42 protein-coding genes and 1 pseudogene are annotated in these 46614 nt (G+C 71.2%); 35 read left to right on the top strand and 8 right to left on the bottom strand.

The window, feature by feature from the left end; genetic code table 11:
• Positions 1-95: 95 nt before the first annotated feature.
• Positions 96-2264: pseudogene (gene relA, locus ABZ948_RS14510) on the top strand (GTP pyrophosphokinase); the annotation flags it as partial.
• Positions 2265-2334: 70 nt separating this feature from the next.
• Here relA and ABZ948_RS14505 read toward each other — a convergent pair.
• Both ABZ948_RS14505 and ABZ948_RS14500 read right to left on the bottom strand, forming a co-directional pair.
• Entirely contained in the window at positions 2335-3564 is a 1230-nt protein-coding gene (locus ABZ948_RS14505) for a DUF349 domain-containing protein (RefSeq protein ID WP_359759389.1), read from the bottom strand.
• 136 nt (positions 3565-3700) lie between these two features.
• Positions 3701-4546, bottom strand: a complete 846-nt coding sequence (locus ABZ948_RS14500; protein ID WP_359759387.1) for a peptidylprolyl isomerase — start codon at positions 4544-4546, stop codon at positions 3701-3703.
• A gap of 167 nt (positions 4547-4713) precedes the next feature.
• On the opposite strand from ABZ948_RS14500, the gene ABZ948_RS14495 reads away from it, so the two are divergent.
• Positions 4714-5421: an MBL fold metallo-hydrolase gene (locus ABZ948_RS14495; RefSeq protein WP_031116600.1), complete on the top strand. Its 708-nt coding sequence runs from the start codon at positions 4714-4716 to the stop codon at positions 5419-5421.
• Positions 5422-5432: 11 nt separating this feature from the next.
• The gene (hisS, locus tag ABZ948_RS14490) at positions 5433-6695 is read left to right on the top strand and encodes a histidine--tRNA ligase (protein ID WP_359759384.1); all 1263 of its coding nucleotides are present in this window, start codon (positions 5433-5435) and stop codon (positions 6693-6695) included.
• A 72-nt stretch (positions 6696-6767) separates the two neighbouring features.
• On the opposite strand, the gene ABZ948_RS14485 is transcribed toward hisS, so the two are convergent.
• The 4 genes from ABZ948_RS14485 to ABZ948_RS14470 are packed head-to-tail and all read right to left on the bottom strand — an operon-like array spanning position 6768 to position 10283.
• On the bottom strand, positions 6768-7394 hold the full coding sequence (locus tag ABZ948_RS14485) for a response regulator (RefSeq protein WP_359759382.1): 627 nt from the start codon (positions 7392-7394) through the stop codon (positions 6768-6770).
• The gene (locus tag ABZ948_RS14480; RefSeq protein ID WP_359759380.1) at positions 7391-8578 is read right to left on the bottom strand and encodes a sensor histidine kinase; all 1188 of its coding nucleotides are present in this window, start codon (positions 8576-8578) and stop codon (positions 7391-7393) included. The genes ABZ948_RS14485 and ABZ948_RS14480 overlap by 4 nt, the downstream gene beginning before the upstream one ends.
• Positions 8575-9420: an ABC transporter permease gene (locus tag ABZ948_RS14475; RefSeq protein ID WP_359759378.1), complete on the bottom strand. Its 846-nt coding sequence runs from the start codon at positions 9418-9420 to the stop codon at positions 8575-8577. Before ABZ948_RS14475 ends, ABZ948_RS14480 begins: the two co-directional genes overlap by 4 nt.
• Entirely contained in the window at positions 9417-10283 is an 867-nt protein-coding gene (locus ABZ948_RS14470; protein WP_359759377.1) for an ABC transporter ATP-binding protein, read from the bottom strand. Before ABZ948_RS14470 ends, ABZ948_RS14475 begins: the two co-directional genes overlap by 4 nt.
• Before the next feature lie 143 nt (positions 10284-10426).
• Here ABZ948_RS14470 and ABZ948_RS14465 point away from each other — a divergent pair, with 143 nt between their 5' ends.
• From ABZ948_RS14465 to nusB, 17 genes are all read left to right on the top strand, one after another.
• Positions 10427-11083, top strand: coding sequence for a vitamin K epoxide reductase family protein (locus ABZ948_RS14465; RefSeq protein ID WP_359759375.1), 657 nt, complete (start codon positions 10427-10429; stop codon positions 11081-11083).
• Positions 11084-11139: 56 nt separating this feature from the next.
• Complete coding sequence (locus ABZ948_RS14460; RefSeq protein ID WP_359759373.1) at positions 11140-12495, top strand: replication-associated recombination protein A; 1356 nt, start codon at positions 11140-11142, stop codon at positions 12493-12495.
• Between the two features lie 306 nt (positions 12496-12801).
• Positions 12802-13416, top strand: a complete 615-nt coding sequence (gene rpsD, locus ABZ948_RS14455) for a 30S ribosomal protein S4 (protein WP_010046470.1) — start codon at positions 12802-12804, stop codon at positions 13414-13416.
• Between the two features lie 151 nt (positions 13417-13567).
• On the top strand, positions 13568-14032 hold the full coding sequence (locus ABZ948_RS14450; RefSeq protein WP_078651120.1) for a DUF948 domain-containing protein: 465 nt from the start codon (positions 13568-13570) through the stop codon (positions 14030-14032).
• A 9-nt stretch (positions 14033-14041) separates the two neighbouring features.
• Positions 14042-14386 carry a hypothetical protein gene (locus ABZ948_RS14445; RefSeq protein WP_359759370.1) on the top strand — a complete coding sequence of 115 codons (345 nt, stop codon included), beginning with the start codon at positions 14042-14044 and terminating at the stop codon, positions 14384-14386.
• Positions 14386-17058, top strand: a complete 2673-nt coding sequence (alaS, locus tag ABZ948_RS14440) for an alanine--tRNA ligase (protein ID WP_359759368.1) — start codon at positions 14386-14388, stop codon at positions 17056-17058. The genes ABZ948_RS14445 and alaS overlap by 1 nt, the downstream gene beginning before the upstream one ends.
• A 15-nt stretch (positions 17059-17073) precedes the next feature.
• A complete protein-coding gene (ruvX, locus tag ABZ948_RS14435; protein WP_031116611.1) occupies positions 17074-17538 on the top strand; it encodes a Holliday junction resolvase RuvX in 465 nt (154 codons plus the stop codon).
• A gap of 122 nt (positions 17539-17660) precedes the next feature.
• Complete coding sequence (gene mltG / locus ABZ948_RS14430; RefSeq protein WP_359759366.1) at positions 17661-19361, top strand: endolytic transglycosylase MltG; 1701 nt, start codon at positions 17661-17663, stop codon at positions 19359-19361.
• An 11-nt stretch (positions 19362-19372) separates the two neighbouring features.
• A complete protein-coding gene (locus tag ABZ948_RS14425) occupies positions 19373-20203 on the top strand; it encodes a shikimate dehydrogenase (RefSeq protein ID WP_359759364.1) in 831 nt (276 codons plus the stop codon).
• Positions 20204-20254: 51 nt separating this feature from the next.
• The gene (locus tag ABZ948_RS14420) at positions 20255-20677 is read left to right on the top strand and encodes a hypothetical protein (protein WP_359759362.1); all 423 of its coding nucleotides are present in this window, start codon (positions 20255-20257) and stop codon (positions 20675-20677) included.
• A 136-nt stretch (positions 20678-20813) separates the two neighbouring features.
• Positions 20814-21998, top strand: a complete 1185-nt coding sequence (aroC, locus tag ABZ948_RS14415; protein ID WP_359759360.1) for a chorismate synthase — start codon at positions 20814-20816, stop codon at positions 21996-21998.
• Entirely contained in the window at positions 21995-22510 is a 516-nt protein-coding gene (locus ABZ948_RS14410) for a shikimate kinase (protein WP_359759358.1), read from the top strand. The genes aroC and ABZ948_RS14410 overlap by 4 nt, the downstream gene beginning before the upstream one ends.
• Entirely contained in the window at positions 22507-23598 is a 1092-nt protein-coding gene (gene aroB / locus ABZ948_RS14405; RefSeq protein WP_359759356.1) for a 3-dehydroquinate synthase, read from the top strand. The genes ABZ948_RS14410 and aroB overlap by 4 nt, the downstream gene beginning before the upstream one ends.
• A gap of 164 nt (positions 23599-23762) precedes the next feature.
• The gene (locus ABZ948_RS14400; protein WP_359759354.1) at positions 23763-24626 is read left to right on the top strand and encodes a Pro-rich N-terminal domain-containing protein; all 864 of its coding nucleotides are present in this window, start codon (positions 23763-23765) and stop codon (positions 24624-24626) included.
• Positions 24627-24819: 193 nt separating this feature from the next.
• A complete protein-coding gene (locus ABZ948_RS14395; RefSeq protein WP_359759352.1) occupies positions 24820-25929 on the top strand; it encodes an aminopeptidase P family protein in 1110 nt (369 codons plus the stop codon).
• A gap of 49 nt (positions 25930-25978) precedes the next feature.
• Positions 25979-26545, top strand: coding sequence for an elongation factor P (efp, locus tag ABZ948_RS14390; RefSeq protein WP_031116621.1), 567 nt, complete (start codon positions 25979-25981; stop codon positions 26543-26545).
• Between the two features lie 2 nt (positions 26546-26547).
• The gene (gene nusB, locus ABZ948_RS14385) at positions 26548-26982 is read left to right on the top strand and encodes a transcription antitermination factor NusB (RefSeq protein ID WP_359759350.1); all 435 of its coding nucleotides are present in this window, start codon (positions 26548-26550) and stop codon (positions 26980-26982) included.
• 161 nt (positions 26983-27143) lie between these two features.
• Here the strand turns inward: nusB and bldD are convergent, their stop codons facing one another.
• On the bottom strand, positions 27144-27647 hold the full coding sequence (gene bldD, locus ABZ948_RS14380; protein ID WP_086170636.1) for a transcriptional regulator BldD: 504 nt from the start codon (positions 27645-27647) through the stop codon (positions 27144-27146).
• Positions 27648-27913: 266 nt separating this feature from the next.
• Here bldD and pyrR point away from each other — a divergent pair, with 266 nt between their 5' ends.
• From pyrR to ABZ948_RS14310, 14 genes are all read left to right on the top strand, one after another.
• Positions 27914-28480 carry a bifunctional pyr operon transcriptional regulator/uracil phosphoribosyltransferase PyrR gene (gene pyrR / locus ABZ948_RS14375; protein WP_359759348.1) on the top strand — a complete coding sequence of 189 codons (567 nt, stop codon included), beginning with the start codon at positions 27914-27916 and terminating at the stop codon, positions 28478-28480.
• A 97-nt stretch (positions 28481-28577) separates the two neighbouring features.
• On the top strand, positions 28578-29555 hold the full coding sequence (locus tag ABZ948_RS14370) for an aspartate carbamoyltransferase catalytic subunit (RefSeq protein WP_359759346.1): 978 nt from the start codon (positions 28578-28580) through the stop codon (positions 29553-29555).
• A 5-nt stretch (positions 29556-29560) separates the two neighbouring features.
• The gene (locus tag ABZ948_RS14365; protein WP_359759344.1) at positions 29561-30847 is read left to right on the top strand and encodes a dihydroorotase; all 1287 of its coding nucleotides are present in this window, start codon (positions 29561-29563) and stop codon (positions 30845-30847) included.
• The gene (locus tag ABZ948_RS14360; RefSeq protein ID WP_359759342.1) at positions 30844-31413 is read left to right on the top strand and encodes a PH-like domain-containing protein; all 570 of its coding nucleotides are present in this window, start codon (positions 30844-30846) and stop codon (positions 31411-31413) included. Before ABZ948_RS14365 ends, ABZ948_RS14360 begins: the two co-directional genes overlap by 4 nt.
• Positions 31410-32552 carry a glutamine-hydrolyzing carbamoyl-phosphate synthase small subunit gene (carA, locus tag ABZ948_RS14355; protein WP_359759340.1) on the top strand — a complete coding sequence of 381 codons (1143 nt, stop codon included), beginning with the start codon at positions 31410-31412 and terminating at the stop codon, positions 32550-32552. The genes ABZ948_RS14360 and carA overlap by 4 nt, the downstream gene beginning before the upstream one ends.
• Entirely contained in the window at positions 32545-35853 is a 3309-nt protein-coding gene (carB, locus tag ABZ948_RS14350) for a carbamoyl-phosphate synthase large subunit (RefSeq protein ID WP_359759338.1), read from the top strand. Before carA ends, carB begins: the two co-directional genes overlap by 8 nt.
• Before the next feature lie 70 nt (positions 35854-35923).
• On the top strand, positions 35924-37030 hold the full coding sequence (locus ABZ948_RS14345; RefSeq protein WP_359759336.1) for a quinone-dependent dihydroorotate dehydrogenase: 1107 nt from the start codon (positions 35924-35926) through the stop codon (positions 37028-37030).
• Positions 37027-37872 carry an orotidine-5'-phosphate decarboxylase gene (gene pyrF / locus ABZ948_RS14340; protein WP_359759334.1) on the top strand — a complete coding sequence of 282 codons (846 nt, stop codon included), beginning with the start codon at positions 37027-37029 and terminating at the stop codon, positions 37870-37872. The genes ABZ948_RS14345 and pyrF overlap by 4 nt, the downstream gene beginning before the upstream one ends.
• Positions 37873-38138: 266 nt before the next feature.
• Complete coding sequence (locus ABZ948_RS14335; RefSeq protein WP_003977346.1) at positions 38139-38462, top strand: integration host factor; 324 nt, start codon at positions 38139-38141, stop codon at positions 38460-38462.
• A gap of 58 nt (positions 38463-38520) precedes the next feature.
• Positions 38521-39114 (top strand): guanylate kinase, encoded by a 594-nt coding sequence (gene gmk / locus ABZ948_RS14330; RefSeq protein WP_359759332.1) that lies wholly within the window; start codon positions 38521-38523, stop codon positions 39112-39114.
• 70 nt (positions 39115-39184) lie between these two features.
• Positions 39185-39457 carry a DNA-directed RNA polymerase subunit omega gene (gene rpoZ, locus ABZ948_RS14325; RefSeq protein ID WP_003988945.1) on the top strand — a complete coding sequence of 91 codons (273 nt, stop codon included), beginning with the start codon at positions 39185-39187 and terminating at the stop codon, positions 39455-39457.
• Between the two features lie 138 nt (positions 39458-39595).
• Positions 39596-40798, top strand: coding sequence for a bifunctional phosphopantothenoylcysteine decarboxylase/phosphopantothenate--cysteine ligase CoaBC (gene coaBC, locus ABZ948_RS14320; RefSeq protein WP_359759330.1), 1203 nt, complete (start codon positions 39596-39598; stop codon positions 40796-40798).
• 237 nt (positions 40799-41035) lie between these two features.
• Positions 41036-42244, top strand: coding sequence for a methionine adenosyltransferase (gene metK / locus ABZ948_RS14315; RefSeq protein ID WP_359759328.1), 1209 nt, complete (start codon positions 41036-41038; stop codon positions 42242-42244).
• A 111-nt stretch (positions 42245-42355) separates the two neighbouring features.
• The gene (locus ABZ948_RS14310) at positions 42356-44515 is read left to right on the top strand and encodes a primosomal protein N' (RefSeq protein WP_359759326.1); all 2160 of its coding nucleotides are present in this window, start codon (positions 42356-42358) and stop codon (positions 44513-44515) included.
• A 147-nt stretch (positions 44516-44662) separates the two neighbouring features.
• On the opposite strand, the gene ABZ948_RS14305 is transcribed toward ABZ948_RS14310, so the two are convergent.
• Positions 44663-45208, bottom strand: coding sequence for a hypothetical protein (locus ABZ948_RS14305; RefSeq protein ID WP_359759324.1), 546 nt, complete (start codon positions 45206-45208; stop codon positions 44663-44665).
• Between the two features lie 326 nt (positions 45209-45534).
• Between ABZ948_RS14305 and fmt the strand changes: the two genes are divergently transcribed.
• A complete protein-coding gene (gene fmt, locus ABZ948_RS14300; protein ID WP_359759399.1) occupies positions 45535-46467 on the top strand; it encodes a methionyl-tRNA formyltransferase in 933 nt (310 codons plus the stop codon).
• The last annotated feature ends 147 nt before the right edge of the window (positions 46468-46614 follow it).

Genomic DNA, 46614 nt, shown 5'->3' with positions numbered 1-46614 from the left:
CCGGGGACATGTAGTGCGGGGTGCCCATGGCGATGCCGGTGCCGGTCAGCCGGGACGTGAAGCCGATGTCGTGGCCGAGCCGGGCGATGCCGAAGCGCCAGATCGAGCGCGCCTACCAGGTCGCCGAGCGCTGGCACCGCGGCCAGAAGCGCAAGAGCGGCGACCCGTACATCACGCATCCGCTCGCCGTGACGACGATCCTCGCCGAGCTGGGCATGGATCCGGCCACGCTGATGGCGGGCCTGCTGCACGACACGGTCGAGGACACCGAATACGGCCTGGACGACCTGCGCCGCGACTTCGGCGACGTCGTCACCCTGCTCGTCGACGGCGTCACCAAGCTGGACAAGGTCAAGTTCGGTGAGGCCGCGCAGGCCGAGACCGTGCGCAAGATGGTCGTCGCCATGGCCAAGGACCCCCGCGTCCTGGTCATCAAGCTCGCCGACCGCCTGCACAACATGCGCACCATGCGCTACCTCAAGCGCGAGAAGCAGGAGAAGAAGGCGCGCGAGACCCTGGAGATCTACGCGCCGCTCGCCCACCGCCTGGGCATGAACACCATCAAGTGGGAGCTGGAGGACCTCGCCTTCGCGATCCTCTACCCCAAGATGTACGACGAGATCGTCCGGCTGGTGGCCGAGCGGGCACCGAAGCGTGACGAGTACCTGGCCATCGTCACCGACGAGGTCCAGCAGGACCTGCGCGCGGCCCGCATCAAGGCGACCGTCACCGGCCGGCCCAAGCACTACTACAGCGTCTACCAGAAGATGATCGTCCGCGGCCGGGACTTCGCGGAGATCTACGACCTGGTGGGCATCCGCGTCCTCGTGGACACCGTCCGCGACTGCTACGCGGCCCTCGGCACGGTGCACGCGCGATGGAACCCGGTCCCCGGCCGGTTCAAGGACTACATCGCGATGCCCAAGTTCAACATGTACCAGTCGCTGCACACGACGGTCATCGGTCCCGGCGGGAAGCCGGTCGAGCTGCAGATCCGCACGTTCGACATGCACCGCCGCGCCGAGTACGGCATCGCCGCGCACTGGAAGTACAAGCAGGAAGCCGTCGCCGGCGCCTCCAAGGTGCGCACGGACGCGCCCAAGTCCTCCGGCAAGGACAAGGACGCCATCAACGACATGGCGTGGCTGCGGCAGCTCCTGGACTGGCAGAAGGAGACCGAGGACCCGGGCGAGTTCCTGGAGTCGCTGCGCTTCGACCTCTCGCGCAACGAGGTCTTCGTCTTCACGCCCAAGGGCGACGTCATAGCGCTCCCGGCGGGCGCCACTCCCGTCGACTTCGCGTACGCCGTGCACACGGAGGTCGGCCACCGCACCATAGGCGCCCGCGTCAACGGCCGCCTGGTCCCGCTGGAGTCCACGCTCGACAACGGCGACCTGGTCGAGGTCTTCACCTCCAAGGCACCCGGCGCCGGTCCGTCCCGCGACTGGCTCGGCTTCGTCAAGTCGCCGCGCGCCCGCAACAAGATCCGGGCCTGGTTCTCCAAGGAACGCCGCGACGAGGCGATCGAGCAGGGCAAGGACGCCATCGTCCGCGCGATGCGCAAGCAGAACCTGCCGATCCAGCGCATCCTGACTGGCGACTCCCTGGTGACCCTGGCGCACGAGATGCGCTACGCCGACATCTCCGCGCTGTACGCGGCGATCGGCGAGGGCCACGTCTCCGCACAGAACATCGTGCAGAAGCTCGTGCAGGCACTCGGCGGCGAGGAGGCGGCCACCGAGGAGATCGACGAGTCGGTCCCGCCGGCCCGCGGGCGCAGCCGCAAGCGGCGCTCCAGCGCCGATCCGGGCGTCGTCGTCAAGGGCGTCGAGGACGTGTGGGTCAAGCTGGCCCGCTGCTGCACACCCGTCCCGGGCGATCCCATCATCGGGTTCGTCACCCGCGGCAGTGGCGTATCGGTTCACCGCAGCGACTGCGTGAACGTCGACTCGCTCTCCCGGGAGCCCGAGCGCATCCTCGACGTAGAGTGGGCGCCCACGCAGTCCTCGGTCTTCCTGGTCGCCATCCAGGTCGAGGCCCTGGACCGCTCCCGGCTCCTCTCGGACGTCACCCGCGTGCTGTCCGACCAGCACGTCAACATCCTCTCCGCGGCCGTCCAGACCTCCCGCGACCGCGTCGCCACGTCCCGCTTCACCTTCGAGATGGGCGACCCGAAGCACCTCGGCCACGTGCTGAAGGCGGTCCGGGGCGTGGAGGGCGTCTACGACGTGTACCGGGTGACCTCGGCGCGCAGCAGGGCGTAACCCCGCGTAGCGACCACACGAAAGGGGCTCCCGTACGACGTGTACGGGAGCCCCTTTCGGATCCGGCCGGTCAGCCGCCGAACTCCTGCAGGCCCTTCAGCGCCTGGTCCAGCAGCGCCTGGCGGCCCTCCAGCTCACGCTCGAGCTTGTCGGCCTTGGCGTTGTTGCCCTGCGCCCGGGCCTGCTCGATCTGGCCCCGCAGCTTGTCCACCGCGGCCTGGAGCTGGCCGGTCAGACCCTCGGCACGCGCGCGGGCCTCCGGGTTCGTCCGGCGCCACTCGGCCTCCTCGGCCTCCTGGATGGCCCGCTCCACGGCGTGCATCCGCCCCTCGACCTTCGGCCGGGCGTCGCGCGGCACGTGGCCGATGGCCTCCCAGCGCTCGTTCACGTTCCGGAACGCGGCGCGGGCCGCCTTCAGGTCCGTGATCGGCAGGAGCTTCTCGGCCTCCTCGGCCAGCTCCTCCTTGAGCTTGAGGTTCTCCGCCTGCTCGGCGTCCCGCTCGGCGAAGACCGAGCTGCGCGCGGCGAAGAAGACGTCCTGGGCGCCGCGGAAGCGGTTCCACAGATCGTCCTCGTGCTCGCGCTGGGCGCGGCCCGCGGCCTTCCACTCGGCCATCAGCTCGCGGTAACGCGCCGCCGTCGCACCCCAGTCCGTCGAGTTCGACAGGGCCTCGGCCTCGGCGACCAGCCGCTCCTTGGTCTTGCGGGCCTCCTCGCGCTGCGCGTCGAGCTGCGCGAAGTGCTGCTTGCGCCGCTTGGAGAACGCCGACCGCGCGTGCGAGAACCGGTGCCACAGCTCGTCGTCGGACTTGCGGTCCAGCCGCGGCAGGCCCTTCCAGGTGTCCACCAGGGCCCGCAGCCGCTCACCGGCCGCCCGCCACTGGTCGGACTGCGCCAGCTGCTCGGCCTCGGCGACCAGGTCCTCCTTGGCCTTGCGCGCCTCGTCGGACTGCTTCGCCCGCTGCGCCTTGCGCTGCTCCCGGCGCGCCTCCACCAGCTCCACGAGCTTGTCCAGCCGGACCCGCAGGGCGTCCAGATCGCCCACCGCGTGGTGCGCGTCGACCTGCTCCCGGATGTGGTCGATGGCGGCCTGGGCGTCCTTCGCCGACAGGTCGGTGGTCTTCACTCGCTTCTCGAGGAGGCCGATCTCGACAACCAGGCCCTCGTACTTGCGCTCGAAATAGGCCAGCGCCTCCTCGGGGGAGCCCGCCTGCCAGGAACCGACGACCTGCTCGCCGTCGGCCGTACGCACGTACACGGTCCCCGTCTCGTCGACGCGGCCCCACGGGTCGCTGCTCACAGCGCCTCCTCCACATGATGCCTGCGAGGGGCCTGAAGCTCCCCCGGGCATCGTCCACAGTTTCGTCACGGCCAACATAGGCGACCGGCGGGGGGCCTGTCCGCATCCCGCGCGACCGAAATTTCGCAGTTGAGGGTCAGGATTTCGTGACCGTGGCCTTGTTGATCACGACCGTCGCGTTGGGCGCGGTGTTGCCCGTCTGAGGGTCGGGAGCCTGGGCCCCGGCATCGGCGATCTTCTTCAGGACCTTCATGCCCGCCTCGGACACCGTACCGAACGGTGTGTAGTCGGGCGGCAGCTGACTGTCCTGGTAGACGAGGAAGAACTGGCTGCCACCGGTGTCGCGGCCCTGCTTCGTCTGGGCGTTGTACTGGTTGGCCATCGCGACCGTGCCCGCCGGGTAGATCCCGCCCTTGAGGCTCTTGTCCTTGAGGTTCTCGTCCGGGATGGTGTAGCCCGGTCCGCCCATGCCGGTGCCCTGCGGGTCGCCGCACTGCAGGACGTAGATGCCCTGGTTGGTGAGCCGGTGGCACTTGGTGTGGTCCAGGTAGCCCTTGCCGAGCAGGAAGTTGAACGAGTTGACGGTGTGCGGCGCCGCCGACGCCTTCAGCGCGATGTCTATCCCGCCGCAGGTCGTGTCCAGCTTCATCGTGTACTTCGCCGACTCGTCGATGGTCATGGCCGGTTCCTTCTTCCAGGTCTCCGACTTGACCTTGCCCGGGGCGGGCTTCTCGCAGGGGTCCGGGGCCTTGCTGGGCGAGGCGCTCGGGGTGACCTCCGCGTTCGCGTTCTCCGACGTGCCGTCGTCTTCGAACGGCTTGGTCAGCACGGCCGCCACGACGAGCACCACCGTCACGCCGAGAACAGAGGCGATCACGGAGTTGCGGATCCGGGCCTTGCGTCGCGCGTCGGTGCGTCGCTGCTGCTGCCGCAAGTACTTCTCACGGGCGAGCTGTCGCCGCCGCTGTTCCTGGCTGACCACCGGGTTCTCTCCTCATGCGTCTGATACGTCGACCGGTACGCGTGGGGCCTGTGCGCCGACCGCCTGCGTGTGCCCCGTACCGTATATGGGTTCGCTGAGGAATCGGCAGCGCCGGTAGGCTCTGACGACAGCCGCAGCCGCCCGTACCGACACAACGAAGGACGATCGTGCTCATTGCCGGGTTCCCCGCCGGGGCCTGGGGGACGAACTGCTACCTCGTCGCCCCCGCCGCCGGTGAGGAGTGCGTGATCATCGACCCCGGCCATCAGGCCGCCGACGGCGTCGAGGAAGCGATCAGGAAGCATCGGCTCAAGCCCGTCGCCGTCGTCCTCACCCACGGCCACCTCGACCACGTGGCCTCGGTCGTCCCGGTGTGCGGCGCGCACGACGTGCCCGCCTGGATCCACCCCGACGACCGGTACATGATGAGCGACCCCGAGAAGGCGCTCGGCCGTTCCATCGGGATGCCGCTGCTGGGCGAGCTGACCATCGGGGAGCCGGATGACGTCAAGGAGCTGGCCGACGGGGCGAAGCTGGAGCTGGCGGGCCTGGAGCTGTCCGTCGCGCACGCGCCGGGCCATACCAAGGGGTCGGTGACCTTCGGCATGCCCGAGGCGGCGGACATCCCGCCGATCCTGTTCTCGGGCGACCTGCTGTTCGCCGGCTCCATCGGACGCACCGACCTGCCCGGCGGTGACATGGCCGAGATGCTCGACTCGCTGGCCCGCGTGTGCCTGCCGCTCGACGACTCGACCGTGGTGCTGTCCGGCCACGGCCCCCAGACGACCATCGGCCAGGAGCGCGCCACCAACCCGTATCTGCGGCAGGTGGCGGCCGGCCAGGGAGCACAGCCCGCTCCCCGACGAGGAATGTGACGAGACCTTCCGTGAGCACCTTCAAGGCCCCCAAGGGCACGTACGACCTGATCCCGCCGGACAGCGCCACCTACCTGGCCGTCCGTGAGGCGATCGCCGCGCCGCTGCGCAACTCCGGCTACGGCTACATCGAGACGCCCGGCTTCGAGAACGTGGAGCTCTTCGCGCGCGGCGTCGGCGAGTCCACCGACATCGTCACGAAGGAGATGTACGCCTTCGAGACCAAGGGCGGCGACCGGCTCGCCCTGCGCCCCGAGGGCACGGCCTCGGTGCTGCGCGCCGCGCTGGAGGCCAATCTGCACAAGGCCGGCAACCTCCCGGTCAAGCTCTGGTACTCGGGCTCGTACTACCGCTACGAGCGCCCCCAGAAGGGCCGCTACCGCCACTTCTCGCAGGTCGGCGCCGAGGCGATCGGCGCGGAGGACCCGGCGCTCGACGCCGAGCTGATCATCCTGGCCGACCAGGCGTACCGCTCGCTGGGCCTGCAGAACTTCCGGATCCTGCTCAACAGCCTCGGCGACAAGGAGTGCCGCCCGGTGTACCGGACGGCGCTGCAGGAGTTCCTGCGCGGCCTGGACCTGGACGAGGACACCCTGCGCCGCGCGGACATCAACCCGCTGCGCGTCCTCGACGACAAGCGCCCGGAGGTCCAGAAGCAGCTGACCGACGCCCCGCTCCTGCGCGACTACCTGTGCGACGCCTGCAAGGCGTACCACGAGGAGGTCCGCGAGCTGATCACGGCGGCGGGCGTGGCCTTCGAGGACGACCCGAAGCTGGTCCGCGGCCTGGACTACTACACGCGCACCACCTTCGAGTTCGTCCACGACGGCCTCGGTTCCCAGTCCGCCGTCGGCGGTGGCGGCCGCTACGACGGTCTGTCCGAGATGATCGGCGGCCCCGCGCTGCCGTCCGTCGGCTGGGCCCTCGGCGTCGACCGCACGGTCCTCGCCCTGGAGGCGGAGGGCGTCGAGCTCGAACTGCCCGCCACCACCAGCGTGTTCGCCGTCCCGCTCGGCGAGGAGGCCCGCCGGGTGCTGTTCGCCAAGGTCACCGAGCTGCGCAAGAACGGCATCGCGGCCGACTTCTCCTACGGCGGCAAGGGCCTCAAGGGCGCGATGAAGAACGCCAACCGCAGCGGCGCCCGCTACACGATCGTCGCCGGCGAGCGCGACCTCGCCGAGGGCGTCGTCCAGCTCAAGGACATGGAGTCCGGCGAGCAGACGGCGGTGGGCGTGAACGAGATCGTGGCGGAACTGGAAGCCCGCCTGGGCTGAGGCACCGTCGAAGGCGCCGGGTCCGCGGCGGCCGGCCAGATGGTCGCCCGCCGCGCTCTCCCGGCGCCTTCGTCACTGCTCCAGCAACCCGTGCCGCAGCGCGCTGGTGACGGCCGCCGTCCGGTCGGCCACGCCGAGCTTGCCGAAGATCCGCAGCAGGTACGTCTTCACCGTCGACTCGCCTATGAACAGCCGGCGGCCGATCTCCGCGTTGGTGCAGCCCTCGGCGACCAGGCGCAGCACGGCCGTCTCCCGCGCCGACAGCCGCGGGCGCTCCGGCCTCGTCCGCAGCTGGTCCACCAGCCGTGCCGCCACGGAGGGAGCCAGCACGGTCTCGCCGCGTGCCGCCGCCCGGACGGCCTCCGCCAGCTCCGCACGCGGCAGGTCCTTCAGCAGATAGCCCGCCGCCCCGGCCTCCACGGCCCGCAGGATGTCCCGGTCGGTCTCGTACGTCGTCAGCACGACCACCCGGCACGGCAGCCCGGCCGCCGTCATCCGCACGATCGAGTCCACGCCCCCGCCGCCCGGCATACGCAGGTCCATCAGCACGATGTCGGGCCGCAACCGGGCCGCCAGCGCCTCCGCCTGCGGACCGTCGGACGCGTCGGCGACGACCTCCAGGTCGGGCTCCGCACTGAGCATCGCCCGCAGCCCCTCCCGTACGACGGGATGGTCGTCGGCCAGCACGATGCGGATCACGGCGTCTCCCTCCTCAGGACCGGCAGCCGCACGGTCACGGCCGTGCCGTCGCCCGGGGCGCTGCGCACCTCGGCCGTGCCGCCCACTTCGACGGCCCGGGCCCGCAGGCCCGCCAGACCGTACCCGCTCCGCACGGCGGCCGGGTCGAAGCCGCAGCCGTCGTCCCGCACGGACACCGTCAGCAGGTCGTCCGCGTACGTCACCGACACCCCCACCGTCACGGAACTCCCCGCGTGCCTACGGGCGTTGGCCAGCGCCTCCTGGCAGGCCCGCAGCGCCACCACCTCGGGCCCGGCGGGCAGCGCGCGCACCGGGCCGGACACCTCAAGCGCCGCGTCATGGCGCGTGGCGAGCCGCCGCAGCGCGTCCGGCAGGGACGCGCCGTCCAGGTCGGCGGGCGCGCCCCCGGCGACCAGGGCCCGGGCCTCGGCGAGGTTCTGCCGGGCCGTCTCGTCCATCAGCCGCAGATGGCGCCGCGCCGCAGGCAGGTCGTGCTCCAGCTCCGCCTCGACCGCCTGGATCAGCATCACCAGACTCGTGAACCCCTGCGCGAGCGTGTCGTGGATCTCCCGGGCCAGCCGCTCCCGCTCGGCCAGCGCCCCGTGCGCCTCGGACAGCCGCCCGACCTCATGGCGGCTCGCGTCCAGTTCCGCGATCAACTCGGCCCGGTCCTGGCTCTGTTCGATGATCCGGATGACCCAGATGCCGACGGCGATCGAGAACACGAAACTGACGAGGGAGAACAACGCGTTGAACGCCACGTCCCGGGCACCGGGCCGCCACAGCAGCGCCCAGCCCGCCACGGGCACGAGGTTCACCACGGCCACGGCCACCAGCGCCGACCGCAACCGCAGCGTCATGAAGCACTGCGGGATCAGCGCGAAGGCGAGCAGCCGCGTCTCGCCCACCAGGACCGCCGACGGCAGGACCAGGGCCAGCGCCGCCGCCAGGTAGCCGATCGCCTGCCGCTGGTCCGGCGGGTCGCCCCGGATCAGACGCCGCCCGCTCACCACGTACAGCGGGACCAGCGGGACGAGCAGCGCCGCCGCGACCGCGCGCAGCGGCCAGCCCGGCTGTCCCGTGGTGAGCACAGAGGCCACCGTGGCCACCCAGATCAGCGCGAAGTACGTGTCCCAGAGCCGGAACGAGCGCTCCCAGTGGTAGGCGCTCGCGGCATCGCTCATCCGGTGCGCCGGTCCTTCCAGCGGAACGTCAGCAGACACAGCGCCAATCCTCCGGCGCACCACGCCGCGAGCACCAGGGCCACGCGCCCCAGCTCCCAACTCCCCGCCTGCTCCAGCACTTGAGCCGACTCCGGCAGGAACACCCCGCGCAGCCCCTGGCACATCCACTTCAGCGGGAACAGCGCCCCGACGGTCAGCATCCAGTCCGGGATGGTGCCGATGGCGATGTACACGCCGGAGATGAACTGCAGCACCAGGAAGGGCAGGACGACCACGGACGACGCGCTGTTCGCCGACCTCGGCACCGAACTGATCGCGATGCCCAGCAGGGCGCACGCCGTGATCCCCAGCGCGAAGATCCACGCCAGGTCGAACCAGCGGCCCGCGTCCGAGGGCAGGTCCACGTCGTACAGGGTCGTGCCGACGAGGAGCAGCACCGCCGTCTCCAGCAGACCGGTGAACAGAACCAGCCAGATCTTCCCGAGGAAGTACGCCGCCGGCGGCATCGGCGTACCCCGAAGCCGGCGCAGCACCTTCTCCTCCCGCTCGATCGCGATCGAGACCCCGAGCGCCTGGAAACTCGTCGACATGATCCCGGCCGCCATCATCGCCGGGACGTACAGCTGCGAGGCGGTGACGCCCGCGCCCTCCACGTCGTCCCGGAAGATCGACGCGAACAGGAACAGGAAGATCACCGGGAAGGCGAACGTGAACACCACCTGGTCGCGCTGCCGGAAGAACTGCCTGATCTCCAGGCGGCCCCGCCGCAGGCCCAGCCCCCACGCCCCGGGCAGCCGGCCCGCGCCGACCGCCGTCCGGTCCTCCTCGACGGTCGTGGTCATGCCGGGGCCTCCTGTCCGGTCAGCCGGAGGTAGACGTCCTCCAGAGTGGGGCGGCTCACCGTCAGCCCCGGGATCTCGCCGTCGAAGCGCCGCGTGAGCCCGGCGATCGTCCTGGTCGGCGTCCCGGTGCGCTCCGCGCGCGGGGTGCCGTCCGGCTCGGTCCAGGTGACGACGGCCTCACTGCCGAACCGGTCCCGCAGCGCCCCGGGCTCGCCCTCGGCGACGATCCGGCCCCGCGCGACGATCGCCAGCCGGTGGGCCAGGGCCTCCGCCTCCTCCAGGTAGTGCGTGGTCAGCAGGATGGTCGTGCCGTCGTCGGCCAGGGCGCGGATCAGGGACCAGAACTGCCGCCGGGCCGCCGGGTCGAACCCGGTCGTCGGCTCGTCCAGGAGCAGCAGATCCGGACCGCCGATCACGCCGAGCGCCACGTCCAGGCGCCGGCGCTGACCGCCCGAGAGCGCCTTGATCCGGCTGTCCGCCTTGGCCTCCAGACCGACCAGGCCGATGACCTCCTCCGGGTTCCGCGGCCGCGGATAGTAGCGGGCGAAGTGCCGCACGGTCTCGCGGACCGTCAACTCCGCGGGCGCCGATTCGTCCTGCCAGACGATTCCGACACGTGAGCGCCACGCGCGCGTGCCGGTCGCCGGGTCCGCCCCGAGCACCGACACCTCACCCGCGTCCCGGTCCCGGTTGCCCTGGAGGATCTCCACCGTGGTGCTCTTGCCCGCGCCGTTGGGTCCGAGCAGGCCGAACACCTCGCCGCGCCGGATGCCGAGGTCGATGCCGTCGACGGCGGTCACGCCTCCGTAGCGCTTGCGCAGACCCCGCACCTCGACGGCGAGGTCGTACCCCTGTGCTGTCATGCGACGAGCGTCCGGCCGGAACGCACCCCTCGGGGACGACCGGGCGGACATCCTTATGTCCACTGAACGGTGGACACACAGGCCGGTGCGGCACAATGACCCTGCCCGAAGATGTTCAGGTCTCAAGTGACGGAATCGGCGTGATGAGCAAGACGACAGTCAGGGACGTCTCCACGGAGCCCGAGCCGGAGCGCGCCGAGATCGCGCCCCGCACGGAGGGCGGCAGCCGGGCCTTCGCCCTGCTGCTGGTGATCACCGGCGCGGCCGGTCTGCTCGCCGCGTGGGTCATCACGCTCGACAAGTTCAAGCTCCTCGAGGCAAAGGTCGAGGGCAAGACCTTCACCCCGGGCTGCAGCCTCAACCCGGTCGTCTCCTGCGGCAGCGTCATGGAGAGCAAGCAGGCCGCCGTCTTCGGCTTCCCGAACCCGATGCTCGGCCTCGTCGCCTACGGCATCGTCATCGGTGTCGGCATGGCCCTGCTCGCCCGCGCCCGCTTCCCGCGCTGGTACTGGCTCACCTTCAACGCCGGCTGCCTGTTCGGCGTCGCCTTCTGCGCCTGGCTGATGTTCCAGTCCCTGTACCGGATCAACGCCCTGTGCCTGTGGTGCAGCCTCGCCTGGGTCGCCACGATCCTCATGTTCTGGTACGTCACGTCGTTCAACATCCGCAAGGGCTTCCTGCCCGCCCCGGGCTGGCTCAAGGGCTTCTTCGGCGAGTTCACCTGGGTCCTGCCCGTGCTGCACATCGGCATCATCGGCATGCTGATCCTGACCCGCTGGTGGGACTTCTGGACCAGCTGACCCGGGCGCTCAGGGGCCCGGACGGATTGTCAGTGCCGTGATTTAGGGTTTTGGACGTGGAGCCCGACCTGTTCACCGCCGCAGCCGAAGACCGCCAGGAGAAGGAGCCGTCCAGCAGCCCCCTGGCCGTGCGGATGCGCCCGCGCACGCTCGACGAGGTCGTGGGCCAGCAACACCTGCTGAAGCCGGGCTCACCCCTGCGCAGACTGGTCGGCGAGGGCGCCTCCGGCCCGGCCGGCGCCTCCTCGGTGATCCTGTGGGGCCCGCCCGGCACCGGCAAGACGACCCTGGCGTACGTCGTCTCCAAGGCGACCGACGCCCGCTTCGTGGAGCTGTCCGCGATCACCGCCGGCGTCAAGGAGGTCCGCGCGGTCATCGACGGCGCCCGCCGCGCCTCCGGCGGCTACGGCAAGGAGACCGTCCTCTTCCTCGACGAGATCCACCGCTTCAGCAAGGCCCAGCAGGACTCCCTGCTCCCGGCCGTCGAGAACCGCTGGGTGACGCTCATCGCGGCGACGACGGAGAACCCGTACTTCTCGGTGATCTCACCCCTGCTCTCCCGCTCCCTGCTGCTCACGCTCGAACCGCTCACGGACGACGACATCAGGGGCCTGGTCCGCCGCGCCCTTGCCGACGAGCGCGGCCTCAAGAGCGCCGTCGCCCTCCCCGAGGAGACCGAGAGCCACCTCCTGCGCATCGCCGGCGGCGACGCCCGCCGCGCCCTGACCGCCCTGGAGGCGGCCGCCGGAGCCGCCCTCGACAAGGGCGAGACGGAGATCGGCCTCACGACCCTGGAGGAGACGGTCGACCGGGCCGCCGTGAAGTACGACCGCGACGGCGACCAGCACTACGACGTGGCCAGCGCCCTGATCAAGTCCATCCGCGGCTCCGACGTCGACGCCGCCCTGCACTACCTGGCCCGCATGATCGAGGCCGGCGAGGACCCCCGCTTCATCGCCCGGCGCCTGATGATCTCCGCCAGCGAGGACATCGGCCTGGCGGACCCGACCGCCCTGCAGACGGCGGTCGCCGCCGCCCAGGCCGTCGCCATGATCGGCTTCCCCGAGGCCGCCCTCACCCTCAGCCACGCCACGATCGCGCTCGCCCTGGCGCCGAAGTCCAACGCCGCGACCACCGCCATCGGCGCCGCCCTGGAGGACGTGCGCAAGGGCCTGGCCGGACCGGTCCCCGCCCACCTGCGCGACAGCCACTACAAGGGCGCGACCAAGCTCGGCCACGGCCAGGGGTACGTGTACCCGCACGACCTGCCCGAGGGCATCGCCGCCCAGCAGTACGCCCCGGACGCCCTCAAGGACCGCGAGTACTACGAGCCGACCCGGCACGGCGCGGAGGCCCGCTACGCGGACGCGGTCGAGTGGACCCGCAAGAACCTCGGTCGAAAGCGGTCGTGAGGACCCTGTAAACTCGGTCGGAGTGCCGCGTCCCGTGCAGTCAGAACGGGACAGTCGGCCGGAGCCCCGATCCTCCGGGATCGGCTCCAGGAGCGTCGCGCACCGTCGAACGGTGTCGCGGGCAGCCCACCACCCCTCGTCGTACGGACGGGACCGGTCGGTGGGCCACTCGCGTGCTGCACGTATGTGCCCAGACCAGGGGAGCGGCTGCCCACCGAGGTCCACCAGGACCGAGGAGGGTTTCCCCGGCTGCGGATGCGACCTCCCTCAACCCTGACAAGCCGGAAACCAGGAAATGAGAAAGCAGTGGCGAACCAGTCCCGCCCCAAGGTCAAGAAGTCGCGTGCCCTCGGCATCGCGCTGACCCCGAAGGCCGTCAAGTACTTCGAGGCCCGCCCCTACCCGCCGGGTGAGCACGGCCGTGGCCGCAAGCAGAACTCGGACTACAAGGTCCGTCTGCTCGAGAAGCAGCGTCTGCGCGCGCAGTACGACGTGTCCGAGCGCCAGCTCGTCCGCGCCTACGAGCGTGCCTCCAAGGTCCAGGGCAAGACCGGTGAGGCCCTGATCATCGAGCTGGAGCGCCGTCTCGACGCCCTGGTCCTGCGTTCGGGCATCGCCCGCACGATCTACCAGGCCCGCCAGATGGTCGTCCACGGCCACATCGCGGTCAACGGCAAGAAGGTCGACAAGCCCTCCTTCCGTGTCCGCCCGGACGACGTGGTGCAGGTCCGCGAGCGCTCCAAGGAGAAGACGCTCTTCACGATCGCCCGTGAGGGTGGCTTCGCCCCCGACGGCGAGACCCCGCGCTACCTCCAGGTGAACCTCAAGGCCCTGGCGTTCCGCCTGGACCGCGAGCCGAACCGCAAGGAGATCCCGGTGATCTGCGACGAGCAGCTCGTCGTCGAGTACTACGCCCGCTGATCCTCGGCAGGCACGCGGTACCCCGGCCCGCCGTCTCCCCGCCCCTGTGGGCGGGCGAGGCGGCGGGCTTTCGCGATGGAACTGCGCCCGGCGGGTAATCCGGTACGGAGCGCCACCCCCGGCGCGATAGGCTCGTCGCACGACTTTTTCGATGTTCAGGCACGTTTCAGGGAGCGGGTGCACAGTGTCCGGTGGAGAGGTGGCCGGAATCCTGGTGGCCGTCTTCTGGGCGATCCTGGTCTCCTTCCTCGCCGTCGCGCTGGCGAGGCTGGCCCAGACGCTCAGGGCGACCACCAAGCTCGTGGCGGACGTGACCGACCAGGCCGTCCCGCTGCTGGCCGACGCATCCTCGGCGGTCCGCTCCGCGCAGACGCAGATCGACCGGGTCGACGCGATCGCCTCCGACGTCCAGGAGGTCACGTCGAACGCCTCCGCGCTGTCGACCACCGTCGCCTCCACCTTCGGCGGCCCCCTGGTCAAGGTCGCGGCCTTCGGCTACGGCGTGCGCCGGGCCCTCGGCGGCCGCAAGGAGGACGTGCCCGCCAAGACGCCGAGGCGTACCGTGATCGTGGGCCGCACGGTCTCTCGGCGCAGCTCCCGAGGGAAGAGGGACTGAGAGCCAGCGATGTTCCGCCACACCTTCTGGTTCACCACGGGCGTCGCCGCCGGTGTGTGGGCCACCACCAAGGTCAACCGCAAGCTGAAGCAGCTGACCCCCGAGAGCCTCGCCAGAACCGCCGGGAACAAGGCGATCGAGGCCGGTCACCGCCTCAAGGACCGCGCGGTGGACTTCGCGCTCGACGTCCGGGACAACATGGCCGTGCGGGAGGCCGAGTTGGGCGACGCACTCGGGATCAACGAGAACCCCGAACTCCCCGCACCCCGGCGGTACGCCGCCATCGAGAACCGCAGCAACCCGAAGTACGTCGACAGGACGACGTACTCGTACAACCGGAATGAGGACCACTGATGGAGTCGGCTGAGATCCGCCGCCGCTGGTTGAGCTTCTTCGAGGAGCGCGGTCACACCGTCGTCCCTTCGGCGTCGCTCATCGCGGACGACCCGACTCTGCTCCTCGTCCCGGCCGGCATGGTTCCGTTCAAGCCCTACTTCCTGGGTGAGGTCAAGCCGCCCTTCGCCCGTGCCACCAGCGTCCAGAAGTGCGTGCGCACGCCGGACATCGAAGAGGTCGGCAAGACCACCCGGCACGGCACGTTCTTCCAGATGTGCGGCAACTTCTCCTTCGGCGACTACTTCAAGGAAGGCGCCATCAAGCTCGCCTGGGAGCTGCTCACCAGCCCCCAGGACAAGGGCGGTTACGGCCTCGACCCCGAGCGCCTGTGGATCACCGTCTACAAGGACGACGACGAGGCCGAGCGCATCTGGCACGAGGTCGTCGGGGTGCCGAAGGAGCGCATCCAGCGCCTGGGCATGAAGGACAACTACTGGTCCATGGGCGTCCCCGGCCCGTGCGGTCCCTGCTCCGAGATCAACTACGACCGCGGCCCCGAGTTCGGCGTCGAGGGCGGCCCCGCCGTCAACGACGAGCGGTACGTGGAGATCTGGAACCTCGTCTTCATGCAGTACGAGCGCGGCGAGGGCATCGGCAAGGACAACTTCGAGATCCTCGGCGACCTGCCGAGCAAGAACATCGACACCGGCCTCGGCCTCGAGCGCCTCGCCATGATTCTGCAGGGCGTGCAGAACATGTACGAGATCGACACCTCGATGGCCGTCATCAACAAGGCCACCGAGCTGACCGGCGTCCGCTACGGCGACGCCCACGACTCGGACGTCTCCCTGCGCGTGGTCACCGACCACATGCGCACCTCCGTGATGCTCATCGGCGACGGCGTCACCCCGGGCAACGAGGGCCGCGGTTACGTGCTGCGCCGCATCATGCGCCGCGCCATCCGCAACATGCGCCTGCTCGGCGCCACCGGTCCGGTCGTCAAGGACCTGATCGACACCGTGATCGGCATGATGGGGCAGCAGTACCCCGAGCTGATCACCGACCGCGAGCGCATCGAGAAGGTCGCCCTCGCCGAGGAGAACGCCTTCCTCAAGACGCTGAAGGCCGGCACCAACATCCTCGACACGGCCGTCACCGACACCAAGGCCGCCGGCGGCACCGTCCTGCCCGGCGACAAGGCCTTCCTGCTCCACGACACCTGGGGCTTCCCGATCGACCTCACCCTGGAAATGGCCGCCGAGCAGGGCCTCTCCGTGGACGAGGAGGGCTTCCGCCGCCTGATGAAGGAGCAGCGGGAGCGCGCCAAGGCCGACGCCCAGGCCAAGAAGACCGGGCACGCCGGCGCCGGCGCCTACCGCGAGATCGCCGACCAGGCCGGTGCCACCGACTTCGTCGGCTACACCGACACCGAGAGCGAGTCCACGATCGTCGGCATCCTCGTCGACGGCGCCTCCTCGCCGGCCGCCACCGAGGGCGACGAGGTCGAGATCGTCCTCGACCGCACCCCGTTCTACGCCGAGGGCGGCGGCCAGATCGGCGACACCGGCCGCATCAAGGTCGACTCCGGCGCCGTCATCGAGATCCGCGACTGCCAGAAGCCGGTCCCGGGTGTCTACGTGCACAAGGGCGTCGTCCAGGTCGGCGAGGTCACCGTCGGCGCCAAGGCCCACGCCTCCATCGACGACCGCCGCCGCAAGGCCATCGCCCGCGCCCACTCGGCCACGCACCTGACCCACCAGGCCCTGCGCGACGCCCTCGGCCCGACGGCCGCCCAGGCCGGTTCCGAGAACCAGCCCGGCCGCTTCCGCTTCGACTTCGGCTCCCCGTCGGCCGTTCCGACGGCCGTGATGACCGACGTCGAGCAGAAGATCAACGAGGTGCTCGCCCGCGATCTCGACGTCCGTGCCGACGTCATGGGCATCGACGAGGCCAAGAAGCAGGGCGCCATCGCCGAGTTCGGCGAGAAGTACGGCGAGCGCGTGCGCGTTGTCACCATCGGCGACTTCTCCAAGGAGCTGTGCGGCGGCACGCACGTGCACAACACCGCCCAGCTGGGCCTGGTGAAGCTGCTCGGCGAATCCTCCATCGGCTCGGGTGTCCGCCGCATCGAGGCCCTGGTCGGTGTGGACGCCTACAACTTCCTCGCCCGTGAGCACACGGTCGTCGCCCAGCTCCAGGAGCTGATCAAGGGCCGCCCGGAGGAGCTCCCGGAGAAGGTCTCCGCCATGCTCGGCAAGCTGAAGGACGCCGAGAAGGAGATCGAGAAGTTCCGCGCCGAGAAGGTCCTCCAGGCCGCCGCCGGGCTCGCCGAGTCCGCCAAGGACGTCCGCGGTGTTGCTGTCGTGACGGGTCAGGTCCCGGACGGCACGACCGCCGACGACCTGCGCAAGCTCGTCCTCGACGTGCGCGGACGCATCCAGGGCGGCCGGGCCGCTGTCGTCGCCCTCTTCACGGTGGCGAACGGCAAGCCGCTCACGGTCATCGCCACCAACGACGCCGCCCGCGAGCGCGGTCTCAAGGCCGGCGACCTGGTCCGCACGGCCGCCAAGACCCTCGGCGGCGGCGGTGGCGGCAAGCCGGACGTCGCCCAGGGCGGCGGCCAGAACCCGGCCGCCATCGGCGACGCCGTGGACGCCGTCGAGCGACTCGTCGCCGAGACGGCCAAGTAAGAGACGGTCGAGAACATGCGCAGAGGACGTCGACTCGCGATCGACGTCGGGGACGCCCGCATCGGGGTCGCCTCGTGCGACCCCGACGGGATCCTCGCCACCCCGGTGGAGACGGTCCCGGGGCGTGACATCCCCGCAGCTCAGCGGCGGTTGAAGCAACTCGTCGAGGAGTACGAACCCCTTGAGGTCGTGGCCGGTCTCCCGCGCTCCCTCAAGGGCGGCGAGGGCCCGGCCGCGGTCAAGGTCCGCGGCTTCGTCCAGGAACTGGCGCGCATGATCGCCCCGGTTCCCGTCAGACTCGTCGACGAACGCATGACGACGGTGACGGCCACGCAGGGACTGCGCGCTTCGGGCGTGAAGTCCAAGAAGGGGCGGTCCGTCATCGACCAGGCAGCGGCTGTGGTCATCCTGCAACAGGCGCTCGAATCCGAACGGGTGTCAGGTAAAGCACCCGGCGAAGACGTCGAAGTGGTCATCTGATCGCGATACGGTAACGTTCCGCGCGATGCGGCGGGCATTCGAACAGCCGCCGCACAGCAAGAGGCGGGACGGGAGCCGAGCCGGAAGCCGCGTGACCGCCGCCTCGCGGCTCTAGGGGATCGATGACTGAGTATGGCCGGGGCCAAGGCTCCGAACCGTGGCATCCGGAGGACCCGTTGTACGGGGACGGCGGATGGGGAGGACAGCAGGCCCAGCAGGGTCAGCAGTCCCCCTACGGCGGCCAGCCGCAGCACTATCCAGAGCAGCCGCAGCAGCCGCAGTACGGCGACTGGGGCACCGGTGAGCAGGCCGGATACGGTCAGGCGCAGCAGCAGTATCAGTACGACCAGCAGTACGCGGCACAGGCCCACGGGCACCAGCAGTACCCGGGTCAGGGCGACCACCAGCAGCAGGCCCAGGGCTACCACCAGCAGCAGTACGACAACGGCGGCTGGCACACCGGCGCCCACCAGCAGGTCTCCTACCCCGGCGATCCGGCGGACCCGTACGGGCAGCAGACCGGCTCCTACGACGGGGGCCGGCAGGACTACTACGGCAGCCCCGAGGCGTATCCGCCCCCGGAGCCACCGGGCCGCCGACAGGCCGAACCGGAACCGGAGACCGACTGGGACCCCGGCCCCGACCAGGGCGAACACGCCTTCTTCGCGGGCGGGGACGACGATGACGACGAGCCGGGGGAGCGCCGGGGGCGCGAGGACAAGCGCGGACGCGGCGGCAAGCCCAAGAAGCGCCGCAACGGCACGGCCTGCCTGCTGGTCGTCCTGGTCCTCGGCGGCGGCATCGGCGGCGTCGGCTACTTCGGCTACCAGTTCTACCAGGATCGTTTCGGCGATGCCCCGGACTTCGCGGGGGACGGCAACGGACAGAAGGTGACCGTCGAGATTCCCAAGGGGGCGGGCGGCTACACGATCGGCCAAGTGCTGAAGTCCGCGGGCGTCGTCAAGAGCGTCGACGCGTTCGTCTCGGCCCAGGCCGGCAACCCCGACGGCCGAAGCATCCAGGACGGCGTGTACACGCTGCAGAAGCAAATGTCGGCCGAAAGCGCAGTCGAACTGATGCTCAGCCCGGAGAGCCGGGACAACCTGATCATCGCCGAGGGCAAGCGCAACGCCGACATCTACCGGCTCATCGACAAGCGGCTGGAGGTCAAGGAGGGCACCACCGCCGCGGTCGCCAAGAAGGACTACAAGAAGCTGGGCCTGCCCGCCTGGGCGCAGAACCACCCCAACGTCAAGGACCCGCTGGAAGGCTTCCTCTTCCCCTCGAGCTACGGGGTGAGCGAAGGCCAGAAGCCCGAGGACGTCCTGAAGCAGATGGTCAAGCGGGCCACCGAGACGTACGAGAGGTTCGGCGTCGAGAAGAAGGCCGAGAGCCTCGGACTCGAGAACCCCTGGCAGCTCGTCACCGTCGCCAGCCTGGTCCAGGCCGAAGGCACGAGCCACAGCGACTTCCGCAAGATGGCCGAGGTCGTCTACAACCGCATGAAGCCCGGGAACCCGCAGACCAACGGCATGCTGGAGTTCGACTCCACCTACAACTACATCAAGAACCAGAGCAAGATCGACCTGAGCCTGAGCGAACTGCGGAACTACGACAACCCGTACAACACGTACTTCCACAAGGGTCTGCCGCCCGGTCCGATCGACAACCCGGGAGAGGACGCCATCAAGGGCGCCCTCAACCCGACGGACGACGGCTGGTACTACTTCATCTCGCTCGACGGCAAGACCAGCAAGTTCACGAAGACGAACGCGGAACACCAGAAGCTGGTCGACCAGTTCAACGCCTCGCGGAACAACTGAGGAAACCTTTGATGGCCGCCGCACCACGCCGAGCCGCCGTACTCGGCTCCCCGATCGCCCACTCGCTCTCCCCGGTCCTGCACCGCGCCGCCTACCAGGAACTGGGGCTGAGCGGCTGGACGTACGACAGGTTCGAGGTGGATGAAGCCGGCCTGCCCGGGTTCTTCGACACGCTCGGCGCGGAATGGGCCGGGCTCTCGCTGACCATGCCGCTGAAGCGGGCCGTCATCCCGCTGCTCGACGAGATCAGCGAGACGGCGGCCTCGGTCGACGCGGTCAACACCGTCGTCTTCACCGAGGACGGCCGCCGGGCCGGTGACAACACCGACATCCCCGGCATGGTCGCCGCGCTGCGCGAGCACGGCATCGACAAGGTGGAGGCCGCCGCGATCATCGGAGCGGGCGCCACCGCCTCGTCCGCCCTGGCCGCGCTGGCGCGGATCTGCCCGGGCGAGATCGCCGTGTACGTGCGCAGCGAGGCCCGGGCCGCCGAGATGCGGCAGTGGGCGGAGCGGCTGGACGTCGCGGTGCGTATCGCCGACTGGGCGGACGCCGAGCAGGCGCTGCGCGCCCCGCTGGTGATCAGCACCACCCCGGCCGGCGTCACCGACGCCCTCGCCCGGTCCGTGCCGGAGCGGCCGGCGGCCCTCTTCGACGTGCTGTACGACCCCTGGCCGACCGCCCTCGCGGCCCGCTGGTCGGCGTACGGCGGCGCCGTCGTCAGCGGCCTCGACCTGCTGGTGCACCAGGCCGTGCTCCAGGTCGAGCAGATGACGGGGCTGGCCCCGGCACCCCTGGACGCCATGCGAAAAGCGGGCGAGCGCGCTCTCGCGGCCCGCTAGGATCCGCTCTCGGTTCCGCAGGGGGCGGAACAGGGGAGGGGAAGACCCGTCATGTCCGCAGGCCTGCCTCAGGCGTCCGTCAAGTCCCAGATATTCGAGTCCGTGCTGGGATTCCTGCCCGACTGGGTCCAGATCACGGTGCTCGCCCTGATCGTGCTCGCCGTCGTCGCGTCCTGGGTCGTGAAGATCAAGCGCAAGATCGCCCACCGGCGCGCCGTCCGCGGCGGGCAGCCCGTCCACGCGGCAGCCCGGTACGGGCAGGGGCGCGGGGCGGACCACCTGGGGGAGTACGCACCGCAGCAGACCCAGCCGACGCAGCCGGCACCGCAGCAGGCCAGTGGGGCCGACTTCCTCGGCGCCTACGGCCCGCGGCACGCCCAGCCCGCACAGCAGCCGAGCGGCGCCGACTTCCTGGGGGCGTACGCACCGCAGCAGCGTCAGGGCGACGGTCCGCCCGCGAGCGCGTCCGCTTGATGGACCGGCCGCCGGACGGACGGCCGGGACGTGGGAGGATCGGAGATGGCGGACCGGGCCGCGCACCCGGTCGGGCCGTCGCCGTACGGAGGACGCGCGTACGCAGCAGTACGGGCGCGAGCACTGAGGAGCACCGTTGAGCAGGTTGCGCTGGCTGACCGCGGGGGAGTCCCACGGTCCCGCACTCGTCGCGACGCTGGAGGGTCTTCCCGCCGGCGTGCCGATCACCACGGAGATGGTGGCGGATCACCTCGCGCGGCGGCGCCTGGGCTATGGGCGCGGTGCCCGGATGAAGTTCGAGCGGGACGAGGTCACCTTCCTCGGCGGTGTGCGCCACGGTCTCACGCTCGGCTCCCCGGTGGCGGTCATGGTGGGCAACACCGAGTGGCCGAAGTGGGAGCAGGTCATGGCGGCCGACCCGGTCGACGAGGAGGTGCTGGCGGGGCTCGCCCGTAACGCGCCGCTGACCCGTCCGCGCCCGGGCCACGCCGACCTGGCCGGCATGCAGAAGTACGGCTTCGACGAGGCCCGGCCGATCCTGGAGCGGGCCTCCGCGCGCGAGACGGCGGCCCGGGTGGCGCTGGGTGCGGTGGCCCGGTCGTACCTGAAGGAGACGACCGGCATCGAGATCGTCTCCCACGTCGTGGAGCTGGCTTCGGCGAAGGCGCCGCAGGGCGTGTACCCGACGCCGGCGGACGTGGAGCGGCTGGACGAGGACCCGGTGCGCTGCCTGGACGCGGACGCGTCGAAGGCGATGGTCGCCGAGATCGACCAGGCCCACAAGGACGGCGACACCCTCGGTGGCGTGGTGGAGATCCTCGCCTACGGCGTGCCCGTCGGGCTCGGTTCCCACGTGCACTGGGACCGCAAGCTCGATGCCCGGCTGGCCGGGGCGCTCATGGGGATCCAGGCGATCAAGGGCGTCGAGATCGGCGACGGCTTCGAGCTGGCCCGCGTCCCGGGGTCCAAGGCGCACGACGAGATCGTGAGGACCGACGAGGGCATCCGGCGTACCTCCGGCCGCTCCGGTGGCACGGAGGGTGGTCTGAGCACCGGTGAGCTGCTGCGGGTGCGTGCCGCGATGAAGCCGATCGCGACCGTCCCGCGCGCCCTGCAGACCGTGGACGTCACCACGGGCGAGGCCGCCCAGGCCCACCACCAGCGTTCCGACGTCTCCGCGGTCCCGGCCGCCGGCATCGTCGCCGAGGCCATGGTGGCCCTGGTGCTCGCGGACGCGGTGGCGGAGAAGTTCGGCGGTGACTCGGTGGCCGAGACCCGTCGGAACGTGACCTCGTACCTCGACAACCTCGCCATCCGATGACCGGCCCCCTGGTCGTCCTCGTCGGCCCGATGGGCGTGGGCAAGTCCACCGTCGGGCAGCTGCTGGCCGAACGGCTCGGCGTCTCCTACCGGGACACCGACGACGACATCGTCGCGGCGCAGGGCCGGACCATCGCCGAGATCTTCGTCGACGAGGGCGAGCCCGCCTTCCGGGCGATCGAGAAGCAGGCCGTGCACCGGGCGCTCGCCGAGCACGACGGCGTACTGGCGCTCGGCGGCGGCGCGATCCTCGACGCCGACACGCGGGCGCTGCTCGCCGGGCAGCGGGTGGTGTACCTGTCGATGGACGTCGAGGAGGCGGTCAAGCGCACCGGCCTCAACGCCGCCCGCCCGCTGCTCGCCGTCAACCCGCGCAAGCAGTGGCGCGAGCTGATGGAGGCCCGCCGGCACCTGTACGAGGAGGTCGCCACGGCCGTCGTCGCCACCGACGGCCGTACGCCCGAAGAGGTCACCCAAGTGGCTTTGGACGCACTGGAGTTGAAGGACGCATGACTGAGGCAGTGACGCGGATCCAGGTCGGCGGCACGGCGGGCACCGAGCCGTACGAGGTGCTGGTGGGCCGCCAACTCCTGGGCGAACTGGGCGCCTTGATCGGCGACAAGGCCAAGCGGGTCGCGATCGTCCACCCCGAGGCCCTGGCCGAGACCGGCGAGGCGCTCCGCGCCGACCTGGCCGGGCAGGGCTTCGAGGCCGTCGCCATCCAGGTGCCCAACGCGGAGGAGGCCAAGACCGCCGAGGTCGCCGCCTACTGCTGGAAGGCGCTCGGCCAGTCCGGGTTCACGCGCACCGACGTCATCGTCGGCGTCGGCGGCGGCGCGACCACGGACCTCGCCGGGTTCGTGGCCGCCACCTGGCTGCGCGGGGTGCGCTGGATCGCCATCCCCACCACCGTCCTCGCCATGGTCGACGCGGCCGTCGGCGGCAAGACCGGCATCAACACCGCCGAGGGCAAGAACCTCGTCGGCGCCTTCCACCCGCCCGCCGGTGTCCTCTGCGACCTGGCCGCGCTGGACTCCCTCCCGGTCAACGACTACGTCTCCGGGCTCGCCGAGGTCATCAAGGCCGGCTTCATCGCCGACCCGGTGATCCTCGACCTCATCGAGTTGGACCCCGAGGCCGCCCGCACCCCGGCCGGTCCGCACACCGCCGAGCTGATCGAGCGCTCCATCCGGGTCAAGGCCGACGTCGTCTCCTCGGACCTCAAGGAGTCGGGCCTGCGCGAGATCCTCAACTACGGCCACACGCTCGGCCACGCCATCGAGAAGAACGAGCGCTACAAGTGGCGGCACGGCGCAGCGGTCTCGGTGGGCATGCACTTCGCCGCCGAACTCGGCCGCCTGGCAGGCCGGCTCGACGACGCGACGGCCGACCGCCACCGCACGATCCTCGAATCGGTCGGGCTGCCCCTGCACTACCGCCACGACCAGTGGCCCAAGCTGCTGGAGACCATGAAGGTCGACAAGAAGTCCCGCGGCGACCTGTTGCGCTTCATCGTCCTCGACGGTCTGGCCAAGCCCACCGTCCTGGAGGGACCCGACCCGGCCGTGCTGCTCGCCGCGTACGGCGAAGTCGGGCAGTAAGTCCACCGGCGCGCCTTCCGCCCGAAATCGCCTTACGGGGCCGGGCACTTAGGGCCGCCCCCGGCCGTTCACACATCGACGACCGGGGGCGGTACCGTTCGGTAGCAGCGGGTTCCGCCCCCGCTGTCAGCGCCTATCGCCTGTACGAGACGGAGTGGCACCGGATGCAGCACGCAGTGGGTTCTCCGCTGCCGCCGCCCCATCAGCCGGGGCACGGACCGGCCACCGGCTGGTCGCCGGCCGCACACCACCCGGGTCCACACCACCCGGGCGCGCACCAGGGCTCCGTGCCCGTACCCCCGCCGCCCCCGGCGCCCGGGTACCCCGCGCCCCCGCCCGGCGCGGTCGCGCCGCCTCCGCAGGCCTCCGTTCCCCCGCCGCCGGACACCACCGGCCATGTGCCCCTGCCGCCGGGCGGCCCGGTCGCCATGCCGAGCGCGCCCCCCGCCGCCGCGGCTCCCGACCCCGCCGGCACGACGCTCGCCGTGCTGCTCATCGGCCCCGCGGGCGCGGGCAAGACCAGCGTCGCCAAGTACTGGGCGGACCACCGCCGCGTGCCCACGGCGCACATCAGCCTCGACGACGTGCGCGAGTGGGTCCGCTCCGGCTTCGCCGACCCGCAGTCCGGGTGGAACGACAACTCCGAGGCGCAGTACCGCCTGGCCCGCCGCACCTGCGGTTTCGCCGCGCGGAACTTCCTCGCCAACGGCATCTCGTGCATCCTCGACGACGCGGTCTTCCCCGACCGGCCGGTCGTCGGCCTCGGCGGCTGGAAGCGCCACGTCGGGCCCGGCCTGCTGCCGGTCGTCCTCCTCCCCGGGCTGGACATCGTCCTCGAACGCAACGCGGAGCGCTCGGGCAACCGGCGGCTGTCGGACGAGGAGGTCGCCCGTATCCATGGCCGCATGGCCGGGTGGTACGGATCCGGGCTGCCGATCATCGACAACTCGCAGCTGGACGTCCCGGAGACGGCGAGGGTGCTGGACGACGTCCTGGCCCGCTCCATCGCCAGCCCACCGCCCTGGTGAGCGCCCCTTGGATGAGCGCCCTCAGGGGCGCGGGGAACTGCGCGCAAAGCCCCCGCACAGCCGCAGACGGCTCACACCCTCGCGCGGCACGACCTCTCCCGAACAGCACCCTCACCCACCCGGACGCTCCGGGCACCGCCCACTCAGACGCCCTCAACCGGCGCCAAACCGGCGGAGCTCATACGCTCGGGTCATGTCAGAGGTGTACGCGGCCCGCCGGACGCGTCTGAGAGAATACTGCAACGCGGGCGGCAGCGCGGCGGCGCTGGTCTCCCGCCCCGCCAACGTGCGCTATCTCGCGGGCGCCGCCCCGCACGGCGCCGTTCTGCTGCTCGGCAAGACCGAGGACCTCCTGCTGTGTCCCGGCTCGTCCGCGGACCGGCCCACGCAGGAGCGCCCCGACGAGGCCCTGCGCGTACAGACCCTGCCCGGAGCCGGCGGCGGTGACCCCGCCGTCGCGGCGGCCCGCCTCGCCACGGGTCAGGGCGCCGACTCCCTCGCCGTGGAGGAGCACCACCTCACCGTGGCCCGGCACAGAGCCCTCGGCTCGGTCGCCCCCCGGCTGCGCCTGGCCAACCTCGGCAGCGCCGTCGAGCAGCTCCGGGTCGTCAAGGACGAGGAGGAGATCTCCTGCCTCCGCATCGGCGCCGAGATCGCCGACCAGGCCCTCGGTGAACTGCTGGAGTCCATCCTCGTCGGCCGCACCGAGCGCCACCTCGCCCTGGAGCTGGAGAGGCGACTGGTCGATCACGGAGCGGACGGCCCGGCCTTCCGGACCTCCGTGGGCACGGGGCCCAATGCCGGCCGCCCGGGGCACCGCCCCACCGACCGCCGCGTCGAGGAGGGCGACTTCCTCTCCGTCTGCCTCGGCGCGACCTACCGCGGCTACCGCTGCGAGATCGGCCGCACGTTCGTCATCGGCACCGCTCCCGCGGACTGGCAGATCGAGCTCTACGACCTGGTCTTCGCCGCCCAGCGGGCCGGACGTGAGAGCCTGGTACCCGGCGCCGCCTGCCGGGACGTCGACCGCGCCGCCCGCCAGGTCCTCGACTCCGCGGGGTACACGGAGGGCCTCACGGTCCTCACCGGACACGGTGTCGGGCTCGAAATCGACGAGGACCCTCAGTTGAGCCCGGCGGCCATGGGTAAACTGGACGCTTGCGTGCCGGTCACCGTCGAACCGGGGGTCCACCTCCCGGGCCGGGGCGGCGTCCGGATCGATGACACGCTCGTCGTCCGCCCCGAGGCGGACGGCGGACCCGAGCTACTCACCATCACGACCAAGGAGCTGCTCGCCCTGTAGGCAGGTGCGTGCCCCGGGGTCGTACGTCAGTCCAGGAGATTCCGCAACCGTGGCTTCCACGAACGACCTCAAGAACGGCATGGTGCTCAAGCTCGAAGGCGGCCAGCTCTGGTCCGTCGTCGAGTTCCAGCACGTCAAGCCCGGCAAGGGCCCGGCCTTCGTGCGCACCAAGCTCAAGAACGTGCTCTCCGGCAAGGTCGTCGACAAGACCTTCAACGCCGGCGTCAAGGTCGAAACGGCCACCGTCGACAAGCGCGACATGCAGTTCTCCTACATGGACGGCGAGTACTTCGTCTTCATGGACATGGAGACCTACGACCAGCTCATGGTCGACCGCAAGGCCGTCGGCGACGCCGCCAACTTCCTCATCGAGGGCTTCATGGCCACCGTCGCCCAGCACGAGGGCGAGGTGCTCTTCGTGGAGCTCCCGGCCGCCGTCGAGCTGACCGTCCAGGAGACCGAGCCGGGCGTCCAGGGCGACCGCTCCACCGGTGGCACCAAGCCCGCCACACTGGAGACGGGCCACCAGATCCAGGTCCCGCTCTTCATCACCACCGGTGAGAAGATCAAGGTCGACACCCGCACCAGCGACTACCTCGGCCGGGTGAACAGCTAACCGTGGCTGCCCGCAACACGGCCCGCAAGCGCGCCTTCCAGATCCTCTTCGAGGGCGACCAGCGCGGCGCCGACGTCCAGACGGTCCTCGCGGACTGGGTCCGGCACTCCCGGACGGACACGCGGCAGCCGCCGGTGAGCGAGTACACGATGGAGCTGGTCGAGGGCTACGCGCAGCACGCGAAGCGCATCGACGAGCTGATCGCCCAGTACTCGGTCGGCTGGACGCTCGACCGGATGCCGGTCGTCGACCGCAACATCCTGCGCCTCGGTGCCTACGAGCTGATCTGGGTCGACGAGACCCCGGACGCCGTCGTCCTCGACGAGATGGTGCAGCTGGCGAAGGAGTTCTCCACGGACGAGTCGCCCTCGTTCGTGAACGGCCTGCTCGGCAGGCTGAAGGAGCTCAAGCCCTCGCTGCGCCGCGACGAGGTCTGAGACAGACAGAACGCCGGAGGGCCCGCAGCGTCACCGCCGCGGGCCCTCCGGCGTTCCCGTACGGCCGGGCTCGCCCAGGCCGTCAGAACGCCGCCGGGGTGGCCGGAACCGTACAGTTCCAGCCACCCCGGCGGCACGTTTCTGCGCTCCTCGCGGAGTGCTCAGCTCTCCTCGTGGGTCGCCACCGCGCGGCGCGCGTCCGCGTCCAGGACACCCCAGCTGATCAGCTGCTCGGTGAGCACCGAGGGCGACTGGTCGTAGATGACGGCGAGTGTGCGCAGGTCGTCCTGGCGGATCGAGAGCACCTTGCCGTTGTAGTCACCGCGCTGCGACTGGATCGTGGCCGCGTAGCGCTGCAGGGGGCCCGCCTTCTCGGCCGGCACCGTGGCCAGCCGCTCCAGGTCCAGGACCAGCTTCGGCGGCGGCTCGGCGGCGCCGCCCGGGGTCGTGCCCGGAAGCAGCTCCTGCACCGGAACGCCGTAGAAGTCCGCCAGCTCGGCAAGGCGCTGCACGGTCACGGCGCGGTCACCGCGCTCGTACGAACCGACCACGACCGCCTTCCAGCGTCCCTGGGACTTCTCCTCGACACCGTGGAGGGAAAGGCCCTGCTGGGTGCGGATCGCCCGGAGCTTGGCCCCGAGCTGTTTGGCGTATTCGCTGGACATATAGCTCCCCGGCACTGTGTCGACGCGTCTGGCGTGGGTGCCAGCCCGCGCGGCTGGTAACTCACTGTGAGGTTACGCAGCGTTACTCTGCCGCGTCAAGCCGAATGGTCCGCACCGACTCTTCCGTGGTATCGGCACCCCGTTGGGCCGAATAGGTGATCCGAGGGGGCCGTCCGGGCGATCGCGGGGGCCTGCTACCGTGGATGGCGCAATCCCGACGTCCTTTAAGGTCCGTCCCGTGAGGCGGAGAAGGAGGTCCGTTTCGTATGGACAAGCACGACGCGCAGTCCGATGCCCGGCCCGTTCTCGAAGGGCCCGACATCGCGCGGGTACTGACCCGCATCGCCCACGAGATCGTCGAACGCGCCAAGGGCGCCGACGACGTGGTGCTCCTCGGCATCCCGACCCGGGGCGTCTTCCTCGCCCGGCGGATCGCCGACAAGCTCGAGCAGATCACCGAGCGCAAGGTTCCGTGCGGCTCGCTCGACATCACCATGTACCGCGACGACCTGCGCATGCACCCGCCGCGTGCGCTGGCCCGCACCGAGATCCCCGGTGACGGCCTGGACGGCAAGCTGGTCGTCCTCGTCGACGACGTGCTCTTCTCCGGCCGCACCATCCGCGCCGCCCTCGACGCCCTGAACGACATCGGGCGCCCGCGCGCGGTGCAGCTCGCGGTCCTCGTCGACCGCGGTCACCGGGAACTGCCCATCCGCGCCGACTACGTCGGCAAGAACCTCCCCACGTCGTTGCGGGAGACGGTCAAGGTCCAGCTCGCCGAGGAGGACGGTCGCGACACCGTGCTGCTCGGCGCCAAGCAGACCGCCCAGTAGCGCCCCGGGCGTACGCCGTCGGCGTACGCCGGCTCTGTGCGCCCTGGCGCACCCGTCTGCCCGAATTCCAGTTGAACTGCCTTACGGAGCCTGACAGATGCAGCGTCATCTCATCTCGGCCGCCGACCTCACCCGCGACGACGCCGTCCTGATCCTCGACACCGCCGAGGAGATGGCCCGGGTCGCCGACCGGCCGATCAAGAAGCTGCCGACCCTGCGCGGCCGCACGATCGTCAACCTCTTCTTCGAGGACTCCACGCGCACGCGGATCTCCTTCGAGGCCGCCGAGAAGCGGCTGTCCGCGGACGTCATCAACTTCTCCGCCAAGGGCTCCAGCGTCTCCAAGGGCGAGTCCCTGAAGGACACCGCCCAGACCCTGGAGGCCATGGGCGTCGACGCCGTCGTCATCCGGCACGGCGCCTCGGGAGCCCCCTACCGGCTGGCAAACTCCGGCTGGATCGACGCCGCCGTCGTCAACGCCGGCGACGGCACCCACCAGCACCCCACCCAGGCCCTGCTGGACGCCTTCACCATGCGCCGCCGCCTGATCGGACCGGACGCCGGACTCGGCCAGGACCTCGCCGGCCGGCGCATCACGATCGTCGGCGACGTCCTGCACAGCCGGGTCGCCCGCTCCAACGTCGACCTGCTGCACACCCTGGGCGCCGAGGTCACCCTCGTCGCCCCGCCCACCCTGCTGCCGGTCGGCATCGAGACCTGGCCCTGCGAGGTCTCCTACGACCTCGACAGCACCCTGCCCAAGTCCGACGCGGTGATGATGCTGCGCGTCCAGCGCGAGCGGATGAACGCCGCCTTCTTCCCGACCGAGCGCGAGTACTCCCGGCGCTACGGCCTCGACGGCGACCGCATGGCGCGGATGCCCGAGCACGCCGTCGTGATGCACCCCGGGCCGATGGTCCGCGGCATGGAGATCACCGCCGAGGTCGCCGACTCCGACCGCTGCACCGTCGTCGAGCAGGTCGCAAACGGAGTGTCCATCCGGATGGCCGTCCTGTACCTGCTGCTGGGCGGCAACGAACCCGCCGTCACCCACCCCCGTACCGAGGAGAAGTAAGACAGATGAGCAAGATCCTGATCCGCGGTGCGAAGGTGCTCGGCGGCGAGCCGCAGGACGTGCTGATCGACGGGCAGACGATCGCGGAGGTCGGTGCCGGACTGAGCGCCGAGGGCGCCGAGGTCGTCGAGGCCGACGGGAAGGTCCTGCTGCCCGGCCTGGTCGACCTGCACACGCATCTGCGCGAGCCCGGCCGTGAGGACTCCGAGACCGTCCTCACCGGCACCCGGGCCGCGGCCTCCGGCGGCTACACCACCGTGTTCGCCATGGCCAACACCTTCCCGGTCGCCGACACCGCCGGTGTCGTCGAGCAGGTCTGGCGGCTCGGCAAGGAGCACGGCTACTGCGACGTCCAGCCGATCGGCGCCGTCACCGTCGGCCTGGAGGGCAGGAAGCTCGCCGAGCTGGGCGCCATGCACGAGTCGGCCGCGGGCGTCACCGTCTTCTCCGACGACGGCAAGTGCGTCCACGACGCCGTGATCATGCGCCGCGCCCTGGAGTACGTGAAGGCATTCGGCGGTGTGATCGCGCAGCACGCGCAGGAGCCGCGGCTGACCGAGGGCGCCGAGATGAACGAGGGCGTCGTCTCCGCCGAGCTGGGCCTCGGGGGCTGGCCGGCGGTGGCCGAAGAATCGATCATCGCCCGGGATGTCCTGCTCGCCGACCACGTCGGCTCCCGCGTCCACATCTGCCACCTGTCGACCGCCGGGTCCGTCGAGATCGTCCGCTGGGCCAAGTCGCGCGGCATCGCCGTCACCGCCGAGGTCACCCCGCACCACCTCCTCCTCACCGACGAGCTGGTCCGCACGTACAACCCGGTCTACAAGGTCAACCCGCCGCTGCGCACCGAGCGGGACGTCATGGCCCTGCGCGAGGCGCTCGCCGACGGCACCATCGACATCGTCGCCACGGACCACGCCCCGCACCCGCACGAGGACAAGGACTGCGAGTGGGCCGCGGCCGCCATGGGCATGGTGGGGCTGGAGACGGCGTTGTCAGTGGTCCAGGAGACCATGGTCGACACGGGCCTGCTGGACTGGGCCGGCGTCGCCGACCGCATGTCCTTCAAGCCCGCGCAGATCGGACAGGCCACGGGCCACGGCCGTCCCGTCTCGGCAGGTGAGCCCGCCAACCTCACCCTGGTCGACACGGCATACCGTGGGCTCGTGGAACCCGCGGGCTTCGCCTCGCGCAGCCGCAACACCCCCTACGAGGGGCGTGAGCTGCCGGGCCGTGTGACGCACACGTGGCTGCGGGGCAAGGCCACGCTCGTCGACGGGAAGCTCACGTGACACCTGTACTGCTGCTGGCCGCCGAGAAGGAATCGGCGCAAGTGACCGACTGGGCCGCCCGCATCGGCTGGGTCGTCGGCCTCGCCCTCTTCGTCGCGCTCGTCTACTGGCTGATGCGCGAGGGCTGGAAGTGGCGCGGCACCCTCCAGGGCGACCTGCCCGAGCTGCCCACCACCCCGGACGACCCGGGCCCGGCGCGCCTGACCATGAGCGGCCGCTACCACGGCTCGACCACCGCCGGGCAGTGGCTCGACCGCATCGTCGCCCAGGGCCTGGGCACCCGCAGCCGCGCCGAGCTCACCCTCACCGACGCCGGACTGGACGTCGTACGCCCCGGGGCGACCGACTTCTTCGTCCCGGCCGCGGCTCTGCGCGAGGCCCGGCTCGACAAGGGCATCGCCGGCAAGGTGCTCACCGAGGGCGGCCTGCTGGTCGTCACCTGGGCGCACGGCGACCGGCTGATCGACTCCGGCTTCCGCTCCGACCACGCGGCCGAGCACAACGAGTGGGTCGAAGCCCTCAACTCCATGATCGAAACGAACACCAGGGAAGGCGCCGAACGATGACCACCTCCACCAGGGGAGCCGCCAAAACTCCCGCCGTACTCGTCCTGGAGGACGGCCGGGTCTTCCGGGGCCGCGCCTACGGGGCCGTGGGGGAGACCTTCGGCGAAGCGGTGTTCTCCACCGGCATGACCGGCTACCAGGAGACCCTCACCGACCCGTCGTACCACCGCCAGGTCGTGGTGATGACCGCCCCGCACGTCGGCAACACCGGCGTCAACGACGAGGACATGGAGTCCAAGCGCATCTGGGTCTCCGGTTACGTCGTGCGCGACCCCGCGCGCGTGCCGTCCAGCTGGCGCTCCCGGCGCACGCTCGACGAGGAGCTGGCCGCACAGGGCGTCGTCGGGATCTCCGGCATCGACACCCGCGCCCTCACCCGCCACCTGCGCGAGCGCGGCGCCATGCGCGTCGGCATCTTCAGCGGGGACGCCGTCCAGGACGACAGCGCGCTCCTCGCGCGCGTGCAGGAAGCCCCGCAGATGAAGGGCGCGAACCTCTCCGCCGAGGTCGCCACCACCGAGCCCTACGTCGTGCCCGCGATCGGCGAGAAGAAGTTCACCGTCGCCGCCGTCGACCTCGGCATCAAGGGCATGACCCCGCACCGCATGGCCGAGCGCGGCATCGAGGTGCACGTCCTGCCGGCGACCGCGACCGTCGAGGACGTCTACGCGGTGAACCCGGACGGCGTGTTCTTCTCCAACGGCCCGGGCGACCCGGCCACCGCCGACCACGCCGTCTCCGTCATGCAGGGCGTGCTGGAGCGCGGCACCCCGCTGTTCGGCATCTGCTTCGGCAACCAGATCCTGGGCCGCGCCCTCGGCTTCGGCACCTACAAGCTGAAGTACGGCCACCGCGGCATCAACCAGCCGGTGCAGGACCGCACGACCGGCAAGGTCGAGGTCACCGCGCACAACCACGGCTTCGCCGTCGACGCCCCGCTCGAGAAGGTCTCCGAGACCCCGTTCGGCCGCGCCGAGGTGTCGCACGTCTGCCTGAACGACAACGTGGTGGAGGGGCTCCAGCTCCTTGACCGCCCCGCCTTCAGCGTCCAGTACCACCCCGAAGCAGCGGCCGGCCCGCACGACGCCGCCTACCTGTTCGACCGCTTCGTGAAGCTCATGGAGGGCCAGCGTGCCTAAGCGCACCGATATCCAGTCCGTCCTGGTCATCGGCTCCGGCCCGATCGTCATCGGCCAGGCCGCCGAGTTCGACTACTCCGGCACCCAGGCGTGCCGCGTCCTCAAGGCCGAGGGCCTGCGGGTCGTCCTGGTGAACTCCAACCCGGCGACGATCATGACCGACCCGGAGATCGCCGACGCCACGTACGTCGAGCCGATCACCCCCGAGTTCGTCGAGAAGATCATCGCCAAGGAGCGCCCCGACGCGCTGCTGCCCACCCTGGGCGGCCAGACGGCCCTCAACACGGCCATCTCGCTGCACGAGAACGGCGTCCTCGACAAGTACGGCGTCGAGCTGATCGGCGCCAACGTCGAGGCGATCCACAAGGGCGAGGACCGCGACCAGTTCAAGGAGGTCGTGGAGGAGGTCCGCAAGAAGATCGGCCACGGCGAGTCCGCCCGGTCCTACATCTGCCACTCCATGGACGACGTCCTCAAGGGCGTCGAGGAGCTCGGCGGCTACCCGGTCGTCGTCCGCCCCTCCTTCACCATGGGCGGCGCCGGCTCCGGCTTCGCCCACGACGAGGAGGAGCTGCGCCGCATCGCCGGCCAGGGCCTCACCCTCTCGCCGACCACCGAGGTCCTCCTGGAGGAGTCCATCCTCGGCTGGAAGGAGTACGAGCTGGAGCTGATGCGCGACAAGCACGACAACGTCGTGGTCGTCTGCTCCATCGAGAACTTCGACCCCATGGGCGTGCACACGGGTGACTCGATCACGGTCGCCCCGGCGATGACCCTCACCGACCGCGAGTACCAGACCCTCCGCGACATCGGCATCGCCGTGATCCGCGAGGTCGGCGTCGACACCGGCGGCTGCAACATCCAGTTCGCGGTGAACCCCGCCGACGGCCGCGTCATCGTCATCGAGATGAACCCGCGCGTCTCCCGGTCCTCGGCCCTGGCCTCCAAGGCCACCGGCTTCCCGATTGCCAAGATCGCCGCCAAGCTCGCCGTCGGCTACACGCTGGACGAGATCCCGAACGACATCACCCAGGAGACCCCGGCCTCCTTCGAGCCCACGCTCGACTACGTGGTCGTGAAGGCCCCCCGCTTCGCCTTCGAGAAGTTCCCGAGCGCCGACTCCACCCTCACCACCACCATGAAGTCGGTCGGCGAGGCCATGGCCATCGGCCGCAACTTCACCGAGGCCTTCCAGAAGGCCCTGCGCTCCCTGGAGAAGAAGGGCAGCCAGTTCACCTTCGTCGGCGAGACCGGCGACAAGGACGAGCTGCTGCGCGCGTCGGTCCGCCCCACCGACGGCCGGATCAACACCGTCATGCAGGCCATCCGCGCGGGCGCCACGCCCGAGGAGGTCTTCGAGTACACGAAGATCGACCCCTGGTTCGTCGACCAGCTCTTCCTGATCAAGGAGATCGCCGACGAGCTGGCGGCCGCCCCGGAGCTGACCACCGACCTGCTCGCCGAGGCCAAGCGGCACGGCTTCTCCGACCAGCAGATCGGCGAGATCCGCGGCCTGCGCGAGGACGTCGTCCGCGAGGTCCGGCACGCGCTCGGTATCCGCCCGGTCTACAAGACGGTCGACACCTGCGCCGCCGAGTTCGCCGCCAAGACGCCGTACTTCTACTCCTCCTACGACGAGGAGACCGAGGTCGCGCCCCGGACCAAGCCGGCCGTCATCATCCTGGGCTCCGGCCCGAACCGTATCGGCCAGGGCATCGAGTTCGACTACTCCTGCGTCCACGCCTCCTTCGCGCTGAGCGACGCGGGCTACGAGACGGTGATGGTCAACTGCAACCCGGAGACCGTCTCCACGGACTACGACACCTCCGACCGCCTGTACTTCGAGCCGCTGACCCTCGAAGACGTGCTGGAGATCGTCCACGCCGAGCAGCAGGCCGGCCCGGTCGCGGGCGTCGTCGTCCAGCTCGGCGGCCAGACCCCGCTGGGCCTGTCGCAGGCGCTGAAGGACAACGGCGTGCCGATCGTCGGCACCTCCCCGGAGGCCATCCACGCCGCCGAGGACCGCGGCGCCTTCGGCCGGGTCCTCAAGGAGGCCGGCCTCCCGGCCCCCAAGCACGGCACCGCCACCACCTTCGCCGAGGCCAAGGCCATCGCCGACGAGATCGGCTACCCGGTCCTGGTGCGCCCCTCGTACGTCCTCGGCGGACGCGGCATGGAGATCGTCTACGACGAGACCCGCCTGGAGGCGTACATCGCCGAGTCGACCGAGATCAGCCCGTCCCGGCCGGTCCTCGTCGACCGGTTCCTCGACGACGCGATCGAGATCGACGTCGACGCGCTCTACGACGGTGAGGAGCTGTACCTCGGCGGCGTCATGGAGCACATCGAGGAGGCCGGCATCCACTCCGGCGACTCGGCGTGCGCCCTGCCCCCGATCACGCTCGGCGGCTTCGACATCAAGCGCCTGCGCGCCTCCACGGAGGGCATCGCCAAGGGCGTCGGGGTCCGCGGCCTGATCAACATCCAGTTCGCGCTCGCGGGCGATATCCTCTACGTCCTGGAGGCCAACCCGCGCGCCTCCCGGACCGTCCCCTTCACCTCGAAGGCGACGGCGGTGCCGCTGGCCAAGGCCGCCGCCCGGATCTCACTGGGGGCGACCATCGCCGAGCTGCGCGCCGAGGGGCTGCTCCCGGCCACCGGCGACGGCGGCGAGCTGCCGTTCGACGCGCCGATCTCCGTGAAGGAGGCCGTCATGCCGTGGTCGCGCTTCCGCGACATCCACGGCCGCGGCGTCGACACGGTCCTCGGCCCGGAGATGCGCTCCACCGGCGAGGTCATGGGCATCGACTCCGTCTTCGGCACGGCGTACGCCAAGTCGCAGGCGGGCGCCTACGGCCCGCTGCCCACCAAGGGCCGCGCGTTCATCTCGGTCGCCAACCGCGACAAGCGCTCGATGATCTTCCCGGCCCGTGAGCTGGTCGCGCACGGCTTCGAGCTGCTCGCCACCTCCGGCACGGCCGAGGTCCTCAAGCGCAACGGCATCAACGCCACGGTCGTGCGCAAGCAGTCCGAGGGCACGGGCCCGAACGGCGAGAAGACCATCGTCCAGCTCATCCACGACGGCGAGGTCGACCTCATCGTCAACACCCCGTACGGCACCGGCGGCCGCCTCGACGGCTACGACATCCGTACGGCGGCCGTGGCACGGTCCGTGCCGTGCCTGACGACGGTCCAGGCGCTCGCCGCGGCGGTCCAGGGCATCGACGCCCTCAACCGCGGCGACGTGAGCGTCCGCTCGCTCCAGGAACACGCGGAACACCTGACCGCGGCCCGCGACTAGCAGCCCCGAGGGGGACACCGGAAACGGTGTCCCCCTCTTCGTGAGGACACCACGTCCTCGTGAGGACAGCATGTACAAGATCTTCTTCAATCTGCTCTTCAAGCGGATGGACCCGGAGCAGGCGCACCACCTCGCCTTCCGCTGGATCCGCCTGGCAGCCCGCGTGCCCGTGCTGCGCACCTTCCTCGCGGCCGCCCTCGCGCCCCGCCACAAGGAGCTGCGCACCGAGGCCCTCGGCCTGCGCATGCACGGCCCCTTCGGTCTCGCCGCGGGCTTCGACAAGAACGCCGTCGGCATCGACGGCATGGCCATGCTCGGCTTCGACCATGTCGAGATCGGCACGGTGACCGGCGAACCGCAGCCCGGCAACCCCAAGCAGCGGCTGTTCCGCCTGGTGAAGGACCGGGCGCTGATCAACCGCATGGGCTTCAACAACGACGGCTCGCTCCGGGTCGCCGCCCGCCTGGCCTCCCGGACGCCCGTCTTCAAGACCGTCGTCGGCGTCAACATCGGCAAGACCAAGGTCGTTCCGGAGGAGGAGGCCGTCGCGGACTACGTGAAGTCCGCCGAGCGGCTCGCGCCCTACGCCGACTACCTGGTGGTCAACGTCTCCTCGCCGAACACGCCGGGGCTGCGCAACCTCCAGGCCACCGAGGCCCTGCGCCCCCTGCTGAGCGCCGTCCGCGAGGCCGCCGACCGCACGGTGCCGGCGCGGCGCGTCCCGCTCCTGGTCAAGATCGCCCCGGACCTCGCCGACGAGGACGTCGACGCCGTCGCCGACCTCGCCGTGGAACTCGGCCTGGACGGGATCATCGCCACGAACACCACCATCGCGCGCGACGGACTCGGCCTGAAGTCCGACGCCTCGCTGACCGAGGAGACCGGCGGCCTGTCCGGGGCGCCCCTGAAGGAACGCTCCCTGGAGGTCCTGCGCCGCCTCTACGCGCGCGTGGGCGACCGGATCACCCTGGTGGGCGTCGGGGGCGTGGAGAACGCCGAGGACGCCTGGCAGCGCATCCTGGCCGGTGCCACGCTGGTCCAGGGCTACAGCGCCTTCGTCTACGAGGGGCCCTTCTACGCCCGCGCGATCCACAAGGGGCTCGCCGCGCGCCTGCGCACCAGCCCGTACGCCACGCTCGCCGACGCGGTGGGCGCCGACGTGAGGAAGACGGCATGAGTGGTCTCGAACCCTTCGGCGCCCGCCTGCGCCGGGCGATGGACGAGCGCGGCCCGCTGTGCGTCGGCATCGACCCGCACGCCTCCCTGCTCGCCGAGTGGGGCCTGAACGACGACGTGGCGGGCCTGGAGCGGTTCAGCCGCACGGTCGTCGAGGCCGTGGCCGACCGGGTCGCCGTGCTCAAGCCGCAGAGCGCGTTCTTCGAGCGCTTCGGCTCGCGCGGGCTCGCCGTGCTGGAGAAGTCCGTCGCCGAGGCCCGGGCGGCCGGCGCCCTGGTCGTGATGGACGCCAAGCGCGGCGACATCGGCTCGACCATGGCCGCCTACGCCGAGTCCTTCCTGCACAAGGACGCGCCGCTGTTCTCCGACGCGCTCACGGTCTCGCCGTACCTCGGCTACGGCTCGCTCAGCCCGGCCGTCGCGCTGGCCCGGGAGAGCGGCGCGGGGCTGTTCGTGCTGGCGCTGACGTCCAACCCGGAGGGCGGCGAGGTCCAGCACGCCGTGCGCGCCGACGGCCGGAACGTCGGAGCGACGATGCTCGCCCACCTCGCCGCCGAGAACGCGGGGGAGGAGCCCCTGGGGTCCTTCGGCGCGGTCGTCGGCGCCACCCTGGGTGATCTGTCGACCTACGACCTCGACATCAACGGCCCGCTCCTCGCGCCCGGCATCGGCGCCCAGGGGGCCACGCCGGCCGATCTTCCCCGGGTCTTCGGCGCCGCCGTGCGCAACGTCGTGCCGAACGTCAGCCGGGGAGTGCTACGCCACGGTCCCGACGCGGTCGCTCTGCGTGACGCGGCGGAACGCTTCGCGGAGGAGATCCGTCACACCGTGGCGGCGTCCTGACCTCTTCCCGAGACCTCCGATGAGTGGTCCGGGGCCCGCTTGAGTCTGAATACATCCTCAAATCCGGGGCAGTATGTCCTAAATGTCCGTTCAGATGAAGGCTGACCAGGACTTTTCCGCTGTTCTCGCTGACTCTGGCGGACTTGCCCGCTAGTCTCCGACGAGAGTGAACGGGCAAGCGTGTTGCTCGTGGCTCCCCAGGTGTGGGGCGACTAGGTTCCTCACCGGTCCGTATCCGACAGTTCGACATCCGAGGTGACGTAGGCGTGGCTCTTCCGCCCCTTACCCCTGAACAGCGCGCAGCCGCGCTCGAAAAGGCCGCCGCGGCTCGCCGGGAGCGGGCCGAGGTCAAGAATCGACTCAAGCACTCCGGCGCCTCCCTCCACGAGGTCATCAAGCAGGGCCAGGAGAACGACGTCATCGGCAAGATGAAGGTCTCCGCCCTTCTTGAGTCCCTGCCGGGCGTGGGCAAGGTCCGCGCCAAGCAGATCATGGAGCGACTCGGTATCTCCGAGAGCCGCCGCGTGCGCGGCCTCGGTTCCAACCAGATCGCCTCCCTGGAGCGCGAGTTCGGCAGCACCGGCTCCTGAACCGGGCACTCCGGGGAAGCGAGTCCCGGGCACTCCGGGATTGCTGGATAATCGCTGCATGGCAGTAACACCCCGGGGGACGTCCCCCGTACCCCCGGACGCACGTCCGCGGCTGACCGTGCTCTCCGGCCCCTCAGGGGTCGGCAAGAGCACGGTCGTCGCCCATATGCGCAAGGAACATCCCGAGGTCTGGCTCTCCGTGTCGGCGACGACCCGCAAGCCCCGCCCCGGCGAGCAGCACGGAGTCCACTACTTCTTCGTCACCGACGACGAGATGGACAAGCTGATCGCCAACGGCGAACTGCTGGAGTGGGCCGAGTTCGCCGGCAACCGCTACGGCACGCCGCGTGCGGCCGTGCAGGAGCGCCTGGAGAAGGGCGAGCCCGTACTCCTCGAGATCGACCTGCAGGGCGCCCGCCTGGTCCGGGAGTCGATGCCCGAGGCCCAGCTGGTGTTCCTGGCTCCCCCCTCCTGGGAGGAGCTGGTGCGCAGACTGACCGGGCGGGGCACCGAACCGCCCGAGGTGATCGAGCGCAGGCTCGAGGCCGCCAAGATCGAGTTGGCCGCCGAGCCGGAGTTCGACACGACGCTGGTCAACACCTCCGTCGAGGACGTGGCGCGCGAGCTGCTAGCCTTGATGAACGTCGTGTGACCATCGCTGATCGATCCGGTCCTCGCTGATCACCCCGACAGAATCTTTCCCATCCATCGGAAGGTAGAGCGTGTCCTCTTCCATCTCCGCGCCCGAGGGCATCATCAACCCGCCGATCGACGAGCTCCTCGAGGCCACCGACTCGAAGTACAGCCTCGTGATCTACGCGGCCAAGCGGGCCCGCCAGATCAACGCGTACTACTCGCAGCTCGGCGAGGGTCTCCTCGAGTACGTCGGTCCTCTCGTCGACACCCACGTCCACGAGAAGCCGCTCTCGATCGCCCTCCGCGAGATCAACGCGGGGCTCCTGACGTCCGAGGCCGTCGAGGGCCCGGCGCAGTAAGTAGTATTTGCAGCTTGATGCTGACTTTTCCACAGGCCCGGCAGGCCGACTGCCGGGCCTGTGGTGTGTCATGGAGTCGTACGGTGTGCCGGGCGCCGAGGTCCGGGTCGCCGAGTCCGGGGAGAGACGGGGAGAGACGTGGACAAGCCGAAGGTCGTTCTGGGGGTCAGCGGCGGCATCGCCGCGTACAAGGCCTGTGAGCTGCTGCGGCGGCTGACGGAGTCGGGCCACGACGTGCGCGTGGTGCCCACGGCCTCCGCGCTGCAGTTCGTCGGCGCCGCCACCTGGTCCGCGCTCTCCGGGAACCCGGTCTCCACCGAGGTCTGGGACGACGTGCACGAGGTGCCGCACGTCCGCATCGGACAGCACGCCGACCTGGTCGTCGTCGCCCCGGCCACCGCCGACATGCTCGCCAAGGCGGCCCACGGCATCGCCGACGACCTCCTCACCAACACCCTGCTCACCGCCCGCTGCCCGGTCGTCTTCGCCCCCGCCATGCACACGGAGATGTGGGAGCACCCGGCCACCCAGGAGAACGTGGCGACGCTGCGCCGCCGCGGCGCCCTCGTCATCGAGCCCGCCGTGGGCCGCCTCACGGGCGTCGACACCGGCAAGGGCCGGCTGCCCGACCCGGCCGAGATCTTCGAGGTCTGCCGCCGGGTCCTGGCCCGGGGCGTCCGGGAGCCGGACCTCAAGGGGCGGCACGTCGTCATCAGCGCCGGGGGCACCCGCGAGCCCCTGGACCCCGTCCGGTTCCTCGGCAACCGCTCCTCCGGCAAGCAGGGCTACGCCCTCGCCCGCACGGCGGCCGCCCGCGGCGCCAGGGTCACGCTGATCGCGGCCAACAGCACCCTGCCCGACCCGGCGGGCGTGGACGTCGTCCCGGTCGGCACGGCCGTGCAGCTGCGCGAGGCGGTGCTGAAGGCCGCCGCCGACGCCGACGCCGTGGTGATGGCGGCGGCGGTGGCGGACTTCCGCCCGGCGACGTACGCGGCCGGGAAGATCAAGAAGAAGGACGACCAGGAGCCGGAGCCGATCACCCTGGTGCGGAATCCGGACATCCTCGCGGAGGTCTCCGCCGACCGGTCACGCGCCGGGCAGGTGGTCGTCGGCTTCGCCGCGGAGACGGACGACGTCCTCGCCAACGGCCGCGCCAAGCTGAAGCGCAAGGGGTGCGATCTGCTGGTGGTGAACGAGGTGGGCGAGCGCAAGACCTTCGGTTCCGAGGAGAACGAGGCGGTCGTGCTCGGCGCCGACGGCAGTGAGACGGCGGTGCCGCACGGCCCCAAGGAGGCCCTGGCCGAAACCGTGTGGGACCTGGTCACCGAGCGCCTCCGCTGATGCTCCAGTCGCCCTCGAAGCCGATCAAACCCGGCCGATCGAGGCGTGGCGCCTCTGGCCAACGCCGCTCGGCATTGGGCAGAATGCCCGTGCCGCAGGTCACAGCACTCCCGAGTGGCGAGACAGGGGGACCGTGGCCGAAGCGTGACCGATAAACTGTTCCACGGACGGCGCCGGGTGCAGCCCCCGCCGTCCGCCAATGATCAGCCAGCAGCCGCTGCAACCACAGGGAGCGTTGTGTCCCGTCGCCTGTTCACCTCGGAGTCCGTGACCGAGGGTCACCCCGACAAGATCGCTGACCAGATCAGCGACACCATTCTCGACGCGCTCCTGCGCGAAGACCCGTCCTCCCGGGTCGCCGTCGAGACCCTGATCACGACCGGCCTGGTGCACGTGGCCGGCGAGGTCACGACCAAGACGTACGCGGACATCGCGACGCTGGTCCGGAACAAGATCCTCGAAATCGGCTACGACTCCTCCAAGAAGGGCTTCGACGGCGCCTCCTGCGGCGTCTCGGTGTCGATCGGCGCCCAGTCGCCCGACATCGCCCAGGGCGTGGACACGGCGTACGAGAACCGTGTCGAGGGCGACGAGGACGAGCTCGACAAGCAGGGCGCGGGCGACCAGGGCCTGATGTTCGGCTACGCGACGGACGAGACGCCGACGCTGATGCCGCTGCCGATCTTCCTGGCTCACCGCCTGTCGAAGCGCCTGTCCGACGTGCGCAAGAACGGCACGATCCCCTACCTCCGGCCGGACGGCAAGACCCAGGTCACCATCGAGTACGACGGCGACAAGGCGGTCCGCCTGGACACCGTCGTCGTCTCCTCCCAGCACGCGTCCGACATCGACCTGGACTCGCTCCTGGCGCCGGACATCAAGGAGTTCGTGGTCGAGCCGGAGCTGAAGGCCCTCCTGGACGACGGCATCAAGCTCGACACGGAGAACTACCGTCTGCTGGTGAACCCCACCGGCCGCTTCGAGATCGGCGGCCCGATGGGCGACGCCGGCCTGACCGGCCGCAAGATCATCATCGACACCTACGGCGGCATGGCCCGCCACGGCGGCGGCGCCTTCTCCGGCAAGGACCCGTCCAAGGTCGACCGCTCGGCGGCGTACGCGATGCGCTGGGTCGCCAAGAACGTGGTCGCCGCGGGTCTCGCCACCCGCTGCGAGGTCCAGGTCGCGTACGCGATCGGCAAGGCCGAGCCGGTCGGTCTGTTCGTCGAGACCTTCGGCACCGCCAAGATCGACACGGACCGGATCGAGAAGGCGATCGACGAGGTCTTCGACCTCCGCCCGGCCGCCATCATCCGCGACCTCGACCTGCTCCGCCCGATCTACTCCCAGACGGCGGCGTACGGCCACTTCGGCCGCGAGCTCCCCGACTTCACCTGGGAGCGCACGGACCGCGTGGACGCGCTGCGCAAGGCGGCGGGGCTGTAACGAGCCCCGAGGATTGAGGCCCGGTTCCCTTTCGGGAGCCGGGCCTTCGCCGTGTCCCGGGCCCCTCCCGGGCGCCGCCGGATGTCAGTGGTGTTTGGTAAGAATGCAAGCGTGAGCAGCGAGAACGAACAGGCGGGTGGCGGTGGCGAGGGTGCGCCGCCGGAGCAGCTCGCGCTCATCCGGGAGAGTGTGCGGAAGGCGAACACGCCCCGGGCCAAGCCGCGGACGTGGCGGGGGGCCGCGCTCGCCAAGGAGCTGCCCGTGGCGCGGGTGCTCGTCGACAAGGGCGTGCTGCATCTCGACCGGTACTTCGACTACGCCGTCCCGGAGGAGCTGGACGCTCAGGCCCAGCCGGGCGTGCGGGTCCGGGTGCGGTTCGGGGCCGGGCGGCACCGGGTGCGGGAGGGCCGTCGCGAGGGCGGCGGGCTGATCGACGGCTTCCTCGTCGAGCGGCTGCCCGAGTCCGACTACTCCGGGCCGCTGGCCGCCCTCGCCCAGGTCGTCTCGCCCGAGCCGGTGCTGAGCGAGGAGCTGCTGGGGCTGGCCCGGGCGGTCGCCGACCGGTACGCGGGCAGCCTCGCCGACGTCCTGCAGCTCGCCGTGCCCCCGCGCAACGCCCGGGCCGAGCAGCGCCCGTCGCCCGCGCCCCTGCCGCCGCCCCCGGCACCGGAGCCGGGGTCCTGGCAGCGGTACGAGCGGGGTGCGGCCTTCCTGGAGTCACTGGCCTCCGGCGGCGCGCCCCGGGCCGTGTGGAACGCGCTGCCCGGGCCGCAGTGGAGCGAGGAGCTGGCCCGGGCCGTCGCGGCGACGCTGGCCTCCGGCCGTGGGGCGCTCGTCGTCCTGCCCGACGGGCGCGCGGTCGCGCGGGCCGACGCCGCGCTGACGGCCCTGCTGGGGGAGGGGCGGCACGCGGTGCTCACCGCCGACGCAGGGCCCGAGAAGCGGTACGCGCAGTGGCTCGCGGTGCGGCGGGGATCCGTCCGGGCCGTGATCGGGACCCGGGCCGCGATGTTCGCGCCGGTCCAGGACCTCGGACTGGTCGCCCTCTGGGACGACGGGGACGACAGCCACAGCGAGCAGCACGCCCCGCAGCCGCACGCCCGCGAGGTGCTCCTGCTGCGCGCCGCCCAGGACAAGTGCGGCTTCCTGCTGGGGAGCTGGTCCTGCACGGTGGAGGCCGCTCAGCTCGTGGAGAGCGGATGGGCGCGGCCGCTCGTCGCCGGGCGGGAGCAGGTGCGCGGGGCCGCTCCGCTCGTACGGACCGTCGGGGACGGGGACCTCGCCCGGGACGAGGCCGCTCGCGCCGCCCGGCTGCCGAGCCTCGCCTGGCAGGCCGTCAGGGACGGTCTGCGGCAGGGGCCGGTGCTGGTGCAGGTGCCCCGGCGGGGGTACGTGCCGCGCATGGCGTGCGCCGGCTGCCGTGCGCCGGCGCGGTGCCGGCACTGCTCGGGGCCGTTGGAGACGCGGGACGGCGGTGCCCTGTGCTGCGGCTGGTGCGGGCGTGAGGAGAGCGGCTGGCACTGCCCGGAGTGCGGGTCCTTCCGGCTGCGGGCCTCGGTCGTGGGGGCGCGGCGGACCGCCGAGGAACTCGGACGGGCCTTTCCCGCCGTGCCGGTGCGGACCTCGGGGCGTGAACACGTGCTCGACACGGTGCCGGGAGCACCCGCGCTCGTCGTGAGTACGCCGGGGGCGGAGCCCGTCGCCGAGGGCGGTTACGCGGCGGCGCTGCTGCTGGACGGGTGGGCCATGCTCGGGCGGCCGGATCTGCGGGCGGGGGAGGACGCGTTGCGGCGGTGGATCGCGGCCGCGTCCCTGGTCCGGCCGCAGTCGGCCGGCGGCACGGTGGTGGTCGTCGCCGAGCCGACGCTGCGGCCCGTGCAGGCGCTCGTGCGGTGGGATCCCGTCGGACACGCGGTGCGCGAGCTGGCGGAGCGGGCCGAGCTGGGGTTTCCGCCGGTGTCGCGGATGGCGGCCGTGTCGGGACCGGCTGAGGCGGTGGCCGACTTCCTCCGTACGGCCGAAATGCCGCCGGAGGCCGAGGTGCTGGGGCCCGTGCCGCTGCCCGTTCCCCCTCCGGGGCGGCCGAGGCGGGCGGGGGCGCCGCCGCCCGGGGAGCAGTGGGAGCGGGCGTTGCTGCGGGTGCCGCCGGGCAAGGGCGCGGCCCTGGCCGCCGCGCTGAAGGCCGCGCAGGCCGCACGGATGGCCCGGGGGAGTGGGGGCGGGGGCGGTTCCGGGGTCTGGGTGCGGATCGACCCGGCGGATATCGGGTGAGGGGCGCTGCCGGGGCCGGTGGGGGGCGCTGATGCCGGTGGGTGTCGCACGGGTGCGAACGGTGGCCCTTGCCCGGTACCAGCGTGGCCCCGGAGATGCCGCCGCCCTCCCGGAAACGTGGTTCCAGGAGGGCGGAGCGAGGGAGGGTCAGCCGTTGCGCGGGCCCGGGAAGGCCGTCGGCCTTGCCTCGTCGCGGAGGACCGGGCTGCCTGCCGTCGGCTGTGTGGGCATGGAGCGGGCCGCGGGGACCGTCGGCACCGTGGGGAGGCCGGTGTTCACACTGACCGTGCGCGTGCCGGACGGCTCCGGCGTGCGCTCCGGCTCGGCCGCGGGCGACTGGGCCGTGGCACGGCGGGCGCCGTAACGGCGGTGCACCGCCTGTTTGGTGACTCCGAGAGCGGAGCCCACCGCGTCCCACGAGAAACCGAGTGAGCGGTCGAAGTCCACGGCCGCCGTGACCAGGGTCTCGACACTGTCCCGCAGCTCCTGGGCGAGACGGACGGTCGGAGCGGGGGCGCGCCCGTAGACGACGAAGCCCGTGGAGGGGCCGGAGCGGCGCGGGCGGTAGACGTTGCCCAGCTGGGCGGTGAGCGTGCGCAGTGCGTCCACCTGCCGGCGGACCCGCTCGATGTCCCGCACCAGCAAGTGCAGGCTGGCCCGAGCCTGGGCGTCGTGGGTTGCGTGGTCGGCCATGAACAAGCCTCTCGAACCGGCGTTGAAAGGAATGGGCCGCGATCGCGGCCCGAAGTGGTCAACTCTGTCTTGACCAACGCGGATTCGCTCCGCGGGTCACGGTGTGGGGGCGTGGGGGCATATGCGTGCGCCCGTTTGCGCGGGGTGTGCGCCTCGGCCTACGGCCTTCGGCTCTTGTCTCCCACCCGCGCACCGCCCGTAACTGTTGGCCGAGAGGCTCAGCTCTCCCGTGGGGGCTGGGCGCCGTCGGCGGCTTCCCGCCCCACGGCTCATAGACTTGTGTGCTGCCCGTCATCGACCCCCGCCCGAGAGGCCGCCACCACCCCATGAAGCTCGTCTTCGCCGGTACACCCGAGGTCGCCGTTCCCGCTCTGGACGCTCTGCTCGCCTCCGGGCGGCACGAGGTGGCCGCCGTCGTCACGCGGCCCGACGCGCCGGCCGGGCGCGGGCGCAGGCTCGTCGCGTCGCCCGTCGCCGAGCGGGCGGAGGAGGCCGGCATCGAGGTGCTGAAGCCCGCGAAGCCGAAGGACCCCGAATTCCTGGAGCGGCTGCGGGAGATCGGGCCGGACTGCTGCCCCGTCGTCGCCTACGGCGCGCTGCTGCCCCGGGTCGCCCTCGACGTCCCCGCGCACGGCTGGGTCAATCTGCACTTCTCCCTGCTGCCCGCCTGGCGGGGCGCCGCGCCCGTGCAGCACGCCATCATGGCCGGCGACGAGATCACCGGGGCCTCCACCTTCCTGATCGAGGAGGGGCTCGACTCCGGCCCGGTGTACGGGACGGTGACCGAGGAGATCCGGCCCACCGACACCAGCGGCGACCTGCTGACGCGGCTCGCCTTCGCCGGTGCCGGGCTGCTCGCGGCCACCATGGACGGGATCGAGGACGGCACCCTCAAGGCCGTGCCGCAGCCTGCCGAGGGGGTCACCCTGGCCCCCAAGGTCAACGTCGAGGACGCTCGCGTCGACTGCAACGCTCCCGCACTGCGCGTCGACCGGGTGGTGCGGGGCTGTACGCCGGCGCCCGGCGCCTGGACCACGTTCCGCGGTGAGCGGCTCAAGCTCATCCAGGTCACCCCCGTGCCCGAGCGGACGGACCTCGCCCCGGGGCAGATCGCGGCCGGGAAGAACAACGTGTACGTCGGCACCGGCTCCTACGGGGTCGAGCTGCTGTGGGTGCAGGCGCAGGGCAAGAAGCCGATGCGGGCGGCGGACTGGGCGCGCGGGGTGCGGATCTCCGAAGGGGAGCGACTCGGGAGCTGACCCGCCGCGGGGTAGCCGGCCGATGCGACTCGTCCCGCCTCGGGGGTAGCTGGCCGATGCGACTCGTCCCGCCTCGGGGGTAGCTGGCCGATGCGACTCGTCCCGCCTCGGGGGTAGCTGGCCGATGCGACTCGTCCCGCCTCGGGG

Origin of the sequence: Streptomyces olindensis (assembly GCF_040645895.1) — a bacterium.
In the GTDB taxonomy this organism is placed as follows: Bacteria; Actinomycetota; Actinomycetes; order Streptomycetales; family Streptomycetaceae; genus Streptomyces; species Streptomyces olindensis.
This window is presented reverse-complemented; position numbering and strand designations above follow the sequence as displayed.

Bases quoted from the DNA above. Each gene is read 5' to 3' on its own strand.
- ABZ948_RS14480 (WP_359759380.1), bottom strand. From the start codon at position 8,578: ATGAGCGATGCCGCGAGCGCCTACCACTGGGAGCGCTCGTTCCGGCTC.
- ABZ948_RS14475 (WP_359759378.1), bottom strand. From the start codon at position 9,420: ATGACCACGACCGTCGAGGAGGACCGGACGGCGGTCGGCGCGGGCCGG.
- ABZ948_RS14470 (WP_359759377.1), bottom strand. From the start codon at position 10,283: ATGACAGCACAGGGGTACGACCTCGCCGTCGAGGTGCGGGGTCTGCGC.
- ABZ948_RS14465 (WP_359759375.1), top strand. From the start codon at position 10,427: ATGAGCAAGACGACAGTCAGGGACGTCTCCACGGAGCCCGAGCCGGAG.
- ABZ948_RS14450 (WP_078651120.1), top strand. From the start codon at position 13,568: ATGTTCAGGCACGTTTCAGGGAGCGGGTGCACAGTGTCCGGTGGAGAG.
- ABZ948_RS14445 (WP_359759370.1), top strand. From the start codon at position 14,042: ATGTTCCGCCACACCTTCTGGTTCACCACGGGCGTCGCCGCCGGTGTG.
- alaS (WP_359759368.1), top strand. From the start codon at position 14,386: ATGGAGTCGGCTGAGATCCGCCGCCGCTGGTTGAGCTTCTTCGAGGAG.
- ruvX (WP_031116611.1), top strand. From the start codon at position 17,074: ATGCGCAGAGGACGTCGACTCGCGATCGACGTCGGGGACGCCCGCATC.
- mltG (WP_359759366.1), top strand. From the start codon at position 17,661: ATGACTGAGTATGGCCGGGGCCAAGGCTCCGAACCGTGGCATCCGGAG.
- ABZ948_RS14425 (WP_359759364.1), top strand. From the start codon at position 19,373: ATGGCCGCCGCACCACGCCGAGCCGCCGTACTCGGCTCCCCGATCGCC.
- ABZ948_RS14420 (WP_359759362.1), top strand. From the start codon at position 20,255: ATGTCCGCAGGCCTGCCTCAGGCGTCCGTCAAGTCCCAGATATTCGAG.
- ABZ948_RS14410 (WP_359759358.1), top strand. From the start codon at position 21,995: ATGACCGGCCCCCTGGTCGTCCTCGTCGGCCCGATGGGCGTGGGCAAG.
- aroB (WP_359759356.1), top strand. From the start codon at position 22,507: ATGACTGAGGCAGTGACGCGGATCCAGGTCGGCGGCACGGCGGGCACC.
- ABZ948_RS14400 (WP_359759354.1), top strand. From the start codon at position 23,763: ATGCAGCACGCAGTGGGTTCTCCGCTGCCGCCGCCCCATCAGCCGGGG.
- ABZ948_RS14395 (WP_359759352.1), top strand. From the start codon at position 24,820: ATGTCAGAGGTGTACGCGGCCCGCCGGACGCGTCTGAGAGAATACTGC.
- bldD (WP_086170636.1), bottom strand. From the start codon at position 27,647: ATGTCCAGCGAATACGCCAAACAGCTCGGGGCCAAGCTCCGGGCGATC.
- pyrR (WP_359759348.1), top strand. From the start codon at position 27,914: ATGGACAAGCACGACGCGCAGTCCGATGCCCGGCCCGTTCTCGAAGGG.
- ABZ948_RS14370 (WP_359759346.1), top strand. From the start codon at position 28,578: ATGCAGCGTCATCTCATCTCGGCCGCCGACCTCACCCGCGACGACGCC.
- ABZ948_RS14365 (WP_359759344.1), top strand. From the start codon at position 29,561: ATGAGCAAGATCCTGATCCGCGGTGCGAAGGTGCTCGGCGGCGAGCCG.
- carA (WP_359759340.1), top strand. From the start codon at position 31,410: ATGACCACCTCCACCAGGGGAGCCGCCAAAACTCCCGCCGTACTCGTC.
- ABZ948_RS14345 (WP_359759336.1), top strand. From the start codon at position 35,924: ATGTACAAGATCTTCTTCAATCTGCTCTTCAAGCGGATGGACCCGGAG.
- pyrF (WP_359759334.1), top strand. From the start codon at position 37,027: ATGAGTGGTCTCGAACCCTTCGGCGCCCGCCTGCGCCGGGCGATGGAC.
- gmk (WP_359759332.1), top strand. From the start codon at position 38,521: ATGGCAGTAACACCCCGGGGGACGTCCCCCGTACCCCCGGACGCACGT.
- ABZ948_RS14305 (WP_359759324.1), bottom strand. From the start codon at position 45,208: ATGGCCGACCACGCAACCCACGACGCCCAGGCTCGGGCCAGCCTGCAC.
- fmt (WP_359759399.1), top strand. From the start codon at position 45,535: ATGAAGCTCGTCTTCGCCGGTACACCCGAGGTCGCCGTTCCCGCTCTG.